This is a genomic window from Pararhizobium sp. DWP3-4 (genome assembly GCF_049898205.1).
Taxonomy (GTDB): domain Bacteria; phylum Pseudomonadota; class Alphaproteobacteria; order Rhizobiales; family Rhizobiaceae; genus Pararhizobium.
On the sequence record NZ_JAFCXF010000001.1, the window covers coordinates 564,253 to 621,923 of the forward strand.

At 60.7% G+C, this 57,671-nt stretch carries 46 protein-coding genes and 1 other RNA gene (2 of these 47 only partly in view); 37 read left to right on the plus strand and 10 right to left on the minus strand.

Annotation, left to right across the window (positions count from 1 at the left end; genetic code table 11):
* From ACP7E6_RS02660 to murB, 14 genes are all read left to right on the plus strand, one after another.
* Positions 1–317 carry the final stretch of an NAD(P)/FAD-dependent oxidoreductase gene (locus ACP7E6_RS02660; protein WP_426227640.1) on the plus strand. 874 nt of this gene lie to the left of the window's left edge, so the window shows 317 of its 1,191 coding nt (coding positions 875–1,191); the start codon falls outside the window, past its left edge; the stop codon is at positions 315–317.
* A 69-nt stretch (positions 318–386) separates the two neighbouring features.
* Positions 387–783, plus strand: an RNA gene (gene rnpB, locus ACP7E6_RS02665) — RNase P RNA component class A.
* 422 nt (positions 784–1,205) lie between these two features.
* Entirely contained in the window at positions 1,206–1,646 is a 441-nt protein-coding gene (gene mraZ / locus ACP7E6_RS02670) for a division/cell wall cluster transcriptional repressor MraZ (RefSeq protein ID WP_426227642.1), read from the plus strand.
* A gap of 14 nt (positions 1,647–1,660) precedes the next feature.
* Positions 1,661–2,686 (plus strand): 16S rRNA (cytosine(1402)-N(4))-methyltransferase RsmH, encoded by a 1,026-nt coding sequence (gene rsmH, locus ACP7E6_RS02675; protein ID WP_426227644.1) that lies wholly within the window; start codon positions 1,661–1,663, stop codon positions 2,684–2,686.
* Positions 2,687–2,689: 3 nt separating this feature from the next.
* A complete protein-coding gene (ftsL, locus tag ACP7E6_RS02680) occupies positions 2,690–3,100 on the plus strand; it encodes a cell division protein FtsL (RefSeq protein ID WP_426227646.1) in 411 nt (136 codons plus the stop codon).
* Positions 3,100–4,845: a peptidoglycan D,D-transpeptidase FtsI family protein gene (locus ACP7E6_RS02685; protein ID WP_426227648.1), complete on the plus strand. Its 1,746-nt coding sequence runs from the start codon at positions 3,100–3,102 to the stop codon at positions 4,843–4,845. Before ftsL ends, ACP7E6_RS02685 begins: the two co-directional genes overlap by 1 nt.
* 63 nt (positions 4,846–4,908) lie before the next feature.
* Positions 4,909–6,369 (plus strand): UDP-N-acetylmuramoyl-L-alanyl-D-glutamate--2,6-diaminopimelate ligase, encoded by a 1,461-nt coding sequence (locus ACP7E6_RS02690; protein ID WP_426227650.1) that lies wholly within the window; start codon positions 4,909–4,911, stop codon positions 6,367–6,369.
* Between the two features lies 1 nt (position 6,370).
* The gene (locus tag ACP7E6_RS02695; RefSeq protein WP_426227652.1) at positions 6,371–7,804 is read left to right on the plus strand and encodes a UDP-N-acetylmuramoylalanyl-D-glutamyl-2,6-diaminopimelate--D-alanyl-D-alanine ligase; all 1,434 of its coding nucleotides are present in this window, start codon (positions 6,371–6,373) and stop codon (positions 7,802–7,804) included.
* A 122-nt stretch (positions 7,805–7,926) separates the two neighbouring features.
* Positions 7,927–9,027 (plus strand): phospho-N-acetylmuramoyl-pentapeptide-transferase, encoded by a 1,101-nt coding sequence (gene mraY / locus ACP7E6_RS02700; protein ID WP_426227654.1) that lies wholly within the window; start codon positions 7,927–7,929, stop codon positions 9,025–9,027.
* 6 nt (positions 9,028–9,033) lie between these two features.
* Entirely contained in the window at positions 9,034–10,425 is a 1,392-nt protein-coding gene (gene murD / locus ACP7E6_RS02705; RefSeq protein ID WP_426227656.1) for a UDP-N-acetylmuramoyl-L-alanine--D-glutamate ligase, read from the plus strand.
* Between the two features lie 60 nt (positions 10,426–10,485).
* Complete coding sequence (gene ftsW, locus ACP7E6_RS02710) at positions 10,486–11,640, plus strand: putative lipid II flippase FtsW (protein WP_113243327.1); 1,155 nt, start codon at positions 10,486–10,488, stop codon at positions 11,638–11,640.
* Between the two features lie 22 nt (positions 11,641–11,662).
* A complete protein-coding gene (gene murG / locus ACP7E6_RS02715) occupies positions 11,663–12,787 on the plus strand; it encodes an undecaprenyldiphospho-muramoylpentapeptide beta-N-acetylglucosaminyltransferase (protein ID WP_426227659.1) in 1,125 nt (374 codons plus the stop codon).
* Positions 12,784–14,199, plus strand: coding sequence for a UDP-N-acetylmuramate--L-alanine ligase (gene murC, locus ACP7E6_RS02720; RefSeq protein WP_426227660.1), 1,416 nt, complete (start codon positions 12,784–12,786; stop codon positions 14,197–14,199). Before murG ends, murC begins: the two co-directional genes overlap by 4 nt.
* Positions 14,196–15,170, plus strand: a complete 975-nt coding sequence (gene murB / locus ACP7E6_RS02725) for a UDP-N-acetylmuramate dehydrogenase (RefSeq protein ID WP_426227662.1) — start codon at positions 14,196–14,198, stop codon at positions 15,168–15,170. Before murC ends, murB begins: the two co-directional genes overlap by 4 nt.
* A 78-nt stretch (positions 15,171–15,248) precedes the next feature.
* Here murB and ACP7E6_RS02730 read toward each other — a convergent pair whose 3' ends face one another.
* The gene (locus tag ACP7E6_RS02730; protein WP_426227664.1) at positions 15,249–16,556 is read right to left on the minus strand and encodes an MFS transporter; all 1,308 of its coding nucleotides are present in this window, start codon (positions 16,554–16,556) and stop codon (positions 15,249–15,251) included.
* A gap of 375 nt (positions 16,557–16,931) precedes the next feature.
* Here ACP7E6_RS02730 and aqpZ point away from each other — a divergent pair, with 375 nt between their 5' ends.
* The 11 genes from aqpZ (at position 16,932) to ACP7E6_RS02785 (ending at position 31,226) form a co-directional block, all read left to right on the plus strand.
* Positions 16,932–17,618: an aquaporin Z gene (aqpZ, locus tag ACP7E6_RS02735; protein ID WP_426227666.1), complete on the plus strand. Its 687-nt coding sequence runs from the start codon at positions 16,932–16,934 to the stop codon at positions 17,616–17,618.
* 319 nt (positions 17,619–17,937) lie between these two features.
* Entirely contained in the window at positions 17,938–18,864 is a 927-nt protein-coding gene (locus ACP7E6_RS02740; protein ID WP_426227667.1) for a D-alanine--D-alanine ligase, read from the plus strand.
* Positions 18,852–19,784, plus strand: a complete 933-nt coding sequence (locus ACP7E6_RS02745) for a cell division protein FtsQ/DivIB (protein ID WP_426227669.1) — start codon at positions 18,852–18,854, stop codon at positions 19,782–19,784. The genes ACP7E6_RS02740 and ACP7E6_RS02745 overlap by 13 nt, the downstream gene beginning before the upstream one ends.
* Positions 19,781–21,112, plus strand: coding sequence for a cell division protein FtsA (ftsA, locus tag ACP7E6_RS02750; protein ID WP_426227671.1), 1,332 nt, complete (start codon positions 19,781–19,783; stop codon positions 21,110–21,112). The genes ACP7E6_RS02745 and ftsA overlap by 4 nt, the downstream gene beginning before the upstream one ends.
* 94 nt (positions 21,113–21,206) lie before the next feature.
* Entirely contained in the window at positions 21,207–22,985 is a 1,779-nt protein-coding gene (ftsZ, locus tag ACP7E6_RS02755) for a cell division protein FtsZ (protein ID WP_426227673.1), read from the plus strand.
* A 334-nt stretch (positions 22,986–23,319) separates the two neighbouring features.
* Complete coding sequence (gene lpxC / locus ACP7E6_RS02760; RefSeq protein WP_426228526.1) at positions 23,320–24,252, plus strand: UDP-3-O-acyl-N-acetylglucosamine deacetylase; 933 nt, start codon at positions 23,320–23,322, stop codon at positions 24,250–24,252.
* A gap of 233 nt (positions 24,253–24,485) precedes the next feature.
* On the plus strand, positions 24,486–25,319 hold the full coding sequence (locus ACP7E6_RS02765; RefSeq protein WP_426227675.1) for an outer membrane protein assembly factor BamD: 834 nt from the start codon (positions 24,486–24,488) through the stop codon (positions 25,317–25,319).
* A gap of 135 nt (positions 25,320–25,454) precedes the next feature.
* Positions 25,455–27,128: a DNA repair protein RecN gene (gene recN, locus ACP7E6_RS02770; RefSeq protein ID WP_426227676.1), complete on the plus strand. Its 1,674-nt coding sequence runs from the start codon at positions 25,455–25,457 to the stop codon at positions 27,126–27,128.
* A 186-nt stretch (positions 27,129–27,314) separates the two neighbouring features.
* Entirely contained in the window at positions 27,315–29,474 is a 2,160-nt protein-coding gene (gene ligA / locus ACP7E6_RS02775) for an NAD-dependent DNA ligase LigA (RefSeq protein WP_426227678.1), read from the plus strand.
* Between the two features lie 106 nt (positions 29,475–29,580).
* Positions 29,581–30,225 carry a DUF47 family protein gene (locus ACP7E6_RS02780; protein ID WP_426227680.1) on the plus strand — a complete coding sequence of 215 codons (645 nt, stop codon included), beginning with the start codon at positions 29,581–29,583 and terminating at the stop codon, positions 30,223–30,225.
* Positions 30,225–31,226, plus strand: coding sequence for an inorganic phosphate transporter (locus ACP7E6_RS02785; protein ID WP_113243312.1), 1,002 nt, complete (start codon positions 30,225–30,227; stop codon positions 31,224–31,226). Before ACP7E6_RS02780 ends, ACP7E6_RS02785 begins: the two co-directional genes overlap by 1 nt.
* Before the next feature lie 41 nt (positions 31,227–31,267).
* Here the strand turns inward: ACP7E6_RS02785 and ACP7E6_RS02790 are convergent, their stop codons facing one another.
* Entirely contained in the window at positions 31,268–33,466 is a 2,199-nt protein-coding gene (locus ACP7E6_RS02790; protein WP_426227683.1) for a putative bifunctional diguanylate cyclase/phosphodiesterase, read from the minus strand.
* Positions 33,467–33,860: 394 nt separating this feature from the next.
* On the opposite strand from ACP7E6_RS02790, the gene ACP7E6_RS02795 reads away from it, so the two are divergent.
* The 5 genes from ACP7E6_RS02795 (at position 33,861) to ACP7E6_RS02815 (ending at position 37,710) form a co-directional block, all read left to right on the plus strand.
* Positions 33,861–34,607 (plus strand): fumarylacetoacetate hydrolase family protein, encoded by a 747-nt coding sequence (locus tag ACP7E6_RS02795; protein WP_426227685.1) that lies wholly within the window; start codon positions 33,861–33,863, stop codon positions 34,605–34,607.
* 194 nt (positions 34,608–34,801) lie between these two features.
* Positions 34,802–35,677, plus strand: coding sequence for a pantoate--beta-alanine ligase (gene panC / locus ACP7E6_RS02800; RefSeq protein WP_426227687.1), 876 nt, complete (start codon positions 34,802–34,804; stop codon positions 35,675–35,677).
* A 2-nt stretch (positions 35,678–35,679) separates the two neighbouring features.
* Positions 35,680–36,501: a 3-methyl-2-oxobutanoate hydroxymethyltransferase gene (gene panB, locus ACP7E6_RS02805; protein WP_426227689.1), complete on the plus strand. Its 822-nt coding sequence runs from the start codon at positions 35,680–35,682 to the stop codon at positions 36,499–36,501.
* Positions 36,502–36,679: 178 nt separating this feature from the next.
* The gene (locus tag ACP7E6_RS02810) at positions 36,680–37,396 is read left to right on the plus strand and encodes an AzlC family ABC transporter permease (RefSeq protein ID WP_426227691.1); all 717 of its coding nucleotides are present in this window, start codon (positions 36,680–36,682) and stop codon (positions 37,394–37,396) included.
* A gap of 2 nt (positions 37,397–37,398) precedes the next feature.
* A complete protein-coding gene (locus ACP7E6_RS02815; protein ID WP_426227693.1) occupies positions 37,399–37,710 on the plus strand; it encodes an AzlD family protein in 312 nt (103 codons plus the stop codon).
* Between the two features lie 36 nt (positions 37,711–37,746).
* Here ACP7E6_RS02815 and ACP7E6_RS02820 read toward each other — a convergent pair whose 3' ends face one another.
* The 5 genes from ACP7E6_RS02820 to ACP7E6_RS02840 form a co-directional block, all read right to left on the minus strand.
* Positions 37,747–39,582: an aminopeptidase P family protein gene (locus ACP7E6_RS02820; RefSeq protein WP_426227695.1), complete on the minus strand. Its 1,836-nt coding sequence runs from the start codon at positions 39,580–39,582 to the stop codon at positions 37,747–37,749.
* Between the two features lie 509 nt (positions 39,583–40,091).
* The gene (locus ACP7E6_RS02825) at positions 40,092–40,970 is read right to left on the minus strand and encodes a 50S ribosomal protein L11 methyltransferase (protein ID WP_426227697.1); all 879 of its coding nucleotides are present in this window, start codon (positions 40,968–40,970) and stop codon (positions 40,092–40,094) included.
* 87 nt (positions 40,971–41,057) lie between these two features.
* On the minus strand, positions 41,058–42,188 hold the full coding sequence (locus ACP7E6_RS02830; protein ID WP_426227699.1) for an FAD-dependent oxidoreductase: 1,131 nt from the start codon (positions 42,186–42,188) through the stop codon (positions 41,058–41,060).
* Between the two features lie 20 nt (positions 42,189–42,208).
* Entirely contained in the window at positions 42,209–42,808 is a 600-nt protein-coding gene (locus tag ACP7E6_RS02835; protein WP_426227701.1) for an SCO family protein, read from the minus strand.
* 106 nt (positions 42,809–42,914) lie between these two features.
* Complete coding sequence (locus tag ACP7E6_RS02840) at positions 42,915–43,073, minus strand: hypothetical protein (protein WP_426227703.1); 159 nt, start codon at positions 43,071–43,073, stop codon at positions 42,915–42,917.
* 272 nt (positions 43,074–43,345) lie between these two features.
* Here ACP7E6_RS02840 and ACP7E6_RS02845 point away from each other — a divergent pair, with 272 nt between their 5' ends.
* The 3 genes from ACP7E6_RS02845 (at position 43,346) to pncA (ending at position 46,617) form a co-directional block, all read left to right on the plus strand.
* The gene (locus ACP7E6_RS02845; RefSeq protein ID WP_426227704.1) at positions 43,346–45,322 is read left to right on the plus strand and encodes a methyl-accepting chemotaxis protein; all 1,977 of its coding nucleotides are present in this window, start codon (positions 43,346–43,348) and stop codon (positions 45,320–45,322) included.
* A gap of 2 nt (positions 45,323–45,324) precedes the next feature.
* A complete protein-coding gene (locus ACP7E6_RS02850) occupies positions 45,325–45,789 on the plus strand; it encodes a chemotaxis protein CheW (RefSeq protein ID WP_037096270.1) in 465 nt (154 codons plus the stop codon).
* Positions 45,790–45,948: 159 nt separating this feature from the next.
* Positions 45,949–46,617, plus strand: a complete 669-nt coding sequence (gene pncA / locus ACP7E6_RS02855) for a bifunctional nicotinamidase/pyrazinamidase (RefSeq protein ID WP_426227706.1) — start codon at positions 45,949–45,951, stop codon at positions 46,615–46,617.
* Here the strand turns inward: pncA and ACP7E6_RS02860 are convergent.
* Positions 46,589–47,086, minus strand: coding sequence for a CreA family protein (locus ACP7E6_RS02860; RefSeq protein WP_426227708.1), 498 nt, complete (start codon positions 47,084–47,086; stop codon positions 46,589–46,591). The two genes, pncA and ACP7E6_RS02860, sit on opposite strands and share 29 nt — an antisense overlap.
* A gap of 71 nt (positions 47,087–47,157) precedes the next feature.
* Complete coding sequence (locus ACP7E6_RS02865) at positions 47,158–48,408, minus strand: diguanylate cyclase (protein ID WP_426227710.1); 1,251 nt, start codon at positions 48,406–48,408, stop codon at positions 47,158–47,160.
* Positions 48,409–49,364: 956 nt separating this feature from the next.
* Between ACP7E6_RS02865 and ACP7E6_RS02870 the strand changes: the two genes are divergently transcribed.
* Positions 49,365–50,513: a DUF2778 domain-containing protein gene (locus ACP7E6_RS02870; RefSeq protein WP_426227712.1), complete on the plus strand. Its 1,149-nt coding sequence runs from the start codon at positions 49,365–49,367 to the stop codon at positions 50,511–50,513.
* Positions 50,514–50,722: 209 nt separating this feature from the next.
* On the plus strand, positions 50,723–51,766 hold the full coding sequence (locus ACP7E6_RS02875) for a FecR domain-containing protein (protein WP_426227713.1): 1,044 nt from the start codon (positions 50,723–50,725) through the stop codon (positions 51,764–51,766).
* Positions 51,767–51,838: 72 nt separating this feature from the next.
* Here the strand turns inward: ACP7E6_RS02875 and ACP7E6_RS02880 are convergent, their stop codons facing one another.
* Positions 51,839–54,010, minus strand: coding sequence for a CHASE2 domain-containing protein (locus tag ACP7E6_RS02880; RefSeq protein ID WP_426227715.1), 2,172 nt, complete (start codon positions 54,008–54,010; stop codon positions 51,839–51,841).
* Between the two features lie 201 nt (positions 54,011–54,211).
* Here ACP7E6_RS02880 and ACP7E6_RS02885 point away from each other — a divergent pair, with 201 nt between their 5' ends.
* Together ACP7E6_RS02885 and ACP7E6_RS02890 are read left to right on the plus strand one after the other, a co-directional pair.
* Positions 54,212–56,014 (plus strand): diguanylate cyclase, encoded by a 1,803-nt coding sequence (locus ACP7E6_RS02885; RefSeq protein WP_426227717.1) that lies wholly within the window; start codon positions 54,212–54,214, stop codon positions 56,012–56,014.
* 205 nt (positions 56,015–56,219) lie between these two features.
* Positions 56,220–57,671: the 5' portion of a nucleobase:cation symporter-2 family protein gene (locus tag ACP7E6_RS02890; protein ID WP_426227719.1), read on the plus strand. It continues 45 nt past the right edge of the window; the window shows 1,452 of its 1,497 coding nt (coding positions 1–1,452); it begins with the start codon at positions 56,220–56,222; its stop codon lies off the right edge, out of view.

Genomic DNA, 57,671 nt, shown 5'->3' on the forward strand with positions numbered 1-57,671 from the left:
AGCCCGAGATTCGCGCCTGGTTCCGGGGGCAAGCCAACCGGTCTGCAGCCGATCATATGGCGGGTCTTCTGTCGCGCGCGATGCCGTCCTTTGCGCCCGCTTCGCTCCGGTGGAGCCCTTGCGTTACCACCTTCACCCGCCACGGCTATCCCTATATCGGCTTTGCCGATACCGACCGTGTCGCCGTTTTGACCGGTGGCAATGGTGCGGCGGCCAAGAGTTCTGACGAAATCGGCCGGCTCGGCGCGTCGTTCATGTTGAACGGCGTTCTCGACGCGAGCGAATACGATACGGATTTTGCCGTCTGCTTCCGGTAGGCGCGCGCATCGCAGACTTTTTGCTTTTGCCGCTGGCAATTGGCCGGCACCTCGGCTATGCACCGCGTGCCAGTTGGCCGGGCAGCCGCGCTCCGCTAGGACCGAAAGGTTGCGGGGGGAGGAAAGTCCGGGCTCCACGGAAAAACGGTGCCGGATAACGTCCGGCGGGGGCGACCCCAGGGAAAGTGCCACAGAGAGAATACCGCCTGCCTCGGCAGGTAAGGGTGAAAGGGTGGGGTAAGAGCCCACCGCACGCATGGCAACATGGGTGGCAAGGCAAACCCCACCGGGAGCAAAACCGAATAGGGATGACGTGGTTCGCGCAAGCGTTCCGGCCTTTTCCGGGCCAGTCATCCGGGTGGGTTGCAGGAGGCAGCGCGCAAGCGTTGTCCCAGATGAATGGCTGCCACGTTCCGGCTTTCGGGCCGGAGCCATACAGAACCCGGCTTACAGGCCAACTGGCAAATTCCCTTATTTTTCAACCGCACGAACGGCGATTTTTCAAATCCCGTATCTGGTTGAATGTTCATTTCAATTAGAAATTACTAAAATATAATACACGAAATTCACGCAGGGCGATTCGCCGGTGAATCCAAAGTCTTGACTGTGCGTTTGTAACCATTTGTTAAACTTAACGGACTATCAATATTTGCTGACGACGCGTGTTGAAATAGAGCAAATCCCATTGACGCCCATATGGTCCCATGTTATCCCAGTCATGCACTGCACACGGGCTGATTCAAGCCTACTCACCGCAAGTTTCGGAGTTGCTCCGTAAGGGGTTTTCGATCGGGCATGTCGCCCGGCTGTGGGGTGTTGCGCGTCCTTTTGATGGTGCATGTGGGCTGTTGGGGCTGGCATGTCCACCGGGAACGGCTGTATCGTGTCATGAACCGCTTCCTTTCGCATGCGACAAACCGGATCGATTCCAAGGGGCGGGTTTCCGTTCCCTCGATGTTTCGCTCTGTCTTGTCGGCGCTGGATATTCGGGAGCTTTACTGCTTTCAGGATTTCGTCTTTCCGGCTATCAGCGCCGGCGGTCCCGAATTGCTGGACCGTTTCGAAAGGCAGATCATCGGCGAGGATCCATTCTCGCCGCAGGCCAATCAGATGTCGCTCCTCGTTCATGGGGGCGGGGTCTTCATGAAGCTCGACCAGGAAGGCCGGTTGATGGTCACGGATTTCATCCGCGATTTCACGGGCATCGACACGGAAGTTACTTTCGTGGGGCGGGCGGATCATTTTCAGCTGTGGGCGCCGCACGTATTTGCGGAAACGCAGACGGCGGCACGGGAAGAGCGCAGATTGCGAGGTCTGCGTTCGGGCTAGAGTGGAGAGGCGGAATGATGACGGATCAAGGCACAGGGTTTACTGATGCCGAAGGCGGACCGGTCCGTCACATTCCGGTTCTTCTCCCCGAGGTTCTCGCCAGTCTGGATCTTGCTCCAGGCAAAATCATTCTTGATGGTACGTTTGGTGCGGGCGGTTACACGTCGGCGATCCTTGCTGCCGGCGCCGATGTGATCGCGCTCGACCGCGATCCGGCGGCTATTCTCGGCGGTCAGCCGTTGGTCGAGGCGAGCGCCGGTCATCTCACGCTCGTGCATTCGCAGTTTTCCGATCTCGCACAGCATGCTCCGGCCGACGGCCTTGACGGCGTTGTGCTCGATATCGGCGTTTCCTCGATGCAGATCGACGAGGCGGATCGGGGCTTTTCCTTTCAGCGCAAGGGGCCGCTCGACATGCGCATGTCGTCCTATGGCGTTTCTGCTGCCGATGTCGTCAATCGCGCCAAGTTGACCGATCTTACGCGCATCTTCGGTTTTCTTGGTGAAGAGCCGCAATCCGGCCGCATCGCCCGGGCCATCGAAAAGCGCCGCCTTGAAGAGCCGTTCGTGACGACCCGGGATCTTGCCGGTCTTATCGAGGTCGTGACGCCGCGCAAGGCCAAGGATAAGATCCATCCGGCTACCCGTGTCTTCCAGGCGCTGCGCATTTTCGTCAATGATGAACTCGGCGAATTGGCCCGCGCCCTGTTTGCGGCTGAGCGTTCCCTGAAGCCCGGCGGACGGCTGACCGTGGTCACGTTCCATTCGCTGGAAGACCGGATCGTCAAGAAATTCTTCCAGGACCGCGCCGGCAAGGCGTCGGGCTCCCGGCATCTGCCGATCGCTCATGAACGCGCGGCAACCTTCGCACCAGTTGGGAAATCTATGGTGGCGGCAAGCGAAGAAGAAGCGTCCCGCAATCCACGCGCCCGGTCCGCCAAAATGCGGGTCGGTGCCCGCACCGATGCTCCGCCCGAGGCAGATGATCTGTCCATTTTCGATCTGCCAAACCTTGCAAGCCTTGGAAAGATGGGGGGCTAAGTCATGTTGCGTAGTTTTGATGTCGTCCTGATCGTCGTCATGACGGCTGCTGCCACGGTCACCTATACGATCAAGCATCAGGCTGAAAACAAGCTCGAAGAGGTGCGCAAGCTGGAGGCCGGGATCAAGCTCGAGGAAGACACGATCGATCTCCTGCGCGCCGACTGGGCGCTGCTGACCCAGCCGAACAGGCTCGAGAAGCTCGTCGGCGTCTATCAGCAGGATCTGCAACTTTCGCCCACCGATCCGACCCAGCTTGCCCGCCCGCAGGAATTGCCGATGCTGAAGGCCGACCTGCCACCGCCGGCGGATGTCCTGGAGGCGATGGGGCTGGCCAAGAGCAAGGGCAATAGCAAGCCAAAGAAGCCGGTGGTTGACACCGACGATATCGCAACGGGTTCGGTGGAGCGCTGATGTCTTTTCTCTCCCGCATCATGGTCGTCAAGAGCAAGGCGCATTTTTCCGCCGGCGGCAACAATCATCCCGGCGACCTCGGCAGGCCGTTCGAAGGCACGCGCAAGCGGACCAGCAATCAGGCGAAAAGCCGCGTTGCCATCGTCATCGCCAGTTTTACGGCGGTTTACTGCATCATCGGCGGCCGTTTGGTTCAATATGGTCTGGCTCAGCCGGAGACAGTCTCCAGCATTGGCCGCGCCGACAATCTGATGGCGTCGCGCCCGGACATTCTCGATCGCAACGGCGAAATTCTGGCAACGGATATCCGCACGGTCTCGCTTTACGCGGAACCCCACAAGATCGTCGATGCCGACGAAGCCGTCGAACAGCTTTCCACCGTGCTGCCCAGCCTGAACGTCGCAGATATCTACAACAAGCTGAAATCGCCCTCGCGCTTCCAGTGGCTGCGCCGTCAGTTGACCCCGAAGCAGCAGAGCGAAATTCTGGCGCTTGGTATTCCCGGCATCGGCTTCCGGCCGGAAAAGCGGCGCTTCTATCCGGGTGGCGCCACCGCCTCGCATATCGTCGGTCACGTCAATGTCGACAACCGCGGCATCGCCGGTATGGAACGCTGGATAGATAATCAGGGGCTGGCAGATCTCGCCGCCATTGGCATGACCAGCGATGCCAAGCTTGAGCCGGTCAAGCTGTCGATCGACCTGCGGGTGCAGAATATCCTGCGCGACGTCGTCGTCGATGCGATGACGAAATTCCGCTCGCTTGCCGCCGGTGGCGTTGTGATGGATGTGAAGACCGGCGAAATCCTCGCCATGGTGTCCTATCCCGACTACGATCCCAACAAGCCGGCCGATGGCGCCAAGGAAGGCTGGATGAACCGCATGTCGAACGGCACGTTCGAGATGGGATCGACATTCAAGTCCTTCACGACCGCGATGGCGCTCGATTCAGGCAAGGTCAAGCTCACCGACAGCTTTGACGCGACCAACCCGATCCGCATCGGCGGCTTCACCATCAAGGACTTCCACGGCAAGCGCCGGGTCCTGACCGTGCCGGAAATCTTCCAGTATTCGTCCAATATCGGTACCGCCAAGATGGCCGACATCGTCGGCATCGAAGGTCACAAGGAGTTTCTGACCCGCATCGGGCTGCTGACCAAAATGCCGACGGAACTGCCGGAAGTGAAGACGCCGAGCCAGCCGCGCGAATGGAAAAAGATCAACTCGATCACCATCTCTTTTGGCCATGGCGTCTCGACCACGCCGTTGCAGACCGCGGTGGCCGGTGCTGCTCTGTTGAACGGCGGCAATCTGATCGAGCCGACCTTCCTGCCGCGCACCCCGGAGCAGGCAGAAGCTGTCTCGACGAAGGTGATCAAGAAATCGACCAGCGACGACATGCGCTTTCTGTTTCGCTGGAACGGCGTCAACGGCTCGGGCCGCAACGCGCGGGTGCCGGGTTTCAATGTTGGCGGCAAGACCGGTACGGCCGACAAGGTCGTCAATGGCCGCTATTCGAACGACGCCAACTTCAATGCTTTTCTGGCCGGCTTCCCGATCGATAATCCACGCTATGTGGTCCTGACCTTCATCGACGAGCCGAAGACCGACAAGGGCAATGGCGCGGCACTGGCAGGCAATACGGCAGCGCCCATGGTGCATGACATTATCAGCCGGTCGGCGCCGCTTCTCGGCGTTGAGCCTAAATTCGGCGAAGACGGTTCTGCCTTGCTTGTGTCTTATTGACCATGGAATGACAATCTGGAGGATTCGCCGCCCGGCGCGTCGGTAAAACTGAAAAGTGCATCCATGAAGATCAAAGAGCTGATCGGGAAGGATTTCCCGGAAATTGCGTCACAGCTGGACAACGCGGCCGGTGATATCCAGATCACCGCGATTACTGCCGACAGCCGGCAGGTTGCTCCGGGGTCGTTGTTCGTGGCGCTTTCGGGAAGCAAGGCCGATGGCAAGGCCTTTATCGACGACGCGATCGCCCAAGGTGCGGCAGCCATCGTCACCGGCGTCAAGTCTGCAGAGCATAGACCTATTCCGGTTCTGTCCGCCTTCACGCCGCGCCGGGTGCTGGCGATTGCAGCCGCCAATTTCTACGGACGCCAGCCGGATACGATGGTGGCCGTTACCGGCACAGCCGGCAAGACCTCCGTCGCCTCTTTTGCGCGGCAGATCTGGGCGCATGCCGGGTTTGCGGCCGCGATGATCGGCACGACAGGTGTGATTGCGCCCGGCCGCAATGACTACGGCTCTTTGACGACGCCGGATCCGGTGTCGCTACACAAGCTTCTGGCCGAACTGTCCGATGCTGGCGTCACCCATGCGGCGATGGAAGCCTCCAGCCACGGATTGGACCAGAACCGGCTCGACGGCGTCCGGCTTGCTGCCGCCGGTTTCACAAATCTTGGCCGCGACCACATGGATTACCACCCGACGATCGAGGACTACATGGCCGCCAAGATGCGGCTGTTTGACGGTGTCCTTCCCAAGGGCTCGCCGGCAGTCATCTTTTCCGACGATGCCTGGTCGGCGCAGGCAATTGCTGCGGCAAGAGCTGGCGGTCACCTGGTGCTGACCGTCGGCCGCAAGGGCGATTATCTGTCGCTGAAGCGCGTCGAGCATTTCCGTCACAAGCAGATTGCCGAAATCCATGTCGGCGACGAGATTTTCGAAGTGCATGTGCCGCTTGCCGGCGATTTCCAGATATCGAACGCGCTGGTCGCAGCCGGTCTTGCCATGTCGACCGGCGTCAGCGCCAGAGCGACCATGGCGGCGCTCGAAAAGCTGCAGGGCGCTTCGGGCCGTCTCGAACTGGTTGGCCATACCAAGGAGGGCGCGCTCGCCTATGTGGACTATGCCCACAAGCCGGATGCGCTGGAAAACGTGCTGACCTCGGTTCGCCCGTTCACCACCGGCCGCATCATCGTGGTGTTCGGCTGCGGCGGCGACCGGGACAAGGGCAAGCGTCCGATCATGGGCGAGATCGCAACCCGGCTCGCTGATGTCGTCATCGTCACCGACGACAATCCGCGCTCGGAAGTTCCGGCTGTCATTCGCAGCGAAATCATGGCTGCCGCCAAGGGCGCCACCGAGATCGGCGACCGCGCCGAGGCGATCAAGGCTGCCGTCGACATGCTGAAATCGGGCGACACGCTGATCGTTGCCGGCAAGGGGCACGAGGAGGGGCAGACCGTCGGGGCCGTCACCTTGCCGTTCTCCGACCACGCCGAACTGCGCAAGGCATTGGGAGGTCATTGATTTGAACTTTCTCTGGACCACAAGCGACTTGATGGCGGCCATGCACGGCCGTCCGATGGGAACCCTGCCCGAGGGCATCACCGGCATTTCCATCGACAGCCGTTCTCTCGGCAAGGGCGAAGCGTTTTTCGCCATCAAGGGAGACCGCGTCGATGGGCATGACTATGCCGGTATCGCAATGGCCAATGGTGCTGCGCTTCTTGTGGTCAGCGAAGCCAAGCTTCCGGCACTCGGGCGGCTGCATGGACCGATGATCGTTGTCGATGACGTGCTGGAGGCGATGGTACGGCTTGGTTGTGCGGCGCGCGATCGCAGTGCCGCCAAGATCATCGCCGTTACAGGATCGGTCGGCAAGACCACGACCAAGGAGATGCTGCGGCACATGCTTGAGCCATCGGGCCGGGTGCATGCATCCGTCGCGTCGTTCAACAATCACTGGGGCGTGCCGCTGACCCTGTCGCGCATGCCTGAAACCACTGATTTCGGCATTTTCGAAATCGGCATGAACCATGCCGACGAAATCCGGCCGCTGGTAAAGATGGTGCGGCCGCATGTGGCCATCATCACCACGATCGCCGCCGCCCATCTCGGCAATTTCAAGGATATTGAGGAAATCGCCGCCGCCAAGGCTGAAATCATGGAAGGCCTCGTCGATGACGGCCACGTGATCCTCAATCGCGACAACGAACAGTTCGCCACACTGGAAAAGGCTGCAAACGCGCTCGGTGTAGCCCATGTGCACAGCTTCGGCAGCAGCGCCAAGGCCGATTTCCGCATGGTCGAATATGCAGGCGGCTCTGAAGGCGGCGTGCTGTGGGCCGCACTCGACGGCAAGACATTGGAAATCCAGATGGGTGCGCCAGGGCGTCATATCGCCGAGAACGCGCTATCGGCTCTCGGAGCGGCCAGCCTCGTCGGCGCCGAAATGGATGCCGCCATTGCCGCGCTCGCAACGCTTCAACCCGAAAAGGGGCGTGGTGCCCGCCATCGCCTTTTGATCGGTGCCGGAACGTTTGTGCTGATCGACGAAAGCTACAACGCCAATCCCGCTTCGATGCGGGCTGCGATCTCGCTTCTGAAAGACACGGCCCTGCCTGATGGTGGGCGCCGGATCGCCATTCTCGGCGACATGCTGGAAATGGGTGAGGCCACCAGCGACATCCATGCCGAACTGGCCGCTCCGCTGGTCGAGGCCGGTATTATCGATATCTGGCTCGCCGGAGAAGAAATGGCGCATCTGCGCGATGCGTTGCCAGACGGCACACGTGTCGAATACCGCGCGGCGGTCGATGAACTGAAGGAATTTGCGCTCGGCGCCATCGCCCCCGGGGATGTGGTGATGATCAAATCGTCGAAGGGCACGGGCTGCGGCAGGATCGTTTCAGCTCTTCTGGAGACATATCCGGCCTCTGCAAGTCCGGATCGCGCTGAATAAAGACAGGACAAGGCATTCTTCGCCGCTGTTCTATGCTGACACTTTTGATAGGACGCAGTTATCCTTCCATCAGGTGATTCTGATGGATGAATCTGCAACGAACCTTTGGGGAAAGGTCCCTCATGCTCATCTGGCTTGTCGAACTGGCGGACCATTTTCAATTCTTCAACCTGTTCCGCTACATTACGTTCCGGACGGGCGCCGCCCTGTTCACCTCGGCATTGATCGTTTTCCTGTTTGGGCCGCGGATGATTTCGTCGCTGCGCGTACGCCAGGGACGCGGCCAGCCGATCCGCGCGGATGGCCCGCAGACCCATTTCAAGAAGGCCGGTACGCCGACCATGGGCGGTTTGATGATCCTCGCCGGTATCGTCGGCAGTTCGCTGCTCTGGGCCGACCTTTCCAGCGTCTACGTCGTCTCGACGCTGCTGGTGACGCTGGGTTTCGGCGCCATCGGCTTTTACGACGATTATCTGAAGGTGACGAAACAGTCCGACAAGGGCTTTTCCGGCAAGGCGCGGCTGGGCATCGAATTCCTCGTGGCAGGCATTGCCGTCTTCTTCATGATGCGGACGGCGCTTTCGGCCGGCTTGGCTGGTTCGACTTTCGGCTCGTCGCTGACATTCCCGTTCCTCAAGGATTTCACGCTTAATCTCGGCTATTTCTTCATCCTGTTCGGTGGCTTCGTCATCGTCGGCGCCGGCAATGCGGTCAACCTGACCGATGGCCTCGATGGTCTTGCCATCGTACCGGTGATGATTGCTGCAGCCTCCTTCGGTGTGATCGCCTATCTCGCCGGCAACGCGGTGTTTGCAAACTACCTGCAGATTCATTTCGTGCCTGGAACCGGTGAACTCGCCGTCATCCTCGGAGCGGTGATCGGGGCTGGGCTCGGATTCCTGTGGTTCAACGCTCCGCCGGCCGCTATCTTCATGGGCGATACCGGTTCGCTGGCGCTCGGCGGCCTGATCGGCACGGTCGCCGTTGCCACCAAGCACGAAATCGTCATGGTCATCATCGGCGGCCTGTTCGTCATGGAAACCCTGTCGGTGATCATCCAGGTCTTCTGGTTCAAGCGCACCGGCAAGCGCGTTTTCCTGATGGCGCCGATCCATCACCATTTCGAAAAGCTCGGCTGGACCGAAAGCCAGGTGGTGATCCGCTTCTGGATCATAGCCGTTATCCTCGCCATGGTCGGCCTTTCGACCCTGAAGCTGCGGTAAGAAAAGATGATCCCGGTCACCACATTCAGCGGCAAGAAGGTCGCCCTGTTCGGGCTCGGCGGTTCGGGCCTTGCGACCGCGCAGGCGCTGGTTGCCGGTGGCGCCATTGTCACGGCGTGGGACGACAATCCCGACAGCGTCGCCAAGGCATCCGCTGCAGGGATCGGTACCGGTGATCTCCATCAGGCGAACTGGGCGGATTTCTCCGCCTTCGTCCTGTCGCCCGGCGTGCCCCTGACCCATCCAAAGCCGCATTGGACCGTCGATCTTGCCCATGCCGCCGGTGTCGAGATCATCGGCGATGTCGAACTGTTCGTGCGCGAGCGGAGGATCCATGCGCCGGATTGCCCGTTCATCGCCATCACCGGCACCAACGGCAAATCGACCACCACGGCACTGATCGCTCATATTCTGAAATCGAGCGGCCGCGATACGCAGCTCGGCGGCAATATCGGCACGGCGGTGATGACGCTCGATCCGCCGGCGCCGAACCGGTTCTACGTCGTCGAATGCTCGTCCTACCAGATCGATCTGGCGCCGACGATCAACCCGTCCGCCGGCATATTGCTCAACCTGACGCCCGATCATCTCGACCGGCACGGCAGCATGGATCAATACGCTGCAATCAAGGAACGATTGATTGCTGGTAGCGACACGGCGATCGTCGGCGTCGATGACGTCTACACCGAAGCAATCGCCGACCGGGCGACGCTTGCCGGACACCGCGTCATCCGCATCGCCCGCCACCGGGCGCTTGGAGAAGGCCTTTATGCCGACGGAACGCGCGTCATGCGCGCCGAAGGTGGCCTGGCGACCATTGTTGCCGATCTCGACGGTATCGCAACGCTGCGCGGTAATCACAATGCGCAGAATGCTGCGGCGGCGATAGCGGCCTGCATGTCGGTTGGCGTATCCGAACGCGAAATCCTTGCCGGACTATCGTCTTTTCCGGGATTGAAACACCGCATGCAGCCGGTCGGCCGCAAGGGCAATGTCATCTTCGTCAATGACAGCAAGGCTACCAATGCCGATGCGGCGGCGCCCGCTTTGTCGAGCTATGAGCGGATCTACTGGATTGCCGGCGGCCTGCCCAAGGAGGGCGGGATCGCCTCGCTGTCGCCATTCTTTGCGAAGATTGCCAAGGCCTATCTGATCGGCGAGGCCGCACCGGCCTTCGCGGCGACGCTTGGGGAAACGGTTCCTTTTGAAATTTCCGGCACGCTGGAGCGGGCGGTGGCCCATGCCGCAGCCGATGCGGAGCAGGAAGAGGCGGCACAATCCGCAGTCATGCTGTCCCCGGCTTGCGCAAGCTTCGACCAGTATAAGAACTTTGAAGTGCGTGGCGATGCGTTCGTGAGCCATGTCGCTGCGATCGATGGCGTGACGATGCTGATATGAGGGTGACGACCCTGACTTTGAGATACTGGCGCCGGACGCGCCGTTGAAGGGGACGAAGAAATGGTAAGCCGTGCCGAACGTGGCCCCGTGGCCGACTGGTTCTGGACGATCGACAGGTTCTTCCTGGCGACCTTCATTCTATTGATGGGCATCGGTTTCATGTTGTCCTTCGCGGCAAGCCCGGCGGTGGCCGAGCGGCTTAATCTCGACAGCTTCCATTTCGTCAAGCGCCACGCGGCCTTCTTGCTGCCGTCGCTGGCGGTGATGATCGGTATCTCCTTCATGTCGCCGCGGCAGGTGCGCCGCACCGCGATGATCCTGCTTCTGGCATCGCTCGCCATGATGGTTCTGGCACTGTTTTTCGGGGCCGAGGTCAAGGGCTCGCGCCGCTGGATCTCGCTCGCCGGGTTGTCGGTGCAGCCGTCCGAATTCATGAAGCCGGCTTTCGTCGTCGTCTGTGCCTGGCTGTTTTCCGAACATGCCCGCCAGCCGGAAATTCCCGGCAACCTTTTTGCCATCCTGTTGTTCGGCATTGTCGCGGCACTTCTGGTAGCCCAGCCGGACCTGGGCCAGACGATCCTGACCACCGCCGTCTGGGGCGGCATGTTCTTCATGGCCGGCATGCCGTGGCTGTGGATCGTCGTTCTCGGCGGCTCCGCAGTCGGCGGCCTTGTGGTTGCCTACACTCTCTTGCCGCACGTGGCAGGCCGTATCGACCGGTTCATGACCGGCGAGGGCGATACGTTCCAGGTGGATACGGCGCTGCAGGCGATCATTCGTGGCGACTGGTTCGGCCAGGGGCCGGGCGAGGGCATCGTCAAGCGGATCATTCCCGACAGCCATACCGACTTCATCTTCTCGGTCGCGGCCGAGGAATTCGGTATCGTCTTCTGTATGGTCATCGTGCTGATCTTCGCCTTCCTTGTCATGCGGGGCCTCAGCCACGCGTTTCGCGAGCGCAATGATTTCACCCGTTTTGCCGTTGCCGGCCTGGTGCTGCAGATCGGCATCCAGTCGATGATCAATATCGGCGTCAATCTGCAGTTGCTGCCAGCCAAGGGCATGACCCTGCCGTTGATCTCCTACGGCGGTTCGTCCATGGTGGCGATCTGCGTGACGGCAGGATTCATCCTGGCGTTGACCCGCCATCGTCCGGAAAAGCGCGCTGTCGAGCGTAGCCTGTTTCGCTCCGGCATGGGCGTTCCGGCCGAATAGGCCGGTGGAATAAGGACTGAACATGACCAAAGGCATTATAATGCTCGCCGCCGGTGGTACCGGCGGCCATCTGTTTCCGGCGGAAGCGCTGGCGCACGAATTGAAGGCGCTCGGCTATTCCATTCATCTGGTAACGGACAGCCGGGCAGAGCGTTTCGCCGGCAAGTTTCCGGCCGATGAAATCCACGTCGTACCGTCGGCGACGATCGGCTCGAAGAACCCGCTGAAAGTGGCGTCATCGCTGTGGACGCTCTGGTCGGGTATGCGCATCGCCCGCCGGCTGATGGCGAAGGTGCGGCCGAAGGTCGTCGTCGGCTTTGGCGGTTATCCGACAATTCCTCCCTTGCTGGCTGCAACCGGCATGGGCATTCCGTCGATGATCCACGAACAGAATGCCGTCATGGGCCGCGCCAACAAGGCGCTTGCCAACCGCGTGCGGGCGATTGCCGGCGGGTTTCTGCCGGAAACCGACGGTCCCTATGCGGCAAAGACGGTGACAACGGGCAACCCGGTGCGTCCTGCGGTTCTGGAAGCGGCGAAGGTTCCCTATCAGGCATCCGGCGAAGGCGAAGAGTTTCGCCTTGTCGTGTTCGGTGGCAGCCAGGGTGCACAATATTTTTCCAAAACAGTCCCGACCGCGATCAGTCTGCTCGACGACAATTTGAGACGGCGGCTGAGGATTACGCAACAAGCGCGCGCCGAAGACATGCCGATGGTCGAGGGCTGTGTCGCCAAGCTTGAGATGAATGCGGATATCGCGCCCTTTTTCACCGACATGGCTGACCGGATCGCCAAGGCGCATCTTGTGATCTGCCGTTCGGGCGCCTCGACGGTTTCGGAAATCGCGGTGATTGGCCGTCCGGCGATCCTGGTGCCTTATCCCTATGCGCTGGATCACGATCAGGCAGCCAATGCCGCAGCGCTGGCGGCCACCGGCGGCGCCAAGGTCATCGTCCAGGCCGACCTCTCACCGGATAAACTCAGCAAGATCCTGACCGGGGCGATGACCAACCCGGACAAGCTCGCTACGATGGCGGCAAACGCCAAACAGGCTGGCAAACCCGATGCCGCGCGCTTGCTTGCTGCCATGGTTGAAGCTATTGCCAGCGGTTCGACGATTGCACAGTTCAAGGAAACACGCTCATGAAGATGCCGCAGACAATCGGCCTGGTCCATTTCATCGGTATCGGCGGTATCGGCATGAGCGGTATCGCCGAGGTGCTGCACAATCTCGGCCACAGGGTTCAGGGTTCCGACCAGTCGGACAGCGCCAATGTCCAGCGCCTGCGTGACAAGGGCATCGAGGTCTTTGTCGGCCACAAGGCCGAGAATATCGGCGAGGCCGAAGTCGTCGTCGTTTCGACCGCCATCAAGAAGAGCAATCCGGAACTGATCGCGGCGCGCGAAAAGCTGCTGCCGGTGGTGCGCCGTGCCGAAATGCTCGCCGAACTCATGCGCTTCCGCAATGCCATCGCCATCGGCGGCACGCACGGCAAGACCACGACGACGTCGATGGTCGCGACGCTGCTTGAGGCAGGCGGTCTCGATCCGACCGTCATCAACGGTGGTATCATCAATGCTTACGGCACCAATGCCCGCATGGGCGAGGGCGAGTGGATGGTGGTCGAGGCCGACGAATCCGACGGCACCTTCCTGAAACTGCCCGCCGACGTGGCTGTCGTCACCAATATCGATCCGGAGCATCTCGATCACTACGGCAATTTCGATGCCGTGCGCGAAGCCTTCCGCCAATTCGTCGAGAATGTGCCGTTCTATGGTTTTGGCGTCATGTGTCTCGATCATCCCGAAGTCCAGACGATGGTGTCGAAGATCGAAGACCGCAAGGTCATCACCTACGGCGAAAACCCGCAGGCCGACGTGCGCTTTTCCAACATTCGCATGGACGGCGCCACGTCGGTGTTCGATGTCGAGATCCGCCGGCGCCGCACCGGCAAGGTAATCCAGATGCAGGATTTGCGGTTGCCGATGCCGGGGCGCCACAACGTTTCGAACGCTACCGCAGCGATTGCTGTTGCGCAGCGTCTCGGCATTTCGCCGGAGGACATTGCAAAGGGGCTCGCGTCGTTTGCCGGCGTCAAGCGCCGCTTCACCTTCACCGGCGAATGGAACAATGTCCGCGTCTATGATGATTACGGTCACCATCCCGTCGAGATCAAGGCCGTATTGCGCGCTGCGCGCGAAGCCTGTCAGGGCCGCGTCATCGCCGTGCACCAGCCGCACCGCTTCTCGCGCCTGAACAGCCTGTTCGAGGATTTTTCCGCCTGCTTCAACGATGCCGACACCATCCTTCTGGCACCGGTCTATTCTGCTGGCGAAGAGCCGATCGAGGGTATTAATTCCCAGGAACTCGTCGCCCGTATCAAGGCCGGCGGCCATCGCGACGCGCGGTTCATCGAAGGTCCGGAAGCAATCGCGCCGATTATATCGGCCATTGCACAACCCGGTGACTTTGTGGTTCTCTTGGGGGCTGGCAGCATCACCTATTGGGCGGCCGCACTTCCGAAGGAACTCGCAGGCATTTCAGGAAATTCCGCATGAAACAGGTACACGGAGAAAAGTTGCTCGCCTCTCTGGGGGACAGCGTCAAGGAATTGCGCGGACGTCTGACGCCGGACGCGCCGATGGACCGGGTCACCTGGTTTCGCGCCGGCGGTCTTGCCGAGCTGATGTTCCAGCCGCATGATGCCGACGACCTCATCGCCTTCCTGAAGATTCTGCCCGCAGAAGTGCCGGTCATGGTCGCAGGCGTCGGCTCCAACCTTCTGGTCCGCGATGGCGGTATTCCGGGTGTCGTCATCCGGCTGTCCGCCAAGGGTTTTGGCGATGTGGAGCTTGTCTCCGAGACGCGGGTCAAAGCCGGAGCGATCTGCCCGGACAAGAACCTTGCAGCGATGACGCTTGATCACGGCATTGGCGGTTTCGCCTTCTACTACGGCATTCCCGGCACGATCGGCGGTGCGCTGCGGATGAACGCCGGTGCCAATGGCGGTGAGACGCGCGAGCGGGTCGTCGAGGTTCATGCGGTCGACCGCAAGGGTAATACACATGTGCTTTCCAATGCCGACATGGGCTACAGCTACCGTCATTCGTCGGCGCCCAAGGACCTGATCTTCACCCATGCGGTTTTCGAAGGCTATCTCGAAGACAAGGCCAAGATTCGCGCCGACATGGATGCGGTGCGCCAGCATCGCGAAACCGTGCAGCCGATCCGCGAAAAGACCGGCGGTTCGACGTTCAAGAATCCGCAGGGTCATTCCGCTTGGAAACTGATCGACGAGGCCGGCTGCCGTGGCATGTTGATCGGTGGCGCTCAGATGTCGCCGATGCACTGCAATTTCATGATCAACACCGGCCAGGCGAGCGGCTACGAACTCGAATATCTCGGCGAGACCGTGCGCCAGCGCGTGTTTGAAACCTCGGGCATTTCGCTCGAATGGGAAATCAAGCGCATCGGCACCTTCATGCCGGGATACGAGGTCAAGGAATTTTTGGGTGAACTGACAGCCTGAGCTGCCCAATGCCCTGATATGAAAAAGCCGCCGCAGAGTGATCTGCAGCGGCTTTTTTGTGTTTGACGTTGCTGAAGCTCAGACTTCATCCTTGCCCGAAAGCAGGATGCAGATCAGCGTGATCACGGCTGCCGCGCCGAGATAGTAGCCGACATAGGCCATGCCGTAGTTCACCTGCAGCCAGGTCGCGGCGTAGGGAGCAAGCGAGGCTCCGAAAATGCCGGCAAGGTTAAAGGTGATCGACGAGCCGGTGTAGCGCACATTGGTCGGGAAGGGGGCTGCAAGCGCCGTACCGATCAGGCCATAGGTCAGGCCCATCAGGGCCATTGCAATGATTGCAAAGACGAAGATAGCGCCTTCGCCCGATGTCATCAGGCCGTTCAGGAAGAACGAGAAGATGCCGATCAGGACGGTCGTTGCGATCAGCACCTCGCGGCGGCCGAAGCGTTCGGCCAGCTTGCCGGCGATCGGGATGAAGATGCCGAACATGACTGAGCCGACGATCTGGATTTCCAGTGCATCGAGGAACGGGATCTTCAGGACCTTGACGTTGTAGGAGAGCAGATAGGCCGAGCCGATATAGAACAGCACGAAGGTCGCCAGCGCCACGAAGGTGCCGAGGAACAGGCTGCGCTTGTGGTTGCGGAACAGTTCCATGACAGGCACATCGACGCGTTCATGCTTGTCTATGGCCTTCTGGAACGCAGGCGTCTCGGTGATCGAAAGGCGTACCCACAGACCGACGGCGATCAGGATGATCGAGGCAATGAACGGGATGCGCCAGCCCCAGCTGAGCAACTGCTCCTGGGTCATCAGGTGCAGTAGCAGCCAGAAGGCGCCAGACGACAGGAACAGGCCGACAGGGGCGCCGAGCTGCGGGAACATGCCGTACCAGCTGCGCTTGCCTTCCGGAGCGTTTTCCGTGGCGAGCAGGACGGCACCGCCCCATTCCCCACCGAGGCCAAAGCCCTGACCGAAGCGGCACAGCGCCAGCAGGAGCGGTGCGATCACGCCGATCTGCTCGTAGGTGGGCAGAAGGCCGATGATGACCGTCGAGACACCCATGGTCAGAAGAGCTGCCACCAGCGTGGTCTTGCGGCCGACACGGTCGCCGAAATGACCGAACACGACGGCGCCGAGCGGGCGTGCGAAAAAGGCGATCGAAAAGGTCGCGAAGGAAGCCAGAAGTGCGGTTGTCGGATCGGTGTTCGGGAAGAACAGCGCCGGGAACACCAGCACGGCGGCGGTGGCGTAAACGTAGAAGTCGAAGAATTCGATGGTCGTGCCGACCAGGCTTGCCAGAAGAACGCGGGCCGGCGAATTGAGCGGGCCCTTGTTCAACGGCGCTGCCGTCGGCGACGTGGAGAGTGTGTCGCTCATTGTCATGTGTCCGTGTTGGAAATGTTGTTGCTGTCTTGGGAGGCAGCTGCCCGGCTTTAACGCAGGCGGACCGGCAATAAAACCCTTCGAGCGCAACTATAGGCAAGATTTTCCGGACTTCCTGTCGCAAAAGTGTCGCTGATACCGCCGTTGGATTGCAAAGATTTTCATCACGGCGATCAAAAATGCGTCCGGGGCGTTTCTCTTTGCGCGCAATCCTTGACCAGAATCGAATTGTGGCAAATCTTGGGTTGTGTACCCGGCAACCGGGTGCGGCAAACAGGCTTGGATGCGCATGTGTTTCCATCAGGGGGCTGATGGAGGCGCGGACGGTGCGTATCAGGCACTTTTGGAGCATTTGCTCCGTTTGAAGGGGAAACCATGTTCAAGAAGCTTTCTGCTGAATTTTTAGGGACGTTCTGGCTTGTGTTCGGCGGCTGCGGCAGTGCTGTGCTGGCGGCGGCCTTTCCGGAAGTCGGTATCGGCTTGCTCGGTGTCTCGTTTGCTTTTGGCTTGACCGTTTTGACCATGGCCTATGCGGTCGGCGGCATTTCGGGCGGCCATTTTAATCCTGCGGTGTCGGTTGGCTTGACGGTTGCCGGCAAGTTTCCGGCCTCTTCGCTTCCTGGTTACATCATTGCCCAGGTGGCGGGCGGCATCGTTGCGGCTGCGGCTCTTTACCTGGTTGCCAGCGGCAAGGCTGATTTCCAGCTCGGTGGTTTTGCCGCCAATGGTTACGGCGAACATTCGCCGGGCGGTTATTCGCTGACCTCGGCCCTGGTCATCGAGGTGCTTTTGACCGGCTTCTTCATCTTCATCATTCTGGGCGCCACCCATGGCCGCGTCCCGGTCGGCTTTGCGCCGATTGCCATCGGTCTGACACTGACCCTGATCCACCTGATCTCCATCCCGGTCACCAACACCTCGGTCAATCCGGCCCGCTCGACAGGTCAGGCTTTGTTTGTTGGCGGTTGGGCGTTGCAGCAGTTGTGGCTGTTCTGGCTTGCTCCAATCGTCGGTGCGGCCATCGGCGCCATTGTCTGGAAAATTGTCGGCGAAGACGACTGAGGCGCCGCCATCTGCCATATCTCGCTTACGAAGGGCCTCGCGCAAACCGCTGCGGGGCCTTTCCATTTTATCACGCCTGTCGTCGGCCTTTTCTCTTGCAGAACCATTAACACTCTGATTCTAAGCGATGAATCGAAGTGCGGATATGAGTCGGCGCGAAATATTTTACCCATGTCTTGGATAGGGTTAACCAAAGTAAACGGTTCATTAACTATAATGCCGCTCTAGTGGAGCTGCGCCTGACGGACGCGACTCGTCTGCGTCAACAAGCTAGGCGCAAGCGGCGATTTGTATGGCTGGCGTAATGTCGGGGGTTTTTATGAGTGGTAAGCATGTAGCTGTCCTGATGGGCGGATTTTCTTCGGAGCGGCCTGTCAGCCTGTCTTCCGGGGCTGCGTGCGCCGATGCGCTGGAGGCCGAGGGCTACCGCGTCACCCGAATCGACGTCGATCGCAATGTTGCATCCGTTCTTGCTGATCTGCATCCCGATCTGGCCTTCAATGCGCTGCACGGTCCTTTCGGCGAAGACGGCACGATCCAGGGCATCCTTGAATATCTTCAGATTCCCTATACGCATTCCGGCGTCCTTGCTTCGGCCCTGGCCATGGACAAGGCGCAGGCGAAGCTCGTCGCCAGTGCTGCCGGCATCCCTGTCGCGGAAGCGCGCGTGATGGATCGCCATGATTTTGGCTCCGATCATCCGATGAAGCCGCCCTATGTCGTCAAGCCTGTTCGCGAAGGCTCCAGCTTCGGCGTGGTGATGGTCAAGGAGGATCAATCGCATCCGCCGCAGATCGTCACGTCGAGCGAGTGGCGCTATGGCGACCGGGTGATGGTCGAGCGCTATGTGTATGGCCGCGAGTTCACCTGTGGCGTCATGGGCGACACGGCGTTGGGGGTCACGGAAGTGATACCGCAGGGACACGCCTTCTACGATTACGATTCAAAGTATGTGAAAGGCGGTTCAAAACACGTCATTCCGGCGGATGTTTTACCAAATATTTACCAAAAAATACAAACACTCTCAGTCATGGCGCATCAGGCGATTGGATGCCGCGGCGTAAGCCGCTCCGACTTCCGCTTCGACGACCGTTTCTCTGCAGAAGGAGAGCTTATCTGGCTGGAGGTCAATACCCAGCCTGGCATGACTCCCACCTCTCTGGTGCCTGAAATGGCTGTTCATGCTGGCCATACGTTTGGTGAATTCCTCAAGTGGATCGTGGAGGACGCGTCGTGTTTGCGTTGAGAGGCAGGAAAGCAGGTAGGGCGCGGGCTCCGCTGGAAGCGGCTGATCTTGATGGTCAGCGCGTTCTGCCAAGGCCGCTGCGCCGCGCCGTGCGTTTTCTCGTCAGTCTCGGGACGGGCCGCATCCACTTCGTGCCGTATACCGGCACTGTATCCGCCGTCGCATTCTTCGCTGCGACCGGTTTCTACGGCATGTCGCTCGGTGGTCACAGCCAGGATTTCGCCCAGACGACCACCACGGCCGTCGGTTTCGCGATCGAAGACGTCAAGGTATCCGGCAATGACCAGACCTCGGAAATCGACATCCTTCAGCAGCTGGGTCTCGATGGTGCAACCTCGCTGGTTGCCCTCGACATCGGCGCGGCGCGCAAGCTGATCAGCGAAATGCCCTGGGTCGAGGATGTTGCGGTACGCAAGGTCTATCCGGGCACGATTGAAGTCAATCTCAAGGAGCGCAAGGCGTTCGGCATCTGGCAGCACGGTTCCGATCTGTCGCTGATCGAGGCAAGCGGCAGCGTGATCGCGCCGCTGCGTGACAATAAATTCTCCGAGCTGCCGCTGTTCGTCGGCCGCGATGCCGAGACCACGGCTGCCGCATTCTACGCCCGATTTGAACAATGGCCGGAAATCAGCAAGCGCGTCAAAGCCTATGTCCGCGTTGCCGGCCGCCGCTGGGATCTGATCCTGGACAATGGCATCAACATCAAGCTGCCCGAGCACGATCTCGACCGCGCCATGCAGGTGTTGTCGACGATGGAAGAGGGGCAGCAATTGCTCGAACGCGATATCGCAGCGGTCGATCTCCGGTTGGAGGATCGCACCACGGTTCAGTTGACCCCCGAAGCCGCTGCCCGCCGCCAGACCGTTCTGGAAGCCCGCACGAAGATGTTGAAGAAGCAGGAAAAGGAAGGCCGTACATGAGCATCTTCGGCTCCTCGAATTTTGGGCTGCCGCGTCTTAAGCCGCTTTCTTCCAAGCGGTCGCATGTCGTATCCGTGCTCGATATCGGCTCAACCAAGGTGGTCTGCATGATCGGCCGCCTGACGCCGCGCGCCGAAAGCCAGATACTGCCGGGCCGGACCCACTCGATCGAGATCATCGGCATCGGTCACCACAAGTCGCGCGGCATGAAGAACGGCGTGATTGCCGATCTCGACGCCGCCGAAAGCGTCGTCCGTCTCGCTGTCGATGCCGCCGAGCGGATGGCTGGGCTGACCATCGACAGCCTGATCGTCAACATTTCCGCCGGCCGCCTGCAGAGCGATATCTACACAGCGTCCATCGATCTCGGTGGCCAGGAGGTCGATGCTGCCGACCTGAAGAAAGTTCTGGCGGCTGCCGGCCAGCAGTCGCTGCGCCAGGACCGCGTCATTCTGCATTCGTTGCCGACCGGTTTTTCGCTCGACGGCGAGCGCGGCATCCGCGATCCGCTGGCGATGTTCGGCGATTCGCTTGGCGTCGACATGCACGTGCTGACGGCGGAGCGCGCCGCGCTGAAGAACCTCGAACTCTGCATCAACCGCGCCCATCTTTCGGTCGAAGGCATTGTTGCGACGCCTTACGCAAGCGGCCTTGCGGCTTTGGTCGATGACGAAGTCGAACTCGGCTGTGCCGCCATCGACATGGGCGGCGGCACCACGACGATCTCGGTGTTTGCCGAGGGCAAGCTGGTTCACGCCGACGCGATCAGCCTTGGTGGCCACCACGTCACGACAGATCTTGCACGCGGTCTTTCGACCCGCATCGAAGATGCCGAGCGACTGAAGGTCGTTCACGGTTCGGCGCTGCCCAACAGCGGCGACGAGCGCGATATCGTGTCCGTTCCGCCGATCGGCGAGGACGACCGCGATCAGCCGACCCATGTGCCGCGTGCACTCGTCTCGCGCATCGTGCGGGCCCGCATCGAAGAAACACTGGAACTCATCCGCGACCGCATTCAACGGTCCGGCTTCTCGCCGATCGTCGGCAAGCGCGTCGTTCTAACGGGTGGAGCTGCGCAACTGACCGGTCTGCCGGAGTCGGCGCGCCGCATTCTCGCCCGCAACGTTCGCATCGGCCGTCCGCTCGGCGTCTCCGGACTGCCGGCGGCAGCCAAGGGGCCGGCCTTCTCGACGGCCGTCGGCCTGATGATCTATCCGCAGGTCGCGGACATGGAAACACATGCGGCGCAGGGCGGTCTGCTCTCGTCGCTTGCAGGAAACAACAGCCGTATCGCCCGCATGGGCCAATGGCTGAAGGAAAGCTTTTGAGCCCTTCGGCCTGACGGCTGACGGGATGCAATACGGGATTTAGTGATTTGGCCGGCGCGGCAAGGCGGCCAGAAACCAGGAAGGAACGGGTACAATGACGATCAACTTGCAAAAGCCGGATATCACCGAGCTGAAGCCCCGCATCACCGTCTTCGGTGTCGGCGGCGGCGGCGGCAATGCTGTCAACAACATGATCACCGCAGGCCTTGAAGGCGTCGATTTCGTCGTCGCCAATACCGATGCCCAGGCGCTGACCATGACCAAGGCTTCGCGCATCATCCAGATGGGTGTTGCCGTAACCGAAGGTCTGGGCGCCGGATCGCAGCCGGAAGTCGGCCGTGCGGCGGCTGAAGAGTGCATCGATGAGATCATCGATCATCTGAATGGCACGCACATGTGCTTCGTCACTGCCGGCATGGGTGGTGGTACCGGTACCGGTGCTGCTCCGGTCGTTGCCCAGGCTGCCCGCAACAAGGGTATCCTGACGGTCGGCGTCGTCACCAAGCCGTTCCACTTCGAAGGCCAGCGCCGTATGCGTCTCGCCGACATGGGCATCCAGGAACTGCAGAAGTCCGTCGACACCCTGATCGTCATTCCCAACCAGAACCTGTTCCGGATCGCCAATGACCGCACCACGTTCGCCGACGCGTTCGCCATGGCCGACCAGGTTCTCTACTCCGGTGTTGCCTGCATCACCGACCTGATGGTCAAGGAAGGCCTGATCAACCTCGACTTCGCGGACGTTCGTTCCGTGATGCGCGAAATGGGCCGCGCCATGATGGGCACGGGCGAAGCATCCGGTGAAGGCCGCGCAATGGCCGCTGCCGAAGCTGCGATCGCCAATCCGCTGCTCGACGAAACCTCGATGAAGGGCGCTCAGGGCCTGCTGATCTCGATCACCGGCGGCCGTGACCTGACCCTGTTCGAAGTCGATGAAGCAGCCACCCGCATCCGCGAGGAAGTGGATCCGGACGCCAACATCATCCTCGGCGCCACATTCGACGAAGAACTCGAAGGTCTCATCCGCGTTTCGGTCGTGGCAACGGGTATCGATCGGACTGCCGCGGAGGTGGCTGGTCGTTCCGCTGACTTTCGTCCGGTAGCAGCCAAGCCGATCATTCGCCCGTCCATCGCGATCCCGGCAGCGCCGGTCCAGCAGACAGTTGCGGTTCAGCAGCAGCCGGCTCCGGTTGCGCAGCAGCCTGCCGTTCAGCAGCAGGCCGCCCAGCCGGTCCAGCAGACCAGCGATACGATCGCCGAAGCCATCCGTGCAGCCGAACTCGAACGCGAACTGTTCCTGTCGATGCCGCGCGGTGGTGCAGCTGCACCGGTTCAGCAGGCCCAGGACGATTTCCGTCCGCAGAGCAAGCTTTTCGCAGGTGCCGCACCGGTCGAACAGCAGCCTGTCCTTCAGGCGGCTCCGGTCCAGCGGTCCATCGAGACGCCGGTCTACCAGCAGCCGGTTGCCCAGGCTCCCGTTCGCCAGGAGCCCGTCGCTCCAGCGATCCGCCAGCAGGCCGAACAGGTCCGCATGCCGCGCGTCGAAGACTTCCCGCCTATGGTGAAGGCTGAAGCCGAGCACCGTGCACAGCCGGTCCAGCATGAAGAGCGCGGCCCGATGGGCCTGCTCAAGCGAATCACCAATTCGCTGGCACGCCGCGAGGAAGAAACGCATGATGTCGCGGCGGACATGACGGCCGGTGCACCGGCAGCGGCCTCGCAGCAGCGCCGTCCGCTGTCGCCCGAAGCCAGCGTTTATGCGCCGCGCCGGGCTGCTCCTCTCGATGACCGTGCCCGCGCTGCCTCGCAGCCGCGTGTACACGAAGACGATCAGCTCGAAATCCCGGCATTCTTGCGCCGCCAGTCGAACTGATTTTCTTGCCCACCTTCCTCCTTGCCGAAATGCCCGGGTTTGCGCCCGGGCATTTTTTATGAATTAGTGAATTCTTTCAGTATCTAAGCGCCGCGTAACAAAGCGAAAGAAACAGTGATTTGGAATGACGGCCCAGTGCAATTATCTTCACGATCAGGACTGATGGGACAGCATTGCGATTCTAACCGCGAAAGCTTGCATATCGGACCGGATGGCGACGGCAACGGCTCGCTTTCCGAATGAGTGTCTTGCGGCTTTGGAAACGTCCGGCTCTGGTCTCATCGAAACATTCGGCGGCAACGCCACGCAGTATTTGAAGGCGATTAGCATGGGACTGGGAATTGGACTGCTTGGGTTTCAGACAACGATTGCACACTCTGTAACTCTGAGCGGCACGGGCGTACATTCTGGCGCCGAGGTAGCAATCACCTTTCATCCGGCGGAAGCAGACAGCGGCATCGTTTTTCAGCGTGTCGTCGGCGAACAGACGATCAGCGAATTCAAGGCGGTTTCCTCGCAGGTCGGCAATACTGATCTGTGCACCATCCTTGGTTTTTCGCCTGCCACCTCGATCGCCACGATCGAACATGTGATGGCGGCGATCTACGCGCTCGGCCTCGACAATCTTCTGATCGAAGTGCAGGGCGCTGAAATGCCGATCATGGATGGCAGCTCGGCTCCGTTCATCGAGGCTATCGAGCAGACCGGCATCAAGGCGCTTTCGGTCAAGCGCCGCTACATCCGCATCCTCAAGCCTGTCCGTATCGAATCAGGTGCTTCCTGGTCGGAATTCACGCCTTATGACGGCATGCGCTTCGAAGTGGAGATCGATTTCGATAGTCCGCTGATCGGCCGTCAGGCCTGGAAGGGTGATATCACGCCTTCGGTGTTCAAGACGGAATTGTCGCGGGCCCGCACCTTCGGTTTCATGCGCGATGTCGAGCGCATGTGGGCCGCCGGCCGCGGTCTTGGTTCGTCGCTGGAAAATTCGGTCGTCATTGCCGATGACAACACGGTCATCAATATGGAAGGCCTACGCTACAAGGACGAGTTCGTTCGCCACAAGACGCTGGACGCCGTGGGCGACCTGGCTTTGGCCGGTGCACCTTTCATCGGCTGCTACCGTTCCTATCGCGGTGGCCACAAGATGAATGCCAATGCGCTGAAGGCGCTGATGAGCGATCCGACGGCCTACGAAATCGTCGAGAATGCCCCGCAACGTCATCGCCAGGCGCCACGTGAAGCCGTTGCGGTCAACGCGCCGTAATGCGCAGCCATTTGTTCCTGAAAGGGAAATCTGGTCCGATGTTTGATAAGAGCCGGTCTTTTGACCGGCTTTTTCATGATAAGACTGCCACAAAATTGCGTTAATCAATCATCATGACATTGCGGTCTTGTTGCATCTTGATCTAAAACGCGGTTCATAGGCGGCGGTATTCTTACCGGCGCGGGAGTTGGGATTTACGAATGGTAATTGCAGGCCAGTTTGAATTGAAAAAGATGGCACGTGTTGTTGTCATCGCGCTTGCGGCTTCCGCGACCAGCGTGTTGATCACCGCCTGCCAGAACGATCCCGACATCGACATCACCAAGCTGACCGCAGAGACGGATCCGCCGGAAGTGCTCTACAATCAGGGTCTTGCCAACCTGAATGCGGGCAAGACCACCGAAGCGGCGCGCAAGTTCGATGCGATCGACCAGCAGCATCCCTTCTCCGAATATGCGCGCAAGGCGCTGGTCATGCGCTCCTTCGTCAATTACCGCAACGGCCAGTATCAGGACGCCATCAATGGGGCGAGCCGCTACCTGAACCTGTATCCTGAATCCGAAGACGCAGCCTATGCGCAATATATCGTCGGCCTTGCCTATTCCAAGCAGATCCCGGCGGTGACGCAGGACCAGAAGCCGGCCTTCAAGACCATCGAGGCGATGCAGGCGGTCATTACCAAATATCCTGATTCCGAATATGTCGAAGACGCGCAAGCCAAGCTGCGCTATGCCAAAGACCAGCTGGCCGGCAAGGAAATGCAGATCGGCCGCTACTATCTCGAGCGCAAGGAATATCTGGCAGCGATCACGCGCTTCCGATCGGTGGTCGAATCCTATCCGAATACCAATCAGGTCGAGGAAGCGCTGGCGCGCCTGGTGGAAACCTATTTCGCCATGGGCATCACCGCCGAGGCGCAGACCGCAGCGGCTGTTCTGGGACGCAACTATCCTGACAGCCAATGGTATGCCGACAGCTACAAGCTGCTGCAGAGCGGTGGTCTTGAGCCGCGTGAAAATGGCAATTCGTGGATTTCGCGCGCAGGCAAGAAGCTTTTGGGCGCCTAGCGCATGTCGCGGAAAAGCGCGCAGCGGTTTTACGGTAACGATATGCGCAGTCAAAGACCTAAAGCGCATGGAGCGAATCTGAGGAATCGCGCTGCGCTTTAGATCAGGACCCAAGGCGAAGAGATTTGAACCGGGATGCTCTCACAGATTTCGATCCGCGATATCGTCCTGATCGAACGGCTTGATCTGTCCTTCGATGCCGGACTGTCCGTGCTCACAGGCGAAACCGGGGCAGGGAAATCCATTCTTCTCGATAGCCTGTCGCTGGCGCTTGGCGGCCGGGGCGATGGTTCGCTGGTTCGCCACGGCGGCGACAAGGGGCAGGTGACGGCGGTCTTCGATGTCGGCATGAGCCATCCGGCCCGGCTTCTCATCCGCGAAAACGGCATCGACGATGATGGCGAGCTGATCTTCCGCCGGGTGCAATCGGCCGATGGTCGCACCAAAGCCTATGTCAACGACCAGCCGGTTTCCGTGCAGCTGATGCGCCAGGCAGGCCAGCTGCTGGTCGAGATTCACGGCCAGCACGACGACCGCGCCCTTGTCGATACCCACGCCCATCGCACCCTTCTCGATGCCTTCGGCGGTTTGGCCGAGGAGGCGCAGTCCGTCGCCGGCCTCTACCGCATCTGGAAGGATGCCGAGCGGACGCTGAAAAAGCACCGTGACAAGGTGGAAGCCGCTGCCCGCGAGGCCGATTATCTGCGCTCTTCCGTCGAGGAACTGGAAGCCCTGTCACCACAGGATGGCGAGGAGGACGATCTGGCCGAGCGCCGCTCGCGGATGATGAAGGCCGAGCGTATTGCCGTCGATATCAACGAAGCAAGCGAATTCCTCAACGGCAATGGCTCGCCTGTGCCTCTGATCGCTTCGATGGTGCGCAGGTTGGAGCGCAAGAGCCACGAAGCGCCGGGGCTTCTCGAAGAGACCGTCGAACTGCTGGATGCTGCACTCAACCAGCTTTCCGACGCCCAGATGGCTGTCGAGGCGGCGCTGCGGAAAACCGAATATGATCCGAAGGAACTTGAGCGGGTCGAGGAGCGGCTGTTTGCGCTGCGCGCCGCCGCCCGCAAATATTCCGTACCGGTGACGACGCTGCCAGCGCTTGCCGTCCGGATGATCTCCGATCTCGCCGATCTCGATGAGGGCGAAGAAAAGCTGAAACAGCTGCAAACCCAACTCGGCCTGACCAAGGGCGCTTTTGATGCCGCGGCGGCGGCACTCTCCGCCAAGCGCCACAATACGGCAACGGCACTGTCTGACGCTGTCATGGCAGAGCTTCCGGCGTTGAAGCTCGAACGCGCCCGTTTCATGGTGGAAGTCACCACCAATCAGGATGCGGCGGCTGCCGAAGGCATCGATGTGATCGAATTCCACGTCCAGACCAATCCGGGTACCCGGCCCGGGCCGATCATGAAGGTGGCGTCCGGCGGCGAGCTATCGCGCTTTCTGCTGGCGCTGAAGGTGGCGCTCGCCGATCGCGGTTCGGCCCCGACGCTGGTTTTCGACGAAATCGACACCGGCGTCGGTGGCGCGGTCGCCGATGCCATCGGCCAGCGGCTGAAGCGGCTGTCGAAAACCGTGCAGGTTCTTTCCGTTACCCACGCGCCGCAGGTGGCAGCGCGTGCCGCAACGCATCTTTTGATTTCCAAGGGACCTTCGGCGGAAAAGGCCGAAACGATCTCCACCCGCGTCGCCCGCATGGACGACAAGGCCCGCACCGAAGAGATTGCCCGCATGCTGGCCGGCGCCTCGGTGACCGACGAGGCGAGGGCGGCTGCAGCGCGGCTGTTGGCGGGGAACGTGTAGTTTTTACCCTCCCCTTGAGGGGGAGGGTCGGCACGGAGTGCCGGGGTGGGGTGATCCTTTGTGCTCACCTAACGATCACCCCACCCGCGCGTTCCGCGCGACCTCCCCCTCAAGGGGAGGTGGTTTTCACCATCTTCCCATTCTGCGAAAATTCTCTAAAACGACTCTCAAATCAGGAGTTTCCGCATGTCGACCGTATCCACTGCCGTTGAAGATTTGACGCTTGAAGATGCGGTTATCGAGCTGGAACGGCTGGCTGGCGAACTGGCCCATCACGACGGGCTCTATCACGGCAAGGATGCACCGGAGATCTCGGATGCGGACTATGATGCGCTGAAGCGGCGAAACGAGGAGATCGAGGCGCGTTTTCCGGAGTTGGTCCGCTCCGATAGCCCGTCGCGCAAGGTCGGTGCAGCGCCATCCGGCATCTTCCAGCAGATCACCCATGCCCGGCCGATGCTGTCGCTCGACAACGTGTTTTCCGACGAGGACGTGCGGGACTTTATCGGTAGCGTCTACCGGTTTCTCGGCCTGCTGCCCGACAATTCGATTGCCTTTACGGCAGAGCCGAAGATCGACGGCCTGTCGATGTCGCTGCGCTATGAGAACGGCAGGCTGATCAGCGCCGCGACGCGTGGCGACGGCACGACGGGGGAAAACGTCACCGCCAATATCCGCACCATCAAGGAAATCCCGCAGACCCTGCCAGCCGATGCGCCTGCGATCGTCGAGGTTCGCGGTGAAGTCTACATGGGCAAGAGCGACTTTCTGGCACTCAACGAGCAGATGGTGGCAGAGGGCAGGCAGACCTATGTCAACCCGCGCAACACGGCGGCCGGATCGCTGCGTCAACTCGATCCAACGGTCACTGCCAGCCGCAAGCTGAAATTCTTCGCCTATGCCTGGGGTGAGATTTCCGAGATGCCGGCCGATACTCAGTCCGGGATGGTCGCGGTATTCAAGCGCTGGGGGTTCCCGGTCAATCCGCTGACGCAACGTCTGTCTTCGATCGAGGCTATTCTCGAACACTATAATGACATCGGGCTGAAACGCCCCGATCTCGACTACGATATCGACGGCGTCGTCTACAAAGTCGACCGGCTGGACCTGCAGCAGCGCCTCGGCTTTCGCTCGCGCTCGCCGCGCTGGGCAACGGCCCACAAGTTTCCGGCCGAGCAGGCGTTCACCACTGTCGAAAATATCGACATTCAGGTGGGCCGCACCGGTGCCCTGACGCCGGTGGCGCGGTTGACACCGGTGACTGTCGGCGGTGTGGTCGTGACCAATGCGACGCTGCACAATGCTGATTATATCGAAGGCATCGGCAATGGCGGCGAGCGCATCCGCGAAGAGGATCACGATATCCGTATCGGCGATACCGTCATCGTCCAGCGAGCAGGGGATGTTATCCCGCAGGTGCTGGATGTGGTGATGGAGAAGCGCTCGGCGACGGCTGAGCGGTATCAGTTTCCGAAGATGTGTCCGGTCTGCGGCAGCCATGCCGTGCGCGAGAGAAACGAAAAGACCGGCAAGCTCGATTCCGTCACACGCTGCACCGGCGGGTTCGTCTGCCGTGCGCAAGCGGTCGAGCATCTGAAGCACTTCGTCTCGCGCAATGCTTTCGACATCGAGGGACTGGGCTCGAAGCAGATCGGTTTCTTCTTCGAGGCCGACGATCCGGCACTGTCGATCAAGACCGCGCCCGACATCTTCACGCTGGAAAAGCGGCAGAACGCCTCGGCGCTGACCAAGCTCGAAAATATCGACGGGTTCGGCAGGGTCAGTGTCCGCAAGCTTTATGACGCGATCAATGACCGGCGCCAGGTGGCATTGCACCGGCTGATCTATGCGCTTGGCATCCGCCATGTCGGCGAAACCACGGCGAAGCTTTTGGCGCGCTCCTATGGCAGCTATGCGGCGTTCGCGGATGCGATGAAGGCCGCCAGTGATATCGCCTCGGAAGCTTGGAGCGACCTGAATACGATAGACGGTATCGGCGATGTCGTTGCCCGCGCGATCGTCGAGTTCTTCAAGGAACCGCGCAACATGGATGTGGTGTCGCGCCTCTTGGAGGAGGTGACGCCGCAGGATGCCGAAGCGCCGGTTGCAAGCTCGAGCCCGGTCGCCGGCAAGACCGTCGTTTTCACCGGATCGCTGGAAAAGATGACGCGCGACGAAGCCAAAGCCATGGCCGAACGGCTGGGCGCCAAGGTCGCGGGCTCCGTGTCGAAAAAGACCGATCTTCTGGTCGCAGGCCCCGGCGCCGGCTCGAAACTTGAAAAGGCCCGCGAACTCGGCGTCGAAACCACCGATGAGGACGGCTGGTTTGTCCTAATCGGTGGGTAATACCCATTCCTTTGCCTTAAGAGCTTTCCCCGTTCCCCTGTCTTCTCTATGACGGCTGCCAGATTTGTGACAGTTTCGTGACAACGCGAAGATAGGTGGATGAACAATGCTGGGTTGGTTTCGCAAGCTCTTGCCGCGCGAGGACAAGTTCTTCGAGCTTTTCGAATCGCACTCGCGCACCGTCGTCAGCGCGGCCGATGCTTTGAAAGCATTGCTGGCCGGCGAGGGTGACCTTGATGCCCATTGCGACAGGATCGTGGCCCTTGAAGATCAGGCGGACGCAATCACCCGCGATGTCATGCTTGCGGTCCGCCTCAGCTTCATCACGCCGTTCGATCGCGGTGACATCAAGGACCTGATCCAATCGATGGATGATGCCATCGACATGATGCACAAGACGGTCAAGACCATCCGCCTGTTCGAGCAGACGAGCTTTGACCCGGGCATGCGCGAAATGGGCGTTCTGATCGCCGATTCCGCCAAGCTGGTCGCGGAAGCGATCCCGCTGCTTGATCGGATCGGCGCCAACGTGCCGCGCCTGACCGCCATTGCCGAAGAGGTCAACCGGCTCGAGGAACGTTCCGACCAGCTGCACGACGAAGGTCTCAAGGACCTGTTCCGCCGTCACGGTGCCTCCAATTCGATGGCCTACATCATCGGCAGCGAGATCTACGGCGAACTTGAGAAGGTCGTCGATCGCTTCGAGGACGTCGTCAATGAAATCAGCGGCATCCTGATCGAGAACGTCTGATGGACGCGACACTCGCTTTACCGTTGCTCATCGCCCTGATCGGCGTCGCGCTGTTCTTCGATTTTCTCAACGGCCTGCACGACGCCGCCAATTCGATCGCCACGATCGTTTCGACGCGGGTTCTGCGGCCGCAATATGCCGTCATGTGGGCGGCATTCTTCAATTTTATCGCTTTCCTGTTCTTCGGCCTGCATGTTGCCGAGACGCTGGGAACCGGCATCATCGACCCGTCCATCGTTACGCCGCAGGTGATCTTCGCCGCCCTGATGGGGGCGATCATCTGGAATATCGTCACCTGGATTTTCGGCATTCCGTCAAGCTCGTCGCACGCGCTGGTCGGCGGATTGGTTGGTGCTGGCCTTGCCAAGACCGGCGGCGATGCGATCGTTCTCTCCGGCCTTCTGAAAACCGTGGCTGCCATCTTCATGTCGCCGATGATCGGTTTCATGCTGGCGCTGCTGCTCGTGCTGATCGTTTCCTGGGTCTGCCTTCGCCGGACGCCGTTTGCCGTCGATCGCAGCTTTCGCGGCCTGCAGTTCATTTCGGCCTCGCTCTACTCGCTTGGTCATGGCGGCAACGACGCGCAGAAGACCATGGGCATTATCGCCGTTCTGCTGTTCAGCCAGGGCTATCTCGGCGACACGTTCTACGTGCCGTTCTGGGTGGTCATCACCTGCCAGTCGGCCATGGCGCTCGGCACCTTGTTCGGCGGCTGGCGTATCGTCCACACGATGGGTTCGAAGATCACCAAGCTCAATCCGATGCAGGGTTTTTGTGCGGAAACCGGCGGCGCCATCACGCTTTTTGCCGCCACATGGCTGGGCATTCCCGTCTCGACCACGCATACCATTACCGGCGCCATTATCGGGGTTGGCGCGGCCCGGCGTGTCTCGGCGGTGCGCTGGGGGCTGGCGGGCAATATCTTGATTGCCTGGGTAGTCACACTGCCGGCGGCGGCGCTGATCTCCGCGCTGTTCTATTTTGCTGCAGGACTGCTTTAACATCTGAAGCGCGGCTAGAATCCAGAAGATCGCGCCGCGCTTCAGTGCATCCTGCCGGTGATTTGACCGGTGAAGCCTTGAGCAAGGAGCATGGCGGTCTGATCCGGTGGCAGCGCCTTGCCGTAGCGATAACCTTGACCGGCCTTGCACCCAAGCAGCCGCAAGCTGATCTCCTGTTCCTCGGTCTCGATGCCTTCGGCGATCGTTTCCAGCCCGAGTTCGTTGCTCATCATCAACATTGCCCTGGTGATGGCCGCATCATGCGGGTTTTCCGTCATCTCGCTGATGAATGACCGGTCGATCTTCAGTGTCGTCAGCGGAAACCGTTGCAGCGAACTCAGGGACGCAAAGCCAGTACCAAAATCGTCGAACGCGATGCCCACGCCGAGATCGCGCAGGTGGTGCACGGCTGCAAGAGCGTTGTCGTCGTTGAGGAGTGCGATCGTTTCCGTGACCTCCAGGCCAAGCGCGCACGGGGGGAGATTGTGCTCGGCGAGCGCGTTTGTGACATGCTGGACAAGGGTGGCGGCGCGATACTGGGCTGCGAAGAGATTGACGCTGACCTTGATGGGCGGCAGGCCGCTTGCCCGCCATGCCGCCGCCTGGCGGCAGGCTTCGCGCAGAACCCACCAGCCGACCGGCAAGGCAAGCGAGCTTGATTCCACCGCCGGCAGGAAGCAGGCGGGGTAGAGCAGGCCATGCTGGGGATGCTGCCAGCGGATCAGCGCTTCCACGCCCAGGATATGCCCGTCTTCCAGGCAGACCTGCGGCTGATAGTACAAGACCAGTTCGCTGTTCTTCAGCGCGCGCAGGAGCTCGTCCTGTGTAGCCCTGCGGGCAAGCGAATCGCTGCGCATCTCGGGCTCAAACATCAACATGGTGCCGCCACCGGCCTGCTTTGCCCGGTAAAGCGCGAAATCGGCGCTGGCCAGCAGCTCTTCGGCATCGGTGCCATGGTGTGGCGCGAGCGCGATGCCAATGGTGGCCGCGAGCTGGAAAACGTTGCCGCCAACATCGAACGGTCCTTCGAAGGCCGTCAGAACCGCATCGATCGTGACCATCGCTTCATCGGCGGGCCTGTCACCGGGCAACAGGATCGCGAATTCGTCACCGCCGAAGCGCGCCACGGTGACATCGGCCGCAAGAACCGATGGCAGCCGGACGGCGACGGCCTGCAGCAATGCGTCCCCGACGGCATGGCCGAGGCTGTCGTTGACATCCTTGAAGCCGTCGAGATCGAGCAGGGCAACGGTCGCGGCCCGGTTTTCAGACAGCACCTCCTGCAGCAGGTTTTCAAAGCTGTGCCGGTTGCTGAGGCCCGTCAGCGTATCCTGATTGGCCATTCTGAGCAGCCTGGCGTCTCGCTCGCGCCGGTCGGTGATGTCGCGGATGACCGCCCCCATGCCGACGCCGCGCTCGTCGTTCCAGAGCGACAGCGAAATTTCGATCGGCACCTCGGTCTGGTCGCGTTTGCGGGCGACCACTTCGACCGTCTTGCCGATCAGTTTTGTCGTGCCCCCGGCCAAGACCCGCGCCAGGCCGGCATGATGCGCACCGCGAAACCGGTCGGGAATGATGATGTCGATCAGCTGGCCGACCATCTCGTCCTGACGATAGCCGAAGAGGTTCAGCGCCGCACGATTGACGAACTCTATCCGCCCGGCCGTATCGATCGCGAAGAAGGCCAGTTCCGTCGCGGCGGAAAAATTCATCACCGTCGAGCGGATGATCTCCGTCCGGCGCAACCGTATCTGTTCCATGACCAGCGTGCCGAGAAGGTCGAGCGTCGTCCGTTGCCGTTCTCCGAAATCGCGGCGCGGCACCGTATCTGCAATGCACAATGCACCGAGGCGGAAGCCCTTATCGGTTGTCAGAGGGGTACCCGCATAGAAACGAAGGAAGGGCGCTCCCGTAACCATGGGATTATTGGCAAAGCGGGGATCTTCCAGCATATCATCGATAACGAGGACCTGGCCGCTCTCGATCGTATGGGTACAGACGGATATGCAACGGGCGATGTCGGGGACATTGATCCCATGCATCGCCTTGAAACGCTGCATATCTTTTTCAACCAGCGTGATGAAGGCCATCGGCGCATCGAAAAGCTGGGCCGCGAGGTTTGCGATCGTGTCGAACCGCGGTTCGGGTGCCGTTCCGGCGATCCACAAGTTCGACAGAGCCTCCAGCCGGTCGCGCTCCAGCGTGCCGTCCGTATCCTCGTCAGCCGTTTCAGTGCCCATTCGAAATCCCGATTTGGCTCAGTGGCAGTGGCATTATCCCCGCCGGCTATCGACGATTGCGGGGCGGTACTGTCTCAAAGTAGTCAGAACCCGTTATCAACCACTGAAGAAATAGTGTGCCTTTTATCAAATATCACTTTTGCGTGTATTATGATATGATTATGGTGCCGTGCTTTCGATAAACGCCGTCTGACGGATATTCCCGCATGCGGTCACATGGCAAGTGTTCCATCTGCTGCCGGCATGGCGGACGGAAATTGGCCCGTTTTGGCGCATCCAAACTGACGAGGTTCCTCTACAAATTCGGCGCGACACCTGCCGTCAAATAGTGTCCTATGGGGCAGGCGGTCAAAGAACTGCCGGTGTCAACCAGAACCCGAGGAACACGCAAGCGATGAAACTGGCTACTCTGAAAGACAGTACCCGCGACGGCAAACTCGTCGTCGTCTCCAAGGATCTGACCCGCTGCTCGGAAGTCGGCCATATTGTCCGCACCCTTCAGGCCGCACTCGACGACTGGGCGCATGCCGGTCCCCGGCTGGCACGCGTTGCCATCGGCCTCGAGACCGGTGCGCAGCCGACCATGCGGTTTCACGAGCATGATGCCGCTTCGCCCTTGCCACGGGCATTTTTCTGGGCCGGCGGCTCCGGTGGTTTTACCGGTCCGCGCGATCCGATCTCGGTAAAGGAGGGGGCTACGAATATTTCTGCGACCGCACAGCTCGCCGTCATCGTCGATGACGTGGACGTGCAGGCGGGCGCGGACGAGGCCAAGCAGGCCATCCTCCTCGTTCTGCTTGCCAATGATGTTTCGGCCGATGGTGCCGGCGCCGCCTCGTCGTTTTCGCCGGTCGCGGTCACGCCGGACGAATTGGACGATGGGGTGGATCTTTCCCTGCTCGTTCGCCGCAACGGCGCGCCGGCCGATGGCGGCAAGGGCAGCGCGAAGGGCAATGCCGCCGCCGTGGCTGCTGCGGCCGCAAAGCGTTCGCTGATCGCGGGCAGCATTGTCGCAACCGGTTCGTGCTTCCTCACCTCCGCCCTGACCGCCGGCGACGTGGTTCGCATCGAGATGAACGATCGCACGGGCCATTCGATCTTCGGTGCCATCGAACAGACGGTCGAAGCGCGCAGCAAATAACGGGATCGGGTTCCGGGGTAACCCGGAGCCTGCTTCCCCAGGTGACGATTCTTGCCTTCAATTCTTGAATTGTCTTTTTGCACTGCACACGTTAGGAAAACCGCGCCGGGTTTCGTGCGGATGCTCGCAGCGAAAACTGGCAAGGCCAGCCGCCGTGAACAAGGCGGCATGCTTGCGGATTGGAGGGTCCCGAGATGGAAACAATCACCACCATAACCGATTTGCGCGCGCGCCTGAGCGGCCATCGCCGCGCCGGAAAAACCATCGGTCTCGTTCCGACCATGGGCTATCTGCATGTCGGCCACATGGAACTGGTCGCCAGGGCGCGGGCCGCAAACGATATCGTCGTCGTCAGCCTGTTCGTCAATCCGCTGCAATTCGGTGCCAACGAGGACCTGACCAAATATCCGCGCGATCTTGCCCGCGATCAGGCGATGCTTGTCGAAGCCGGTGCCGATTTCCTGTTTGCACCCGGCGTTTCAGATATGTATCCGCAGCCGATGGAAACGGTGGTCGATGTGCCGACGCTGGGCAGCGAGCTGGAAGGTTCGGTGCGTCCCGGTCATTTCGCCGGTGTGGCCACCGTCGTCACCAAGCTGTTCAACATCGTCCAGCCGGACCGCGCCTATTTCGGCGAAAAGGATTTCCAGCAGCTGCAGATCATCCGCCGTATGGTCGAGGATATGGCGCAACCGGTCGAGGTGGTCGGTGTGGCAACGGTGCGCGAAGCCGATGGTCTCGCCTGTTCGTCGCGCAACGTCTACCTGACCTCCGAGCAGCGCGCGGCTGCGGCAATCGTGCCGAAAGCGCTGGATGAAGCCGAACGGCTGATCGCTGGCGGTGTGGTCGATGTAGCCGTTCTCGAAAAAGCGGTAACGGATTTCATTGCATCCGAGCCCTTGGCAAGGCCGGAAGTGGTCGCGTTGCGCGATCCGGAAACTCTGCAAGAATTGATGGAAATCGGCGAAAAACCGGTTCTTCTGTTGCTTTTTATCCGCTTCGGGAGCACGAAGCTGCTCGATAACCGGGTTTTCAGCCCAAAAACCGCAAAATTTGCAAAGGTGGCATGAGCATGAGTGTACAGGCAGTAAAGCGGCGCCTGAGCCCCGGCAGCATCGAGGCATTGAAGGGCGAGCGGCCGATCGTCAGCCTGACGGCCTATACGACGCCGATCGCCCGCCTGCTCGATCCGCATGTGGATTTCATGCTGGTTGGCGATTCTCTCGGCATGGTGCTCTACGGTCTTGATTCGACCGTCGGCGTGACGCTCGACATGATGATCGCCCACGGCCAGGCCGTCATGCGCGGTTCTGAAAAGGCCTGCGTCGTCGTCGATCTGCCGTTCGGTTCCTATCAGGAATCGAAGGAACAGGCTTTCAATAGTGCTGCCCGCATCCTCAAGGAAACCGGCTGCAGCGCCGTCAAGCTCGAAGGCGGCGCGGAGATGGCGGAAACCGTTGACTTCCTCACCCAGCGCGGCATTCCGGTGCTCGGCCATGTCGGGCTGATGCCGCAACTGGTCAATACGATGGGTGGTTACCGCTCGCTTGGCCGCAACGACAAGGAAGCTGCCAAGATCCGGCGCGACGCCAAGGCCATCGACGATGCCGGCGCGTTTGCCATCGTCGTCGAAGGCACGATCGAGCCTTTGGCACGCGAGATCACCGAAACGTTGCGGGCTCCGACCATCGGCATCGGCGCATCGCCGGCCTGCGATGGCCAGATCCTCGTCACCGACGACATGCTCGGCATTTTCAGCGATTTCAAGCCGCGTTTCGTCAAGCATTTCGTCGAGCTCGCACCGCAGATGTCGGCGGCGTTTGAAGCCTATGCCAGCGAAGTCAAGGCGCGGACGTTTCCGGGTATCGAGCACACGTTTCAGGTGAAGCGCTGATCCGCTGAAAGGGCCGGGCTACAGCCGGCTCCGCTCTGATCATAATTTTGGATCACTGCATCAATCTTATTGAATTGTTCGATAGGCCCGCCGGGCCTATCTGTGCGTTTCATCACGAACGCATCTCGGCACGTGTGACCTTGCCTCTGGCCGCCGTCGCTCCGGAAAGTTTCCTTCAATGACAAAAGACGATTTCTGGCAGGGCGTGCGTGGCGGTTTTCCCGTCATGGTGTCCGCCGCGCCCTTCGGAGCGCTGTTCGGTGCGCTCGCGGTCGATAACGGGTTTTCCGTTTTCGACGCGGTGTTCATGAGTGCCACGGTCTATGCCGGGGCCAGCCAGATGGTTGGTCTGGAGCTCTTTGGGCACAACGTCCAGCCCTGGCTGATCATCCTGTCGATTTTCGCCGTCAATTTCCGTCATATTCTGTATTCGGCGTCGATTGCCCGGCATATCCGCCATTTCTCCGGCCTGCAAAAATTCTTTGCCTTCTTCCTGTTGGTCGATCCGCAATATGCCGAGACCGAAAAGCGGGCAGAGCGCGGCGAGCCGGTGACGTTTGCGTGGTATCTCGGCTTCGGACTGGTCATCTATCTGCCATGGCAGCTGATGACGCTGCTTGGAGCGATTTTCGGGCAGATGATCGGCGACCCGAAGGCCATCGGTCTCGATGTCCTCCTGCCGATCTATTTCATGGGGCTGGTTCTCGGCTTCCGCAAGCGCGACAACTGGCTGCCGGTCGTGGCGGTCAGTTCGGTGGCCTCGATTGCAGCGATGCATTTCGTCGGCTCGCCTTGGCATGTCAGCATCGGCGCCATCGCCGGCATCCTGCTTGCCGCCTGCATGCCACTGTCGAAACGGCATGAAGAACCGGTGACGCTGGAGCATGAGGTCTGATCATGAATAACGCAGAACACATGCAACTGATCTATGTGATCCTTGCCGCCGCCGTTGCGACATTCCTCACCCGCATTGGCGGCTATGTGATGATCACGCAGATGAAACGCATCCCGCCGCGCATGGAGGCGGCGTTGAATGCCGTGCCTGCAGCCGTGCTGTCGACGCTGGTTGCGCCGGCTTTCCTTTCCGGTGGCTGGGACGTGGCCGTGGCCATGCTTGTCGCGCTGGTCATCGGCCTGCGCTTTTCGTCGCTCTGGATGCTGCTGGCCGGCTGGCTCGTCGTGATGGCGATCCGGCATCTGCTCGTCTAAGAAAAGGCCCGCTCCTTGCAAAGCGGGCCTGATGTTTTAGCGGCTCAGCGGCGCTGTCGCTGTCTTCAGCCAGTTTTGCACCGCCTCATCCGAGATCAGCGGCAAAAGCTTTTCCTGCGTGTCCTGATGGTAAGCGTTCAGCCAGGACAGTTCTTCGTCCGTCAGAAGGGCTGTGACCACCAGGCGGCGGTCGATCGGGCAAAAGGTCAGCGTCTCGAAGCCCAGCATCGGCAAGTCGCCGCCATCGATTTCACTGGCCGCGAACACATGCACGAGATTCTCAATGCGGATGCCGAACGCGCCGGGGCGGTAGTAGCCGGGCTCATTGGAGAGAATCATGCCGGGCAGCAATTCCTGCATCGAGGCGCGGGAAATGCGTTGCGGGCCTTCATGCACCGATAGATAGGAGCCGACGCCGTGGCCGGTGCCATGGGCGAAATCAGCACCGGCCTTCCACAGCGCAATGCGCGCCAGCGGATCGAGATCGATGCCGCGCGAGCCTTTCGGGAAGCGGGCAACGCTGATGGCGATCATGCCCTTCAGCACCAGGGTGAAGAAGCGGCGCTGTTCTTCCTGCACGGTGCCGATCGCAACCGTGCGGGTAATGTCCGTGGTGCCGTTGATGTATTGGCCGCCGGAATCGATCAGGAACATCGTGCCATCGGCAATGGTCAGGTCGCTTTCGGTGGTGACCCGGTAGTGCATGATTGCGGCATGTTCGCCCGCACCGGAGATGGTGTCGAAGGAAATGTCCTTTAGCGGGTTCTGCATCCGCTGGCCGGCAGCGGCGCGGCAGGCCTCCAGCTTTTCGACGGCGGCAATTTCGGTGATCGTGCCGGGTTGTGTCTGGTCGAGCCAGGCAAGGAATTCGACCATGGCGGCGCCATCCTGCAGATGCGCGCGGGCAGAGCCTTCGAGCTCGGTTGTGTTCTTGCAGGCGCGGGGCAGGCGGGCGGGATCGATCGCCTCGATGATCGTGCCGCCGCTGACGCGGATGCGTTCGGACAGCGCAAAAGGTGCATGATCGGGATCGATCATGATCTTTTTGCCCGTCGCGGCCAAGGCTGCGATCTTGTCGTCGAAGGAGGACGGTGCCTCGAGGTTGGAGAGCTGGGTGAGGTAGGCTTCCTCCTCGATCCCGGCCTTGCGCTTGTCGAGGAACAGTTCGGCTGTGCCGTCAGCATGGACAATGGCGCGGGCGAGGGGGTGGGGCGTGTGCGGCACGTCGCTGCCGCGGATGTTGAAGGTCCAGGCGATCGACGACGGGTCGGTCAGAACGACGGCGTCGGCACCGGCCTTGCCGATCTCTGCCGCCATCGTCGCGAGTTTATCCTTGGCAAGAATGCCGGAATGATCCAGCGGCTGGATCTTGACGCGGCCGAGCGGTGCCGCCGGCCGGTCCTTCCATTGGCGGTCGAGCGGATTGTGGTCGAGGAAGACCAGCGCGCCGCCAAGCCCTTCCAGCGCCTTTTCCAGCTTGCGGACCTCGGCGCCCGTGTGCAGCCAAGGATCGATGCCGAGGCGGAAGCCTTTTTTACCATTGTGCTCCAGCCACAGATGCGGCGGCTCGCCGACGAGATCGCCGCCGGTGAAAACCGTGCCATCGACCTGTTCCTTGAGCTGGGTGACGTAGCGTCCATCGACAAAGACAACCGCTTGACTCTGCGTGACGAGAACAACGCCGGCGGAGCCGGTAAAGCCAGTGAGCCAGGACATGCGCTCGGCAGATGCCGGCACATACTCGCCCTGGAACTCGTCGGCGCGCGGAACGAGGAAACCGTCGACGTTTAGGGCGGCGAGTGCGACACGCAGCGCATTGACGCGCTCCTTGCCGAATTGCGGAGTGGAGGTGACTGCAAAAGACTGGAACATGGGTTTTTCCTGCGATGGGAAGAACCGGACTGGGATCGCGCGGTGCGAGGCAGATCGATTCCTCAAAGGGTGCGGGCAGTCTAGCGGAAACAACCGGCGCTGCGAAAGCCCGTCTTTATGGCCTACGGTTTGTTGAACGATCTTTTCGTGTTGTCGAACGTATGCATCATGCGCATGGCACCCATGCTGCAATGCATCTGGACCGGTTTTCAGAATAGTCTATAAACCCGGTCAACGAACACGGACGCAAATCTGTTGTTCACGCGAATGCCGGAACGCAAGAGCTGCACGGTCTGAACATGGTTGGTCATCCTTCTCCTCCTCCCTCCCGGGTGGCCGATTTCAGACTGTGAAGAGTCCGCTTGAGCGCTCCTCCTCCTCAAGCTCGCGGACATGACCGGCTTGCCGGTCAGCGGGCGATGCTTCGGCATCGCCTTTGTATTGAAAAACCCGCTTGTCCATGACGGACAGGCGGGTTTTCCTTTTCCAGTCTTTGCAATTGTCGCCGCCTAAGGCCGGTCGAGATGTATCGTCACCCAGCCGTTGCGCCAGATGGTGCGGACATGGCGTAGGTGCTGACCATTATAGGCCGAGAGCACCTTCCAGCGCTGTGACGCAAGAATGCCCGACAGAATGACCGAACCGCCCGGGGCCAGATGGCTGGCGAGTTGCGGTGCCATCTTGATCAGCGGACGCGCCAGGATATTGGCGATGATCAGGTCGAACGGGCCATGCGCGGCAAAAGCCGGGGAGTGAAAGCCGGGCGCGGTCACCGTGGTGATGCCGGTGGCGATGCCGTTGCGTTTGACATTTTCGGCGGCAACGCGCGTGGCGATCGGGTCGATATCCGTTGCCAGAACTGGAACCGGCTTGATCTTGCGCGCCGCAATGGCCAGCACGCCGCTGCCGGTGCCGAGATCGAGCGCATTGCGAACCTTGCGGGCGCGCATGACGGTTTCGATGACTTCGAGGCAGCCCGCCGTCGTACCGTGATGACCGGTGCCGAATGCCTGGCCGGCGTCGATCTCGATGGCGATATCGTTCAGCCGCACCTTGTCGCGGTCATGCGAGCCATGCACGAGGAAACGGCCGGCGCGCACCGGCGACAGGCCCTCCAGCGATTTGGCAATCCAGTCGACATCCGGAATGACTTCCCGCTCGATCGTCGCATCTGGAAACCGGACAGCGACAACCTTCGCGAACCGCACCCGCATCTCTTCTTCTTCATCGAAGTCGAGATAGAGCGACGCTTCCCAGATGTCCTTCTTCTCGTCCATTTCCATGGTGGCGATGGCATATCCTTCGTCCTCGAAAGCATCGGTCATCAGGTCCAGAAGGACTTCGGAGAGCTTTTCGGTCGTGGTGATGAACAGGCGCAGGTCGCTCAATGTCTTTGTCCTTGTCGGCAAGTGCTTGCCGTCGGGACGGCATGCGGCGCTCTAGCATGCCGGGAGATGCGAGGTAAAGCGTAGCGCCTATTGCGCGCCGGGAATCCAGGGCGGCGGTAGGGTGTCCTGACCTGCAGCATTGCGCAGAAAGGCCGTCGAGACGCTCGGGATATGATTGACCAGTGGCAGTAGAAGCGACCGTAGATTTGTCAGCACCGGATTTTTCAGAGTGATGAAAGCCGTGTTTCGCCGGGTATCCCTGAGCACGGTTTTGACCGCTGGCATCCTGAGGTCCGAATAGTCCTGCTCGCGGCCTTCCGATATCAGAAAGGCCAGCCAGCAGGCATCCTCGATGCCGAGATTCATGCCGCGTGCGCCTGCCGGTGAATGCACATGGGCGGCGTCGCCGGCCAGAAACACATTGCCGCGGCTCATGGTCTCGACATGGCGGAAGCTGATCTGGAATTCCGAGCTCCACGTCCGCTCAAGCACCATGGCCGGATGATCGATGCGGGTTTCGAAATCTTCCGTGGTCGACAGAAAACGCAGTGTATCCTCGTTCACCGGAAGTCGGCCCAGGACGCCGGGATTGAGGAAATTCATCTCGATGAAACCGGTATCGACCGGCTGTGCGTAGCGGTAGTCGGCGAGGAAAAAACGGCTCTCGATGGCATTGCCCGGAAAGGCAAACCCAAAGGCCTTGCGCACGGCGGAATGGGCTCCGTCGGCGCCGACCAGCATGTCCGGCTCCACTGTTTCGGCGCGGCCATCGCTGTGTTGGAGGGTGACCAGCGGCTTTTTGACATCGCCGGATAATGCGGTGAGTTCGGTGGACCATTCCGGAATGATGCCGAACGCCGACAGTCTTTGCAGCAGCAACCGTTCCGTTTCGCCCTGTGCCAGGATCTGGATCGGGCAATAGTGGCTGCGGAAAGTCTCGGTCTCGATCGCGAGCAACGGTTTTCCGGCGGCCGATATCTTGAACTTTGTCAGGCGCCTTGCTTTGGCGAGGATCAGAGCGCTGACGCCGGAGGCTTCCAGCAGCGTCAGGGTTCTGGCGTTGACGCCGAGTGCGCGGCTTTCGTGGATGGGTGTCGGTCCGGCTGCCTTTGCCACGAGGCGGGATTTGAAACCCCGCCGTGCCAGTTCAAGCGCGAGAGCCAGTCCGGTTGGCCCGGCTCCGGCGATCAGAATGGACTTTCCGCTGCCTTCACCCATCAGTCCCTCGCGATGATCGTTTATTTCCTGGTCAGGTTTTCCAGTTTCTTGACGGCCGTCTCCGGATTTTCCTCGTAAGCGATCGTGCCGGTGAACTTGCCCTTGGAGTCGAGAAGGAACACCGATGCAGTATGATCCATCGTGTAGTCGCCGCTAGGATTCTTTTCGTCCAGCGGCACTTTCTTGGCATAGACCCTAAAGCCCTTGACCATTTCCATGACCTTGTCCGGCGGGCCGGAAATGCCGGTAATGCGCTTGGAGACGTTGGAGACGTATTGCCCGAGAACTTCCGGCGTGTCGCGCTCGGGATCGACGCTGATGAAATAGGCCTGCAGCTTGGTGCCGTCGGGATCGACCTTTTCGAGCCAGCCGTTCAGTTCGAACAGGGTGGTCGGGCAGACTTCCGGGCAATGGGTGAAGCCGAAGAACAAGGCCGATGGTTTGCCGATGAAAGCCGCCTGCGTGATAGGCTGGCCGGTCTGCGAAACCAGTTCGAAGGGGACGCCGAACGGACCGGCGGCGATCTCTTCCTTGCCCGTGGTCATCTGGTAGCTGATCCAGCCGAGTGTGGCCGCGACGACGGCAACGGCCGCCCAAAGAACGATGCGAAGTGTTTTCATGCTAATGTCCGCTCAAAACCTGCCAAATATTTGCTGCTGAGATAGCGGTTTGGCCCGGACGTTGCAAAACATTCACGCAGCCAGCGTCAAAATGCGGCAGGTGCCGTCAGAAGCACCAGGACATGCCGTTTTCAGCCATCGTCAGCAGCATTTCCGGACCCTGGACGATCCATCCGAGGAAGGCGGCAAGACACAGGAGCAGGAGCACACCGCCAATGGCGGTTATGATCAAGCTCTGAGGCTGTTTTTCGGCTTCGTCGTTCATGACGCAATGATATCCTGCGGGCTTCGACATTGAAAGCCGTTTCGCACCGGCTGTGGTGCAGCGGAAGGCCTCTGCGGGATGTCCGTACAAGAATTCGGTAATCATTTTAGCAAAAGTTTAATTTGTATTTGCCATGTTTCAAGCGCGTGAAGGGGTGCCTACCCCTTGCTGACATGACGTCGCCGGTTTTCATCCAGTCCGGTCTTCCGCATCATCGCTTCCTTCCCATGCGTGCACATCTTTGCCGCATTTAAGAACTGGATACATGCTGCATGACGTCGTCTGAAAAGCTTGATCGCAAACTCTCCGTTAGTCAGCGTCTGGGAACACTCGGCCTCGCGGCCTTTGCCGGATTCGGCGCGATGCTGGCGGTCGGCTGGTACGAGAATTCGGAAGTGCGTGAGGCGCTCGACAAAGCTGCCATCGCGCAGAGCGCCATCAAAAATGCCAGCGCCATGCGGTTGACCGGCATCGAGATCGTCCTGGCCGCCATGGACACCATTGTCGACCGCGATGACCGCAAGGTTTCGCCGGAACGGTTGAAGATCATCGCCGAATCGATTGCTGCCCTGCAGGCCAGCAAGGCAGACGCCGTTGCCCTGGCCGCCTCGGTTGGCAAGCCGGAGATCATGGCGACGTTCGATGCCGACCTTGCCGAACTGACGCAGGCCGTCCAGGTTGATCTGAAGCGGATGGTGGAAGAGGGCGCTGCGCCCGAGGCATTCGATGCCATCGACGATGCGATCGACGGTGCCGGCGAACGGATGACGCTCTCCCTGAGCAAACTCTCCGAGGAAGCCGGTCAATTGCTGGTGTCGCGCCTCACAGAAGCGACCGCCGTTTCAGCCGAATCGATCTTGCTGCAACTGGCGCTTGGCCTGGCTGCGATGGCCTCGCTGCTGAGCCTGCTGTATTTTCATGGCAACGTTTTACGGCGCGGCATCTTTTCGGTGCGCGACAGCATGCAGCGCATTCTCAAGGGTGACGATCAGGCATCCGTTGATGGTGTCGCCCGTGGCGACGAACTCGGCGAGATGGCCCGCGCGGTCGAAATGTTCCGGATGGCTGCGATTGAAAAGCAGGGCCTTGAACTGTCGGCCGCTGCCAGCCGCAACGAGCATGAGGTCGAGCGTGGCGCGCGCGATGCGGCGAGCGCCGAAGAGGCGCACCAGGTTCAGCGCGCGGTCACTGCGCTGGGGCAGGGGCTTAATCGCCTGTCCGACGGCAACCTGACGGCGACGATCGACCAGCCGTTCCGGCATGATCTGGAATCGCTGCGTCAGGACTTCAACCACACTGTCGAAAAGCTTCAGGGCGTCCTGTCCAACGTTCATGAAAACAGCAGTTCTATCCAGTCGAACAGCCGCCAGATGCGGGGCGCCGCCGACGATCTTGCCAAGCGGACCGAACAGCAGGCGGCCTCGCTCGAGGAAACTTCGGCCGCCCTCGATCAGATCACCGTCACTGTCCGCAGTGCGACACAGCGCGCCGAAGAAGCCAGCCGGATGGTCGGTGAAACCCGCAGCAGTGCCGAGGAATCCGGCCGTATCGTCCGCGAGGCCGTCGAAGCCATGGCCCGGATCGAGAACGCGTCGTCCGAAATCGGCAAGATCATCAATGTCATCGACGAGATCGCCTTCCAGACCAATCTCTTGGCGCTGAACGCCGGCGTCGAGGCTGCCCGCGCCGGTGAGGCAGGCAAGGGATTTGCCGTCGTCGCCCAGGAAGTGCGCGAGCTTGCCCAGCGGGCCGCCGGTGCGGCCAAGGACATCAAGGTGCTTGTCGGCCGTTCCAGCAGCGAAGTCGGCACCGGCGTCAAGCTGGTGCAGGCAACCGGCGAAGCGCTCGGCCGGATCGGCACGGATGTGGTGCGGATCAACGAGCACATGACCTCGATCGTCAATGCAGCCCGCGAACAGTCGGTCGGCCTGCAGGAAATTAACACGGCGATCGGGCAATTGGACCAGATGACCCAGCAGAACGCCGCCATGGTCGAACAGACCAATGCCGCCAGCCATACCTTGGCGCAGGACGCCGACGGGCTGAGCGCACTGATCGGCCAGTTCCAGCTCAGCGGCGCGTCCGCCCGCCCAATACACCAGCCTGTTCGCGTCGCAACGCCAGCGACCACGCGCCCCGCACCATCCCCCGCCAAAGCCCTGATGGGCAAGCTGGCGGGCGCCTTTAACAGCCCCGCGTCATCCGTGCCGAAGGCATCGGGTTCCGCCGAAAATTGGGAAGAGTTCTGATCATGTCAAACGCAATCAAGCAGTCCGGTGCCTATCTGGAAATCGTGTCGTTCCATCTGGGCGATCAGGAATTCTGCATCGACATCATGGCGATCCGCGAAATCCGCGGCTGGGCGCCGGTGACGCCGATGCCGCATACGCCGCCTTATGTTCTTGGTCTCATCAATCTGCGTGGCGCGGTGATCCCGGTCATCGACATGGCCTGCCGCCTCGGCATGAAAATGACCGAGCCGTCGGAGCGTTCTGCCATCATCGTTACCGACATCGCCGGCAAGCTGGTCGGCCTGCTGGTCGAGCAGGTGTCCGATATGATGACGATCAAGAGCGAAGCACTGCAGCCTGCGCCGGAAATCATTCCGGAAGCGCAGCGCGCCTTCTGCCGCGGCATCGTTGCCCTGGAAAAGACCATGGTCTGCTTCCTCAATCTCGACACGGTGATCGCCGACGAGTTGGCGCAAGCCGCTTAAGCCAGTCGCGCTGAGCAGAAGAAGACGCCATCGGTGAACCGGTCGGCGTCTTTTGACGTTTGGCGGAGCTGGAAGCTTGACAAACGGGTCACCTGCATTGTGCGGAGCAGCAGTTGCGAATAGCATTCCAGCGCGAAGCTTAACCCAGGAGATTGCCCCGTGAAATGCTTGTTGCTCGTCGATATCCAGAACGGCTTTTGCTCAGGCGGAAACCTTGCTGTCCCGGATGGCGAGGCGGTCGTTGTTGTCGCTAACCGTCTGATGGCTGAGGGCGGCTATGATCTGGTGGTTGCATCGCAAGACTGGCATCCGGCAGATCATGGCAGCTTTGCCTCGCAGCATCCCGGCCGCCACCCCTTCGAAATGGGGACGCTTCACGGCAAGCCGCAAATGCTCTGGCCGGATCATTGTGTGCAGGGGACGGCTGACGCCGATTTCCATCCGGCACTGGACATCAGCCGCGTCGATTATGTGCAGCGTAAGGGCGAACACCGCAACGTCGACAGTTATTCGGCCTTCCGCGACAATGATCACGCGGCGCTGACAGGATTGTCCGTTTATCTGGCCGGCCGTGGCGTCGATCAACTCGATGTCTGCGGTCTTGCAACAGACTATTGCGTCAGGGATTCGGTCCTTGACGCGATTTTGCTGATCCCCGGTATCTCCGTTCGGCTCGTCATCGATGCGTGCCGAGGCATTGATCCGGAAGGTGTTACGGCGGCTATCGCCGGGATGTCGGCTGCGGGCGCAACCATCATCACGTCAGCCGGCGTGATCGCTGAAGCCAAGGATGGTGTCTCTACTTTGGAGCACCTTTTTCCCAAGTGACCGGCTGCTCGAACAGCGGAATGGTCGAGATCGACATCTTGGCGGAACCGTCTGTCAACTCGCGCGAATGGGCAAGATAGATCAGTGTATTGTTCTTCTTGTCGTAGACGCGGGTGACGACGAGTTTCTTCCAGATGAGCGAAAGCCCCTCGCGAAACACTTCCTCGCCGCCCTGGCCGAGCTCGATGTCGCCGATCGTCACCGGGCCGGTCTGGCGGCAGGAGATCGAGTTGTTCGACGGATCCTCGAACCAGTTGCCGTTCTTCAGGCGATCGATAACGCTGCGGTCGAAATAGGTGACATGGCAGGTGATGCCCGCGACTTTCGGATCGCTGACGGCATCAATGGTTATATCGTTGCCAAGCCAATCGACGCCGACTTCCCCCACCGTTTCGGCTTGCGCGGAAAAACCGGCAAGACTGGTCGCAAGAAAAGCGCAGGCACTGATGAAACGGATGGGAAGCGGCATTGTTGGTTCTCCGGATACGATGCCACTGACATAGGATCAGCCGCCGGCAATGCAAGCGGCCGGTGCGGATATCAACCCGTGCCGGACAGCGACTGCGCCGGGCCGACGGCAGCGCGCATCTGGGCGGCCGCACCGGCAAGGGCGCGGGCGCTGGCGACGGAGGCGGCATGAAGGCTTCCGGCGATGCTCAGCCTGTCGCGGCCCAATGCCTTGGCCTCGTAGAGCGCCACGTCGGCCTGTACCATGGCGTCGGCCAGTGAACCGCCGGGATCGACCATGGCAACGCCGATGCTGACCGTCAGGCCGATTTCCGCGCCCTTGTTCGCCCGGGTGGGTGTCGTTCTAACGGCCGTACAGATCGTCTCGGCGATCTCTGCCGCTTCCAGCCGGCCGGCGCCGGTAAGCGCGATCCCGAATTCCTCACCACCCAGACGTCCGAGAATGCCACGTCCGGCCAGCGCCTCGCGGACGGTCCGGGTAAAGTGCACAAGAGCGGCGTCTCCACCGGCATGGCCATAGAGGTCGTTGATCTGCTTGAATCGATCGAGATCGAGCAGCATGAACGCGGTCTGCCGCCCGGATCCCGCGGCCGTCGAAAACATCCGTTCGAATGCGGTCATGAAAGCGCGGCGCGACAACGCGCCGGTCAGGTCGTCATGCGCGATCATGTGGCGCAGGTTGGCAATCATCCATCCGTGCAGCATCAGGATGATACCCAAAAAGAACAACGGCATGATCACTAGGCGTGCTGCCAGGAACGCCGTTGTCCAGATCGGCGGGGCAAGGCCGCCGTCCATGGCGTCCATACCGGTCGCGATGCTTGCGACCTGAAAGGCATGAAGGATGGCAACCAGAAAAACCATGACGCAGCAAAACAGCATATAGGGAGCGATTGCCCGTTCCCTTGGCCAATGCCGCAGGATGGTCGCGCCGATCAGGAAGCAGGTCAGGCTTAAAAGCCCGGTCCCGATCACAATACGTGCCGAATGACTTTCAACGACATAACTGAAGAACAGAAAGGCGCTGGCGACACCGGCCAGAACGACGATGATCGGCCATATTCCGTGCGGCCGGTGGCCGAGAAATTGCCGGAATCCTCTCAGCATCAAAAGCCCGGCAGCGACCATCAGCGTTCCGCCGACGACGGTATGAAGCCATGCCGGAGCGACATCGGCCGCCAAGGCCACCGATCCAGCAAACGTGGTGAGCAGGCAGGCGGCGCAGAAGTCTGCGACACCGGGCACACCCGTTTTGCGCAGCGACAGCAGTACCGGAAACATGACCAAAAGAGACATGACTGCAATGGCGGAAAGAAAGCTCATAGACGCGGATTCCTGCCGAGTGGTGATCAAAAAAGCTTGGTCCGTTGATGTGGATAAGGCCAAATTCGTAGTGTCAGCGATTTAATTTTCTCAGCTGAAATTTGCTGCAATTTTAACAAATCTGGTGCCGGCGCCGCAATTTCCACGAGTATCTGTGAGGTGAGGGCTCAAACATGCTCGTGCCCCGTGAAGCGTGATCGGCATTGCACCCGCAGCCCTCTGTCCGACAGGTGATTCGCACGCAATCTGCTGAACTTCAGACCGGCCGTTCGAATCGCAAATGGATCGCCATTGAACGGGATGCGGCAGGGAGCGGGCGGCGATGAGCGACATTACTCAGCGCCTCCAACAGACGCGACACCGACATCGCAGCTTGTACGTCCCATGATGAAGGTTCCGGTTGTTGAAAACATCGGCTGCGCCGCTTGCCGGTCAGTCTCTGTCGCGGCTGCCCATTGGGTCCAAACCGCAAGTCATGCAGCGCCTCGCCATTGCTGCCGAGCGGGTGTTGATGGGAGATATCCGGGTGCGGCAAAGCCGTCTGGCTACGAGCTGATCTCCCGAAAAACATGGCTCATCTCAGCGTCTCCTTATTCTCGCCAAAAATAAAGGGTCTGAGACCGGACGCAAATACAGTTTTTTTTGAGCTTCAGGTAGAGCGCAAGCGTTGACGCGCCGGTGTTTCGCCATTCGCCAGACCACGATGTCCTGGGCGGGGAGGGTTGCCTTCTTCGCTTTTTGCCTGCGGCAGGTGCCGCTCTCCTATGCCCACCACGCTCCCTGAAATTCTTGGAGCCCGCGTAAAGGAATTGGTTACCATACTTTGTCATTCTTTTGATCGACCGGCAGGCCCCGGCAAGCGCGCAGTTCGGCGCCTCGTGGGCTTTGGACCGGCCTCGGCGGCAATGCGTCTTGTTGCTCTCCGATCGAGTAATGCGTTTCGGGTAACGAGTATCATGGCGTTTGCAGCAGAAAAATGCAGTCACACCGCATCTTCCGGCAAGGCGGGGCGGCGTTCCAGGCCATTGTCGCGGCTGCTCACCGGCGCTGCCGTTGCGGGCATCGGCATTGCCGCCTTGGTCTGGATGGTCGCGACGTTCGCGGCGATGCAGAACATGGGGTCGTCGCTGCCGTCGAGTAAAGGTCCGCGGCTAGAAGCCTCCTTGGGTCTCAACCCCATCATGCACGCTACCCCGCAACAGCGCGTCGTGCGTCTTTCCAAGTTTTCGCGGTTGACCGTTCTACCGCGCATGAACCTCGTCGCAACGGCGGCTGCGCAAAACAGTCTGGCTGCGGTCGCCATGGCCAAGCCGGCTGTGGATTTTGCCGAAAAAACGCAGGTCCTGGCTTTGGCGAAGGCTGCTGCGGCCAGAGGCGACGACGTCATTACCGGCTCGACGCCAGTCACCGCCAACGCACTTGTCGAGACGGTGTCGCTGAAGGAGCAAGGTCTTGGCAAGCCTTTTAGTCTGGTCATGCCGGAACCGGCGTCGTCACTGAACGGGATGCTGCCCGATCTCGGGCCGCTGCCGCTGGCAAAACCGCGAAGCTTGGCGGATGCAGTCCGCAAGCCCGACGATAAGCCCACGAAACCCGCAGCCAAGGAACTTGCCTACGCCAAGCCTGACTTCCCCATGGACGACGACAACGAGGTACGCCCGGCGTTCCGCGGCAAAAGAGGGGTCGCCTATTACGACATCTCGGGCGGCGTCGTTTACATGCCCAACGGCGAGAAGCTGGAGGCACATTCCGGCATCGGCAAGATGCGCGACAATCCAGCCTATGTTCACGTCAAGATGAAGGGGCCCACGCCGCCCGGTACTTACAAGGTGACGATGCGTGAATCGCTCTTCCACGGTGTTGCCGCCGTGCGCCTGACGCCGGTGGATGGCGTCGCGCCGCATGGCCGCGATGGCCTGCTCGCTCACAGTTATCTCTTGAGAAACCGCGGCGATTCCCATGGCTGCGTTGCGTTCGAGGAATATCCGCGCTTCCTGAAGGCTTTCAAACGCGGCGAGATCACCCATATGGTCATCGTCAAAAGCATGAAGGGCTTCTCCGCCCCCAAGCGCACTTTCGCATCGCTTTTTTCCAAGGGCGCGTAGGACGCATTCATCAATCTCCAGCAGGATCGACGCTGTTGAGCAAGGGCGCGAAACCTTATGGGTCTCGCGCCCTTGGCGCGTCTTTCCACCCCATTTCCCTCCGCATATGTCTGCAAATGCATGCTATCCGACCCTCGGCGATCCGCCGTTCACGGATCGAAAGACACGCTATTTATAATATGCTAATATAGTAACCTTGGGAGGGGGAAATGTTTGCTCCTTATCGGGTAGGCGTCATCGCGTGTGGTTTGCTGGCCGTCGACGCCGTGCCATTGAAGGCGGTCGAGTCGATCGGCAGGGCGGTCGAGATCAAGACTGCAGTCACCGGGGCACGGGGCGACCTTTCGATCAACGACCCGGTATTCCAAGACGAACGGATTCGTACATCCAAATCGGGCCTCGGCCAGTTTATCTTCCGGGATGGTACCAAGCTTGCCGTTGGATGGGGCTCATCGGTCGTGGTCGATAAGTTCGTTTTCGACGGTTCCCATTCTGTGAAAAAGCTGACGATCAAAGCCGCCAAGGGAACCTTTCGCTGGGTTAGCGGAAAATCCAACCATACGGCTTATGAAATTCTGACTCCCGCCGGAACGATCGGCGTCCGCGGAACCGCATTCGATTTCTACATTGGCGGCGACGGCACCACGGCCGTCGTGTTGCTCGGCGGCGCTGCCAGTTTTTGCGGTGCGGGCGGTTGCCGGCAGCTGACCCGGCGCTGCGACCATGTCGTTGCCAAACGCGGCGGAGCCGTTACCAATACCCGCCGGGTCGATCGCGGCATCTTCAAAGCGCTCGGCAATGCCAGGGCGTTGCCCTTCCTGTCTGGCAACCAGAAGCTTGCGGCCAGCGGCGGATACGGTGGGTGCGGCCTGGCAAGGGCGGATGACATCCAGCGCGACGAACCTGACCGAAATGTTCCCAGTCAGGTGCGTCCACAGCGCGAGACCCCCGACCCGCCCGGGAAAGACCCCAAACCAAACGACGATAAACCACACCAGGACCCCGGCGGCGATCACGGCAGACCTCACGACCAGCCCGACAGGGGACACGATCATCATGATCGGCACGATGATCACGATAAACCCGATAAATCGGATAACCCCGACAGGGCGCCTAGCGACCGCGGCACGCATGACAGAGGGCCTGGCGATCACGACAAGCATGACCGGCAGGATCACGACGGCAGGCAAGGCGGCCATGGGCAAAACGGGCGCGATGAAAATCGCCACGGTGACAGCGGCACGGACGATTGACGATAGAGCGCCAGCGGGCTTCAGGCGGGCTGTCGCGCCGGCCCACGTGCAGCATTCCGGACAGAACTCGCGTCAAGTGGCTGACCCGTCCTCTTTTTGAGCCGCACCTTGCGAAAAATGTTCCGTCCTACGCGAAATGCGGCGATAGAAGTCCGTCAGATCGACCGGCAGTTCGGCCGCCTTCAATTTTGCAGCTCGCAGGAGTTTTCGTGTCGATGGCGACCGGAGGGCCAACGCCTCGATCATTCGAGCGTGGATAGCTTTCAAATCGCGAAACTCTGCCGAGACGGCGACACGGTCATCGCCGATCACGGCGAAGGTGCGGGTCCGGGTGCTCTTGCCCTTAAGCGGTAGAGCGCCTGCTTCCAACAGGGCATATTGCGGTGCGCGGTTTGCGGTGCTCTCGGAGACGAGGATATCGAAACAGACGTCCTTGCAGGCTGTCTCGATCCGGGCCGTGACATTGACTGTATCGCCGACGGCTGAATAATTGAAATGGGTTTCGGCTCCCATGTTGCCAACGCAGGCAAGCCCGGTATGGACGCCGATACCGATGCCCACGGTATGTTCGGGTCCAAATCCGAATGCGTCTCTCGCATTGAGTTGAGCAAGCGTTTCCCGCATGGCCAGCGCAGCATGGACGGCTTTGCCGGGGTGATCGCTGACATCGACGGGGGCATTCCAGAAGGCCATGATCGAATCGCCGATGAATTTGTCGAGCGTGCCTTCATTCGCGATGACGTGGCGGCTCAGCGCATCGAGAAAGGTATTGAGGAAGCCGACGACCTCAGCCGGCGTCAAGCGCTCGCTGATCTCGGTGAAATTTCGGACGTCAACGAACATCACCGTCAATTCCCGATCATCGCCGCCAAGACGCAGGGCGTTGCGGGTATGCTCGATACGATAGAGCAGCGATGGCGAAAGGTAGTGACCGAAGGCCAGCCGCACTTCCCGGCGCTCCCGGTCAATGACCAGAAAGCGGAATGCAGTTGCCGCGAAATGCGTGATGGAGCCGCTGAGGATTGGCGCCAGCGGGTCGAACAGAAGTCCTCCGGAGACGAAGGCGATCCAGGATGCGGCGAGAGCCAGCGCCGTGATCAGCAGGCCACAGGCCAGCGCAACCGCCGGACTGACGAAGGTGGTCAAGAATACCAGCAGGCCGCCCGCCACCGCGATCGACAGGATTTCAAGTCCATCGGCCCAATCGGGCCGCGACAGAAAACGTTCTGACAGGATCTGCTCGACGATCTGGGCCTGAAGCGAAACACCGGCGACATTTTCGCCCAAAGCTGTCGTGCGGATGTCCTGAAGTCCGGCGGCCGATGTGCCGATGAAGACGATGCTGCCCTGGATGGCTGCGTCTATTCCGGATGGGGTGCCATTTCCGGCCAGGATCGCCCGTGCCGAAATGTACCTGTCCGCCCGGTCGGGGCTGACATAGAGCCACAGCTCTCCCGCCGACGTCACCGGGACGACAAACTCGCCGATTTTGATCATGGTGATGGTATCCGGCACGTCGGGCGCATCGGCGAGCACATAGGTGGAGGCGCCCTGCGCGACGCGCAAGGCCTCCAGCGCAAGGTTGGGATAGAGCTGCGCGCCGTCGCTCAGCAGGAGCGGAACGGTGCGCACCACGGCCGACGGGTCGCCGGGATTGAGACTGATATGGCCGAGGCCGGCGGCTGCAGCTTCAAGCTGGGGGCGAAGGGGCGTCGCGCTTCGAATGCGGGGCGGCGCGCGAAAGGGCGGTTCGCCGGTAAAGGCAAATCCGGCCTTGATGCCGGGCCGGTCGGTTCCCTCGTTTGAAAGTGCAAAGCCCAGCACGACCGGCTTGCCTGTGATCGAGCGTGCAAGGATTTCGTCATTGTCCGGTAAACGCTGAAGCAGCGACGGATCGATACCTGCGACATCGCGAACGACGGTGCGCGGCGACAGGCGGTCCGGTTCCGAAAAGAGGATATCGAATGCGATCGCCGATGCTCCCATCTGCGAGAGCCTGTCCACCAATCTGGCCATTCGGTCCCTGGGCCATGGCCATTGGCCGAGTTCCCGAAGCGAGGCTTCGTCGATATCGACCACGCGCACCGGCAGATCCTGAAACGTGCGCGGCGCCAGGCGTTGATATTCATCGAACGCGACCTCGCGCGCCTGCCGCAGCAACTGCGGATCGCTTGCCCGCAGGGTCGTGAGCATCGCGACGATCACCAGACCGACAATAACGCCAATTTGCTGCGCACGCGTCATGACCATGCCATCCGCCCCGAGACAGCCTGACCCTAACACAAGCAATGATAATGAGGAAAAGACGCATGCCTGACACCGGCGTGCCGACTTGCGATACGGCGACAAAAGCCGCCCGGGCCAACGCGCTGTGTCCGCAGGGTTGGGAATTGCCACCGCAAGCACCGTGCTTTATCCCGTCTACACTCTCTGGGGGCGGATTTCATGCGAATCAATGCGATCACGAATTGGGCCTACGGCGTTACGGTCGTCCTGACCGTGCTTTCGGGTGGTGCGTTCATCCTCTCGACCAACAGCGCCAATGAGGAGCGCCGGGCTGTCGAAGAGCATCTGGCATTCGATACGCTGGCCGAGGAGCTGGCGCTCGGAGCCGAAGAGCGCAGCGACGAAGCCCGTCTTTACGTGATGCGCGGTGAGGAACGCCATCTGGAAGCGTTCCATGTTAAGGAAGGCGAGGAGCACCGTCGCGAGGCGGCCATCAAGAACGCCAGAGCACAGGGCGCTTCGCCTGCGGAACTGGCAGCCCTTGCAGAGATCGAGCAGGATTCCGAGGCGCTGGACAGGATCGAGGCTGCTGCAATCGACACCTATCGCAATGGTGACCGGGCGGCAGCACAGCAGGCACTCTTTGGTGGCGAACATGAACGCCTGCAGACGGATTTGCTGGATAGTGTCGGGCGCTTTCGCGACCTGACCGCCGCCAGGACCGGTGCCGCGCTGAACGATGCTCGGTCTCGAAGCGATTGGTTCGGTGTGGTCGCCAAGACGATGCTGGGTCTGACCGCGGCACTTTTCCTCGGGGTCCTCTATTTCGTTCTCAGGCGGCGCATCGCCATGCCGCTGATGCGCATGACCGGTATCGTCACGCGGCTGGCAAGGCAGGATTATGCCGTGGATGTTCCGCTCGACCAGCGGCGCGACGAGATCGGCGAGATGAACGAAGCCATCCATATTTTTCGCGCCAACGGGCTGGAACGCAATCGGCTGGATGCCGAGCGCCGGCTTGATCAGCAAACCAAGGATTTGATCCTGCAGATGATGCACCGGCTGCAGGCCTGCCAAACGCAGAGCGAACTGGCCGATGCCGTGGCGCGGTTTGCCCCGCAGATATTTCCCAATCTTGCCGGCCACCTCTATGTGTTGAACGAGAGCAGGACATTGCTGTCGAGTGTCGGAAGCTGGCTCGATCCGCAGCAATCGGCCGCCTCCTTTGCGTCCAGCGCCTGCTGGGGGCTGCGGCGCGGCCGGCCGCATCTAAGCAACCGCGGCCAGAGCGACATTGCCTGTCAGCATCTGAACGACAGCAATGTCGCCGGTCTTTGCGTGCCGTTGACGGCGCAGGGCGATACGATCGGCTTGCTCTATTTCGAGGAACGTTCCGAGGCGGTTGCGGATGTCGAAACCTCGCGCCTCTATCTGGAGCTGATTGCCGAAAATATCGGTCTTGCGGTTGCCAATCTGCAATTGCGCGAGAAGCTGACCCATCTTGCCGTGCGCGATGCGCTGACGGGATTGTACAACCGGCGCTGGCTGGACGAGACCCTGAACAGACACGCCCGCGAGGAGGCGGCAAGTCCGCTGGTCTGCATGATGATCGACATCGATCACTTCAAGCGTTTCAACGACGAGTTCGGCCATGATGCGGGCGATGTCGTCATGCAATATGTGGCGCAGATCGTCATCGATATGGTCGGCGACGCCGGCAGCGCCTACCGTTTCGGCGGCGAGGAATTCACCGTGCTTTTGCCGGGGATGACGGAACCGGCCGGGTTCGAGTTTGCCGAAGCGCTTCGGACCAGGATCGCGACTGCGCCTTTGTCGCATCGCGGCCGGATTCTTGGCTCGGTTGCGGTTTCCATCGGCGTGGCATCGGCGCCCGCCGGAGGCACGGTGCCGACATTGCTGACGCGGGCGGATGCCGCCCTTTTGAACGCCAAGGCCGGTGGGCGCAACATGACGGTGTCGGCAGGAAAGTTGATCCTGGGCGACCTGCAGGATCCCGCGTAGGCCTCCCTATCGCGTGTCGCGGAGGCGTTCTTCAAGCCGCTATCAACATTCGTGGCGAGCCGATGCGGAGAGGCGTTCACCCCGAAATGCAAAAACACTTTCAAAAAAAACCCATACAGTCAAAAATCGCCGGCCCGCTATGGTTTGACGACGTGCATTCGGGAGAAATGCGTGGAAGCATGAACATGTTCTGGGAGGAGTGGTTTTGCTACAGAGGAATATTGAGACGGCGCCGGTGATCAGGCCGGAGGACGAGCGGCTAGGGGCAGGCGCGACTGTGGTCTACGGCCTGCAGCATGTGCTGACCATGTATGGCGGCATCGTCGCCGTGCCGCTGATCGTCGGTCAGGCCGCCGGTCTTTCACCGGCCGAGATCGGCCTTCTGATCACCGCGTCGCTGTTTGCCGGCGGTCTTGCAACGCTGCTCCAGACGATCGGCCTGCCATTCTTCGGCTGCCAGCTGCCGCTGGTGCAGGGCGTGTCCTTCGCCAGCGTCGCAACAATCGTTGCAATCCTCGGCGGTGGCGGCGAGGCGGGCGGACTGCCGGCAGTGCTCGGCGCCGTCATGGTGGCGTCGTTTGTTGGCCTGCTGATCACGCCGGTCCTGTCACGGGTGACAAAATTCTTTCCGCCGCTGGTCAACGGCATCGTCATCACCACGATCGGGCTGACGCTGATGCCGGTGGCGGCCAACTGGGCGATGGGCGGCAGCCGCAATGCGGCTGATTTCGGTAGCATGGCCAATATCGGCCTTGCGGCGCTGACGCTGGTCGTCGTGTTGTTGCTCAGCAAACTCGGCAGTGCCTCGATTTCCAGGCTTTCCATCCTGCTGGCGATGATCATCGGAACGATCGCCGCCGTGTTCTTCGGCATGGCTGATTTTTCCAGGGTCGGTGAGGGGGCCTTGATTGCACTGCCTTCGATGTTTCACTTCGGTTTGCCGGTGTTTCATCTGGCGGCTGTGATCTCGATGCTGATCGTCGTGATGGTCATCCTTGTCGAAACCTCGGCCGATATTCTCGCCGTCGGCGAAATCATCGAGACGAAAGTGGATTCCAAACGGCTCGGCAACGGCTTGCGCGCCGACATGCTGTCGAGCCTGTTGGCACCGGTATTCGGCTCGTTCACGCAGAGCGCCTTTGCCCAAAATGTCGGGCTGGTGGCGGTGACGGGGGTAAAAAGCCGTTATGTGGTGGCGGCCGGCGGTCTCATCCTGGTGACGCTCGGGCTCTTGCCGGTGATGGGACGGGTCATCGCCGCCATTCCGCCATCGGTCCTCGGCGGCGCCGGCATCGTCCTGTTCGGCACGGTAGCCGCCAGCGGCATCCGGTCGCTGTCAAAGGTCGATTACGCCAACAACATGAACCTGATCATCGTTGCCACCTCGCTCGGCTTCGGCATGATCCCGATCGCCGCGCCGCAGTTCTACCATCAGTTCCCGGCCTGGTTCGAAACGATCTTCCACTCGGGCATCTCGTCCTCGGCGATCATGGCGATCTCGCTCAACTTGCTGTTCAATTATTTCAGGACAGGCAATTCCGACCAGCAGTCGGTGTTCGTCGCGGGCACGGAACGCAGCCTGCGCTACCAGGACATTTCGGAGTTGCACGACGGCGACTATTTCCAGGGTGGCAAGCTCTTTGATGCGGAAGGTAAC

Bases quoted from the DNA above. Each gene is read 5' to 3' on its own strand.
- murB (WP_426227662.1), top strand. From the start codon at position 14,196: ATGAAACAGGTACACGGAGAAAAGTTGCTCGCCTCTCTGGGGGACAGC.
- mraY (WP_426227654.1), top strand. From the start codon at position 7,927: ATGCTCATCTGGCTTGTCGAACTGGCGGACCATTTTCAATTCTTCAAC.
- ACP7E6_RS02815 (WP_426227693.1), top strand. From the start codon at position 37,399: ATGAATAACGCAGAACACATGCAACTGATCTATGTGATCCTTGCCGCC.
- ACP7E6_RS02820 (WP_426227695.1), bottom strand. From the start codon at position 39,582: ATGTTCCAGTCTTTTGCAGTCACCTCCACTCCGCAATTCGGCAAGGAG.
- ACP7E6_RS02840 (WP_426227703.1), bottom strand. From the start codon at position 43,073: ATGAACGACGAAGCCGAAAAACAGCCTCAGAGCTTGATCATAACCGCC.
- ACP7E6_RS02730 (WP_426227664.1), bottom strand. From the start codon at position 16,556: ATGACAATGAGCGACACACTCTCCACGTCGCCGACGGCAGCGCCGTTG.
- ftsW (WP_113243327.1), top strand. From the start codon at position 10,486: ATGGTAAGCCGTGCCGAACGTGGCCCCGTGGCCGACTGGTTCTGGACG.
- murC (WP_426227660.1), top strand. From the start codon at position 12,784: ATGAAGATGCCGCAGACAATCGGCCTGGTCCATTTCATCGGTATCGGC.
- ACP7E6_RS02785 (WP_113243312.1), top strand. From the start codon at position 30,225: ATGGACGCGACACTCGCTTTACCGTTGCTCATCGCCCTGATCGGCGTC.
- ACP7E6_RS02875 (WP_426227713.1), top strand. From the start codon at position 50,723: ATGTTTGCTCCTTATCGGGTAGGCGTCATCGCGTGTGGTTTGCTGGCC.
- murG (WP_426227659.1), top strand. From the start codon at position 11,663: ATGACCAAAGGCATTATAATGCTCGCCGCCGGTGGTACCGGCGGCCAT.
- ACP7E6_RS02835 (WP_426227701.1), bottom strand. From the start codon at position 42,808: ATGAAAACACTTCGCATCGTTCTTTGGGCGGCCGTTGCCGTCGTCGCG.
- murD (WP_426227656.1), top strand. From the start codon at position 9,034: ATGATCCCGGTCACCACATTCAGCGGCAAGAAGGTCGCCCTGTTCGGG.
- ACP7E6_RS02865 (WP_426227710.1), bottom strand. From the start codon at position 48,408: ATGAGCTTTCTTTCCGCCATTGCAGTCATGTCTCTTTTGGTCATGTTT.
- rsmH (WP_426227644.1), top strand. From the start codon at position 1,661: ATGATGACGGATCAAGGCACAGGGTTTACTGATGCCGAAGGCGGACCG.
- ftsA (WP_426227671.1), top strand. From the start codon at position 19,781: ATGAGCATCTTCGGCTCCTCGAATTTTGGGCTGCCGCGTCTTAAGCCG.
- ACP7E6_RS02860 (WP_426227708.1), bottom strand. From the start codon at position 47,086: ATGCCGCTTCCCATCCGTTTCATCAGTGCCTGCGCTTTTCTTGCGACC.
- ACP7E6_RS02740 (WP_426227667.1), top strand. From the start codon at position 17,938: ATGAGTGGTAAGCATGTAGCTGTCCTGATGGGCGGATTTTCTTCGGAG.
- ACP7E6_RS02845 (WP_426227704.1), top strand. From the start codon at position 43,346: ATGACGTCGTCTGAAAAGCTTGATCGCAAACTCTCCGTTAGTCAGCGT.
- ACP7E6_RS02685 (WP_426227648.1), top strand. From the start codon at position 3,100: ATGTCTTTTCTCTCCCGCATCATGGTCGTCAAGAGCAAGGCGCATTTT.
- ACP7E6_RS02850 (WP_037096270.1), top strand. From the start codon at position 45,325: ATGTCAAACGCAATCAAGCAGTCCGGTGCCTATCTGGAAATCGTGTCG.
- ACP7E6_RS02880 (WP_426227715.1), bottom strand. From the start codon at position 54,010: ATGACGCGTGCGCAGCAAATTGGCGTTATTGTCGGTCTGGTGATCGTC.
- ACP7E6_RS02810 (WP_426227691.1), top strand. From the start codon at position 36,680: ATGACAAAAGACGATTTCTGGCAGGGCGTGCGTGGCGGTTTTCCCGTC.
- ACP7E6_RS02795 (WP_426227685.1), top strand. From the start codon at position 33,861: ATGAAACTGGCTACTCTGAAAGACAGTACCCGCGACGGCAAACTCGTC.
- recN (WP_426227676.1), top strand. From the start codon at position 25,455: ATGCTCTCACAGATTTCGATCCGCGATATCGTCCTGATCGAACGGCTT.
- ACP7E6_RS02765 (WP_426227675.1), top strand. From the start codon at position 24,486: ATGGCACGTGTTGTTGTCATCGCGCTTGCGGCTTCCGCGACCAGCGTG.
- ligA (WP_426227678.1), top strand. From the start codon at position 27,315: ATGTCGACCGTATCCACTGCCGTTGAAGATTTGACGCTTGAAGATGCG.
- ACP7E6_RS02790 (WP_426227683.1), bottom strand. From the start codon at position 33,466: ATGGGCACTGAAACGGCTGACGAGGATACGGACGGCACGCTGGAGCGC.
- mraZ (WP_426227642.1), top strand. From the start codon at position 1,206: ATGAACCGCTTCCTTTCGCATGCGACAAACCGGATCGATTCCAAGGGG.
- ACP7E6_RS02885 (WP_426227717.1), top strand. From the start codon at position 54,212: ATGCGAATCAATGCGATCACGAATTGGGCCTACGGCGTTACGGTCGTC.
- ACP7E6_RS02830 (WP_426227699.1), bottom strand. From the start codon at position 42,188: ATGGGTGAAGGCAGCGGAAAGTCCATTCTGATCGCCGGAGCCGGGCCA.
- ACP7E6_RS02870 (WP_426227712.1), top strand. From the start codon at position 49,365: ATGGCGTTTGCAGCAGAAAAATGCAGTCACACCGCATCTTCCGGCAAG.
- panB (WP_426227689.1), top strand. From the start codon at position 35,680: ATGAGTGTACAGGCAGTAAAGCGGCGCCTGAGCCCCGGCAGCATCGAG.
- ACP7E6_RS02690 (WP_426227650.1), top strand. From the start codon at position 4,909: ATGAAGATCAAAGAGCTGATCGGGAAGGATTTCCCGGAAATTGCGTCA.
- panC (WP_426227687.1), top strand. From the start codon at position 34,802: ATGGAAACAATCACCACCATAACCGATTTGCGCGCGCGCCTGAGCGGC.
- ftsZ (WP_426227673.1), top strand. From the start codon at position 21,207: ATGACGATCAACTTGCAAAAGCCGGATATCACCGAGCTGAAGCCCCGC.
- ACP7E6_RS02780 (WP_426227680.1), top strand. From the start codon at position 29,581: ATGCTGGGTTGGTTTCGCAAGCTCTTGCCGCGCGAGGACAAGTTCTTC.
- aqpZ (WP_426227666.1), top strand. From the start codon at position 16,932: ATGTTCAAGAAGCTTTCTGCTGAATTTTTAGGGACGTTCTGGCTTGTG.
- ftsL (WP_426227646.1), top strand. From the start codon at position 2,690: ATGTTGCGTAGTTTTGATGTCGTCCTGATCGTCGTCATGACGGCTGCT.